Raw genomic sequence first — 57,076 nt, 5'->3', positions numbered from 1 at the left:
GCCATTCGCCGCGCTGAATGCCGACGCGGAGGTGATGCGCTATTTCCCCGCGCCGCTGACGCGGGCCGAAAGCGACGCGATGGCGGATCGTTGCCGGGCACTGATCGCTGGGCGCGGGTGGGGGCCGTGGGCCGTCGAGCGCAAGCTGGACGGCGTCTTCGTGGGCTTTGTCGGCTTGCACGAACCGGCTGCCGCGCTGCCGTTCTCGCCTTGTGTCGAGGTCGCCTGGCGCCTGGCGCGCGATGCATGGGGCAGCGGCCTTGCCACCGAAGCGGCCCGCGCTGCGCTGGCCTATGGCTTCGGCACGCTTGGCCTGGACGAGATCGTTTCCTTCACCACGCTGGACAACCGCCGCTCGCGCGCGGTGATGGAACGGCTGGGCATGCGCGAGGATGCGCTGGGGTTCGAACATCCTGCGCTGCCGCCGGGGCATCCGCTGCGTTCCCATTGCCTGTACCGTTTGCCGCGCGCGACATGGCGGGCGGGCGCGGCATAGTGCCCTGCGTCAATCCGCCACAGGGCAGGGGATGCGCAGCCGATGTGATGCCCAAGGCGGGCGCGGAAAAATCGGTAATAATGCGCAGCAATGCCGCGCCCCGAACTGAAGTCACTTGACGGCACTGCTTACCGGATCACCCTCTATCACCACTATGCAAGCCAATTCCCGCGCCTATTTCTTGCTGATCGCCCTGGTTTCCTTCGGCCTGGTCGGCGTTGCGCTCTACCTGCAGTTTGAAAAGGGCTACCAGCCCTGTCCGCTTTGCGTGATGCAGCGCTTTGCATTTATCGGCATCGGCATCTTCTCGCTGCTCGCCGTGGTGGCACAGAACACGCGTTCGTTGTGGCAGGGCCTGGGCATGCTGTCGGGTATCGCCGGCATTGCCGTGGCGGTTTACCACGTGTCGCTGCTGCTGAACCCGAAGGCGACCTGCGGCATCGATCCGCTGGAGAACTGGGTCAACGCGCTGCCGACCGCCAAGGTGCTGCCGCAGGTGTTCTATGCCGATGGCCTGTGCGCGGCGCCGCTGCCGCCGGTGCTGGGCCTGTCGGTGCCGGCGTGGTCGCTGATCTGGTTGTTTATCCTGACGCTGACATTGGCGGTGGGGTTGATCCGGCGGGAGAAGAATTTCCGTTGAAGGATGACGGAGTCGGAAAGAGAAACCGGCGCAGTGTGCGCCGGTTTTTTATTGAGGGAACTATCCTTCACGCAATCTGCTCGATCTGCTCCTGCAGCTCCAGCCACTTCTCTTCCAGCGTCTCCAGCTCGCCATTGACCTCGCCCTGGCGCTTCAGCATCTCCATCAGCTTCGCCTTGTTGGCTTCGGCATAGCTCGATTCATCGGCCATGAACCGGTCGATCTCTTCCTTGGCGGATTGCAGCACCGCCATCCGCTTCTCGACCTTTTCCAGCTCCTTCGTCAGCGGCTTGCGCAACGCCGACAGGCGCTGGCGCTCATCCGCCTCGGCGCGGCGCTGGTCCTTGCGGTTGACCGTGGCGGCATCGCCACTGTTCTCAGCCAGGTGCGCGGCCGTGGCGGCATTGCGCTTGGCGGCGGCCTGCTGCAGCAGCCAGTCGCGGTAGTCGTCCAGGTCGCCGTCGAAGGGCTTGATGGTGCCGTCCGCGACCAGCATGAACTGGTCGGCGGTGGCGCGCAGCAGGTGGCGGTCGTGCGAGACCAGGATCAGCGTGCCTTCAAACTGCGCCAGCGCCATGGTCAGCGCCTCGCGGGTATCGAGGTCGAGGTGGTTGGTCGGTTCGTCGAGCAGCAGCAGGTTGGGCTTCTGCCAGACGATCAGCGACAGCGCCAGGCGTGCCTTTTCGCCGCCGGAGAACGGCTCGATCGGTGACGTGGCCATGTCGCCGCGGAAATTGAAGCTGCCGAGGAAGTCGCGCAGCTCCTGCTCGCGCACGTCAGGTGCCAGGCGTGCCAGGTGCTGCAGCGGCGAGTCGTGGTCGCGCAGTGTCTCGAGCTGGTGCTGCGCGAAGTAGCCGATCTGCAGTCCCTTGCCCAGGCGCAGCGTGCCGGTCATCGGATCCTGCGTGCCGGCCAGCGTCTTGACCAGCGTCGACTTGCCCTGGCCGTTGGCGCCAAGCAGGCCGATGCGCTGGCCATTCTGGATCGACAGCGCCAGGTTGTGCAGGATGGTGACCGGCGGCTCGGCCTCGGCGTAGCCGCAATCGACGCCGTCGAGCACCATCATCGGGTTGGGCGCGGCATCGGGCTCGCGGAACTCGAAGGCAAAGCCGGCGGCGACGTGCACCGGCGCGAGCCGCTCCATCTTCTCCAGCGCCTTGACCCGGCTCTGCGCCTGGCGCGCCTTGGTCGCCTTGGCCTTGAAGCGCGTGATGAACGACTCCAGGTGCGCGATTTCCTTCTGCTGGCGCGCGTAGGCGGCCTGCTGCTGTGCCATCTGCTGCAGCCGCAGGGTCTCGAACAGCGTGTAGTTGCCGCCGTAGCGGCGCAGCTGCTGGTTCTCGATATGCACGGTGACGTTGCAGATCGCGTCGAGGAATTCGCGGTCGTGCGAAATCATCACCAGCGTGCCCGGGTAGCGTGCCAGCCAGTCTTCCAGCCAGACGATGGCGTCCAGGTCCAGGTGGTTGGTCGGTTCGTCGAGCAGCAGCAGGTCGGACGGGCACATCAGCGCCTGCGCCAGGTTCAGACGCATGCGCCAGCCGCCGGAGAACGACGATACCGGCTGCGTTACCTGGGGCAGCGTAAAGCCGAGGCCCAGCAGCAGCGCTTCGGCGCGCGCGGGAGCCGTGTAGCCGTCGGCATCGGCATAGGCGGCGTGGGCTTCGCCTTCGGCGGTGCCGTCGCCGCTGGCCTGTGCGGCCGCGATCGCGGCTTCGATCTCGCGCAAGCGGGTGTCGCCGTCGATCACGTACTCGACCGCGCTGCGGCTGACCGCCGGCGTTTCCTGCGCCACATGCGCGACGCGCCATTGCGCCGGAACGCTGACATCGCCGCCGTCCGGATGCAGCTCGCCCCGCAGCAGCGCGAACAGCGTCGACTTGCCGCTGCCGTTGGCGCCGACAAGGCCCACGCGCTCGCCCGGGTTGAGCGTCACGCTGGTGTGGTCGAACAGCACCTTGGTGCCGCGCTGGAGGACAAGCTGGTCGATTCGGATCACGTGCGGGGAAACTTCTGAACGGGAACGGGCAACTACGCGGAAAAGCCGGCCAAGGCGGGTTGGCGGCGCTGGCCGGCATTGTAGCGTTTCCGGTGCGGGGCATGCCCGCGAATGGCGAAATGCCAGAAATGCCGCGGCATTGCGCACCGCCCCGGTGCGCCGCATGGCGGTCGGCGCTAGGGATTACCCTCGAATCTCCAAAACTCTATTTTCTTTGTGGGTGGGTTGAGTGTAAATTCATTTTCACGATGTTTTTCAGAATGTAACCGGCAGCGTCGCCCACGCCAACGCCATCCCCACCCGACATGACCCAAGGCCATTCGATCTCCGACCGCATCGCGCGCAGCCTGCCCACGCTGACGCCGGCGCACCGCCGCATGGCGGAATACGTGCTGGCCAACCTGTTCCGCGCGGCTACGATGCGCATCGACGAATTTGCCGCGGCGGTGGACGTGTCGGTGGCCACCGCCAACCGCTTCGCGCGGGCGCTGGGATTCGACGGCTATCCGCAGTTCCGTACCGAGCTGGTGCGCGGCTTCGAGGCCACGCTGGCGCCGGTCGAGCGGCTGCGCAGCGAACTGGAACGGCCCGCGACCGTGGCTGAAGTGTTCGCCGCCTCGCTCGAGGATGCGGCCGCCAATGCCGAAGCCACGCGGCGCGGCATTGACGCGCAGGCATGCGAGCGTGCGGTCTCGGCGATCCTGGGGGCGCAGCGCGTCTATGTGGCGGGCTTCGGCGCCAGCGGCTTTCTGGCCGGCCTGCTGCAGCACGGGCTGGAAATGCATTGCCGCATGGTTACCTCGGTCGCCGGCGCCGGCGGTGCCTCGCACGCGGCGCGCCAGCTGTTCAAGCTGCAGCCGAGCGACTTGCTGATCGTGATCGCCTTCCCGCGCTACGTGACCGACACCATCGAACTGGCGCAGCGCGTCAGGGCGCACGGCGGCCGCGTGCTGGCGCTGACCGACGGGCCGACCTCGCCGCTGGCGCCGCTGGCCGATATCGCGCTGTACGCGCAGGCCGCCAACCGGCTCTCTGCCAACTCCGATGCGACCGTGCTGGCGCTGATCGAAGCGCTGTGCGGGGCGGTCGCGCACCGCGCCGAGCGGCCGGTCAAGGCCGCCGCCGAAATGACCGAATTCCTGCTGCCGTGGCTCTATGGCACGCCGGGCGCCGAACGCGCCGGCCGTGCCGGGCCAGCCGGGCCAGCCGGGTCAACCGGACCGCAGCCGACCGAAGCGCAGGCGGCGGGCACCACGCGCCGCCGCGCGTCCAACCTGAAGAAGTCCTGAACCATCCCATGCAACAAGCAGTCATTGCCATCCACGGCGGCGCCGGCACCATCACCCGCGAGGCGATGGATCCCGCGCGCGAACGCGAATACACCGAGGCGCTGGAACACGTGCTGCGGGCCGGCCAGCGCATCCTGGCCGACGGCGGCAACGCGCTCGATGCCGTGACCGAGGCCGTGCGCCTGCTGGAGGAGTGCCCGCTGTTCAATGCGGGCAAGGGCGCCGTGCTGACCCATGCCGGCACCTATGAACTCGACGCGGCGGTGATGGACGGCGCCACCCGCGATGCCGGCGCGGTGGCCTGCGTCACGCGCCTGCGCAACCCGGTGCTGGCCGCGCGCGCGGTGCTCGATCACAGCGAGCATGTGCTGTTTGCCGGCGCCGGCGCGGAGGCCTTCGCCGCCGCACAAGGGCTGGAACTGGTGGAGCAGGAATACTACTTCACGCAGGCACGCCACGAACAATGGCAGCGCGCACGCGGTACCGCCGGCATGGCGCTGCTCGACCATGATGCCGCCGCACTGGGGGCACGGAACGTGCCGGCCGACCCGATCGATCCGGACAGCAAGTTCGGCACCGTTGGCGCGGTGGCGTGCGACAGCCGCGGCAACCTCGCCGCGGCGACCTCTACCGGCGGCGTGACCAACAAGAAGGTGGGGCGCGTCGGCGATACCCCGGTCATTGGTGCGGGCTGCTATGCCGACGACGTGGTGGCAGTGTCCGCCACCGGCACTGGCGAGATGTTTATCCGCACCGTGGCCGCTCACGATGTCTCGGCGCAGATGCGCTATGCCGGCCTGTCGCTGGAAGAATCGGCACGGCGCGTGGTGATGGAAAAACTGGTCGCCATCGAAGGCCGGGGCGGACTGATCGCGGTAGACCGCGCCGGCAACGTCACGCTGCCGTTCAACACCGAAGGCATGTACCGCGGCTTTGCCCGCGTGGGCGAGGCGGTCAGCGTCTCGATCTACGGCTGATCCCCGCATCCGCCAGTCCTGAGCATCACGCAGCAAACAAGGAGTTCCAGTGGCCAATATTCCAGCGCAAGCGCACGCTTCCGCCTCCGGCATCGTCCTGCCGCCCGAGCGCGTCGTCTCGGTCGATGGCCTGAGCGTGCGCTTTGCCACGTCCGAACGCACCGTCGAGGCAGTGCGCAACCTGTCGTTCCATGTCGACCGCGGCGAGACGCTGGCGGTGGTGGGCGAGTCGGGCTCGGGCAAGTCGGTCACGTCGCTGGCGCTGATGCGGCTGGTCGAGCATGGAGGCGGCAAGATCGTCAGCGGCAGCATGCTGCTGCGCCGGCGCGGCGGCGAGGTGATCGACCTGGCGCGCGCGGATAACGCGACGCTGCGCAGCGTGCGCGGCGCCGACGTGGCGATGATCTTCCAGGAGCCGATGACCTCGCTCAACCCGGTGTTCCCGGTGGGCGAGCAGATCGCCGAATCGATCCGGCTGCACCAGGGCAAGAGCCGCGCCGCGGCGCGTGCCGAGGCGCTGCGCATGCTGGAGCTGGTGCGCATCCCCGAGGCGCGCCGCGTGCTGGAGCGCTATCCGCACCAGCTTTCCGGCGGCATGCGCCAGCGCGTGATGATCGCGATGGCGCTGTCGTGCAAGCCGGCGTTGCTGATCGCCGACGAGCCCACCACCGCGCTGGACGTGACCATCCAGGCCGAGATCCTGCAGCTGATCCGCGGCTTGCAGGCCGAAATGCACATGGGCGTGGTCTTCATCACCCACGACATGGGCGTGGTGGCCGAGGTGGCCGATCGCGTGCTGGTGATGTACCGCGGCGAGAAGGTGGAGGAGGGCAGCTCCGACGACGTGTTCCGCGCGCCTGCGCATCCGTACACGCGCGCACTGCTGTCGGCCGTGCCGCGCCTGGGCGCCATGAGCGGGACCGACCTGCCGGCCAAGTTCCCGCTGCTGCGCCTGGATAGCGCCAGGGCGGAGCAGGCTGCGCCGCAGGACACGGTGCAGCCCGGTGTCGCCCCGATCCTGCGCGTGCAGGACCTGGTCACGCGATTCGACGTGCCCGGCGGCCTGTTCGGCCGCGTCACGCGCCGCGTGCATGCGGTGGAGAAAGTCAGCTTCGATCTCTATCCCGGCGAAACGCTGGCACTGGTGGGCGAGTCCGGCTGCGGCAAGTCCACCACGGGCCGTTCGCTGCTGCGGCTGGTGGAAAGCCAGAGCGGCACTATCGAATTCAACGGGCAGAACATCAGCAAGCTGGAAGGCCCGGCTCTGCAGACCCTGCGCCGCAATATCCAGTTCATCTTCCAGGACCCGTTCGCGTCGCTCGACCCGCGCGTGCCGGTCGGCTATTCGATCATGGAGCCGCTGCTGGTGCACAAGGCCGCCAGCGGCAAGGAGGCCGAGCAGCGCGTAGCCTGGCTGCTCGACAAGGTGGGGCTGGACCCGTCGCACGCGGCGCGCTATCCGCACGAGTTCTCCGGCGGCCAGCGCCAGCGCATCTGCATTGCGCGCGCGCTGGCGCTGAACCCCAAGGTGGTGGTGGCCGACGAGTCGGTGTCCGCGCTGGACGTGTCGATCCAGGCGCAGATCGTCAACCTGATGCTGGACCTGCAGCGCGAGCTGGGCATCGCCTTCCTGTTTATCTCGCACGACATGGCGGTGGTGGAGCGCGTCAGCCACCGCGTGGCGGTGATGTACCTGGGCCAGATCGTCGAGATCGGCCCGCGCCGCGCGATCTTCGAGAACCCGCAGCACCCGTACACGAAGAAGCTGATGTCGGCGGTGCCGATCGCCGACCCGGCGCGGCGCCACCTGCGGCGCGAGCCGCTGAACGATGAGATTCCCAGCCCGATCCGAGCGGTCGGCGACGAACCGGTGGTGCAGCCGCTGGTGCAGGTCGCCGGCAGCGCCGGGGCCGGCCATTTTGTTGCGCGGCACGCCGTTGGCGGCGCCTACTGAAACGGAAGTCAATCCAAGGAGAATCGAGATGTCTGCACGGATGGTTTCGCCCAGGCTGCTGGCCGGGCTGCTCATGGCTGGCGCGATGGGCGCGCTGGCGCCGGTGTCCGCCTTTGCCGCCAAGGACGCGGTGATGGCTGTCGCTTCCACGTTCACCACGCTGGACCCGTACGACGCCAACGACACGCTGTCGCAGGCCGTGTCCAAGAGCTTCTACCAAGGCTTGTTCGGCATGGACAAGGACATGAAACTGGTCAACGTGCTGGCCGAGAGCTATGACGTCAGCAAGGACGGCCTCGCCTATACCATCAAGCTGAAAAAGGGCGTCAAGTTCCACGATGGCAGCGCGTTCGACGCCGCCGCGGTCAAGGCCAACCTGGACCGCGTGACCAACCCGGCCAACAAGCTCAAGCGCTATACGCTGTTCAACCGCGTCGCCAGGACCGACGTGGTCGATGCCAATACCGTCAAGGTCACGCTGAAGGAGCCGTTCTCGCCGTTCATCAACGTGCTGGCGCATCCGTCTGCGGTGATGATCTCGCCGGCCGCGCTGCAAAAGTACGGCAAGGAGATTGCCTTCCATCCGGTCGGCACCGGCCCGTTCGAGTTCGTCGAGTGGAAGCAGCCCGATCACCTGAAGGGCAAGAAGTTCGCCGGCTACTGGAAGACCGGCTACCCGAAGATCGACACCATCACCTGGAAGCCGGTGGTCGACAACAACACGCGCGCCGCCGTGATGCAGACCGGCGAGGCGGACTTTGCCTTCAGCATCCCGTTCGAGCAGGCCGCGGTGCTGAAGAACAGCGCCAGGGTCGAGCTGATCGCGTCGTCGTCGATCATCCAGCGCTACCTGAGCCTGAACACCATGGTCAAGCCATTCAACGACCCCAAGGTGCGCCAGGCCATCAACTACGCGATCAACAAGGATGCACTGGCCAAGGTGGCGTTTGCTGGCTACGCGGTGCCGGCCGAGGGCGTGGTGCCGCCGGGCGTGGACTATGCCGAGAAGCTCGGCCCGTGGCCGTATGACCCGGCCAGGGCGCGCGCGCTGCTGAAGGAAGCCGGCTACCCGAACGGCTTCGAGACCACGCTGTGGTCGGCCTACAACCACACCACCGCGCAGAAGGTGATCCAGTTCGTGCAGCAGCAGCTGCAGCAGGTCGGCATCAAGGCGCAGGTGCAGGCGCTGGAAGCCGGGCAGCGCGTGGAGAAGGTTGAAAGCGTGCAGAAGCCGGAAGACGCCGGTGTGCGCATCTACTACATCGGCTGGTCGTCGTCGACCGGTGAATCGGACTGGGCGCTGCGTCCGCTGCTGGCTTCTGAGTCGATGCCGCCCAAGCTGCTGAACACCGCCTACTACAAGAACGACCAGGTCGATGCGGATATCGCCGGCGCGCTGCGTACCACGGACCGCGGCGAGAAGGCCCGCCTGTACAAGGACGCCCAGGAACGCATCTGGAAGGATGCCCCGTGGGCCTTCCTGGTGACGGAGAAGGTGCTGTTCGCGCGCAGCAAGCGGCTGGCTGGGGCGTATGTGATGCCGGACGGGTCGTTTAATTTTGATGAGATTGATATCAAGCAGTGAGGGGTGAAGCGAAGGGCGGGACTTCGTTGAGGTGCCGGCCCTCACCCCCGCCCCTCTCCCGCGCGCGGGAGAGGGGAGAACACAACGGGTCGTTCCAGCTCCGGCGATTTGCTCCCCTCTCCCGCATGCGGGAGAGGGGCCCGGGGGTGAGGGCGGGCGCGGGCAGTACTCCAGCCGCCTCAAGGACCCTGACCCAACGAGCAGCGAAGCAGCAAGCCGACACAAGGCCGCCGGCCCGCGACGCGGGGTTCGCAGGCGGGCGGCCCGCGGCCTCGCTTGCTGTCATTCATTCTGGTGCTTCATGCTGAACTACTTCCTCAAACGAGTGCTGGGCGTGATCCCCACGCTGCTGATCGTGGCAGTGCTGGTGTTCCTGTTCGTCCACCTGCTGCCGGGCGATCCCGCGCGGCTCGCGGCGGGCCCCGAGGCCGACTCGGCCACGGTCGAACTGGTGCGCAAGGATCTGGGCCTGGACCGGCCCATGCACGAGCAGTTCGTCAACTTCTTCTCCAACGCGCTGCGCGGCGAATTCGGCCATTCGCTGCGTACCAAGCGCCCGGTGAGCGAGGAGATTGGCGACCGCTTCATGCCGACGCTGCTGCTGACGGTGGCGTCGATGGCGTGGGCGGTGGTGTTCGGCATGGCGATTGGCATCGGCTCGGCGGTGTGGCGCAACCGCTGGCCGGACCGCTTCGGCATGACGCTGGCCGTATCGGGGATTTCGTTCCCCGCCTTTGCGCTGGGCATGCTGCTGATGGAGGTGTTCTCCGTGCAGCTGGGCTGGCTGCCCTCGATCGGCGCCGACAGCTGGAAGCATTACGTGCTGCCGTCGATCACGCTCGGCGCCGCGGTGGCGGCGGTCATGGCGCGCTTTACCCGCGCCTCGTTCGTCGAGGTGCTGCAGGAAGACTTTATCCGCACCGCCCGCGCCAAGGGCGTGCGCGAGACGGTGGTGGTGGCCAAGCATGGCCTGCGCAACGCCATGATCCCGGTGGTGACGATGATGGGCCTGCAGTTCGGCTTCCTGCTGGGTGGCTCGATCGTGGTCGAGAAAGTGTTCAACTGGCCGGGTCTCGGCCGCCTGCTGGTCGATGCCGTCGAGATGCGCGACTACCCGGTGATCCAGGCCGAGGTGCTGCTGTTCTCGCTCGAATTCATCCTGATCAACCTGGTGGTGGACATGCTCTACACCGTGATCAACCCAACCATCCGCTACAAGTGAGGCCGGCATGACTGAGCTTTCCACGCCCGCCGCAAGCGAAGCGGCACCCGCCACCGCTCCCGTGCCGGAAGCCGTGCGCACGCCCTGGACCGAGTTCTGGCGCAAATTCCGCAAGCAGCACCTGGCGCTGGGCGCCGGCGTGTTCGTGCTGCTGCTGGTGCTGGTCGCCATCCTGGCGCCGCATATCGTGCCGTACGACCCCGAGAATTTCTTCGACTACGACGCGCTCAACGCCGGCCCGTCGGCCGCGCACTGGATGGGCGTCGATTCGCTCGGGCGCGATATCTTCAGCCGCATCCTGGCCGGCACGCGCATCTCGCTGGCGGCGGGCTTCCTGTCAGTGATCATCGGCGCGGTGATCGGCACCGTGCTGGGCCTGCTGGCCGGCTACTACGAGGGCTGGTGGGACCGCATCGTGATGCGGATCTCCGACGTGCTCTTCGCCTTCCCGGGCATCCTGCTGGCGATCGGCATCGTTGCCATCCTCGGCAATGGCATGACTAACGTGATCTTTGCCGTGGCGATCTTCAGCATTCCGGCCTTCGCGCGGCTGGTGCGCGGCAATACGCTGATGCTGAAGCGGCTGACTTATGTCGAGGCCGCGCGCAGCATCGGCGCGTCGGACTGGACCATCCTGATGCGCCATATCCTGCCGGGCACGGTGTCGTCGATCGTGGTGTATTTCTCGATGCGGATCGGCACGTCGATCATCACCGCGGCCAGCCTGTCGTTCCTGGGGCTGGGCGCGCAGCCGCCCACGCCGGAGTGGGGCGCGATGCTGAACGAGGCGCGCGCCGACATGGTGACCGCGCCGCACGTGGCGATCTTCCCGAGCCTGGCGATCTTCCTGACGGTTCTGGCGTTCAACCTGCTTGGCGACGGCCTGCGCGACGCGCTGGATCCCAAGATCGACCGCCGGTGAGCCATGCAGACATCGACGCAGGGCGTGCCGCGTATCGGCAGCCTGCCGGCCGGGCAGCGCGACAGCATCGCCGACGTGCCAGGGGTGACCGTGGGCCACTGCACGCTGGCGCAGGATGCGGTGCAGACCGGCGTCACCGTGATCCGCCCGCACGGCGGTGACCTGTATCGCGACAAGGTGCCCGCGGCGGCCACCGTGCTTAACGGCTTCGGCAAGAGCGTGGGGCTGGTGCAGCTGGACGAACTGGGCGTGCTGGAGACGCCGGTTGCGCTGACCAACACCTTCTCGGTCGGCGCCATGGCGCAGGCGCAGATCCGTGCCGCCGTCGCCGCCAACCCGGAGATCGGACGCGCATGGCCGACGGTCAATCCGCTGGTGTTCGAATGCAATGACGGCTACCTGAACGATATCCAGCGCATGGCAGTGGACGGTAGCCACTATGACGCGGCGCTGGCCGCTGCCGGCCAGGACGTCGCGCAGGGCGCGATCGGCGCCGGGCGCGGCATGTCGTCGTTCGGCGTCAAGGGCGGCATCGGCACGGCATCGCGCATCGCGCAGGGCTATCGTGTCGGCGCGCTGGTGCTGGCAAATTTCGGCACGCCGGAGTCGCTGACGCTGGCGGGCAGGCTGGTCGGGCCGCAGCTGGCGCAGCGCCTGGCGCAGCCCGACGCGGTGGCGCAGCCGCCGCTGCCTGAAAAAGGCTCGATCATCATGGTCGTGGCCACCGACGCGCCGCTGGACGCACGCCAGCTGCGCCGGATGTCGCTGCGCGCGGGTGCGGGGCTGGCGCGCACCGGCTCGGTGTTCGGGCACGGCTCGGGCGATATCGCGCTCGCCTTCTCGACCGCCTATACCGTCCCGCACCAGGCCGACCGCGCGATGCCTGCGGTCGCCATGCTCCACGAAACGCTGCTCGACCCGCTGTTCCGCGCCGCCGCGGACAGTGTCGAGCAGGCCATCGTCCATGCGCTCTGGCATGCGGCGACGGTGCAGGGCCGCGACGGCCATGCCCGCCGCGCCTTGCTGGAGGTCATGCCAGAACTGCGCCAATCCGCCTGATGAAGATCCTGATTTCCACCGATATCGAGGGCGTCGCCGGCGTCTTCCACGCCGAGCAGACCCGCCCCGGCAGCGGCGAATATGAACGCGCCCGCGCCTGGATGAGCGCCGAGGCCAATGCCGCCGTCGCCGGCGCCTTTGCCGGCGGCGCCACCGAAGTGCTGGTCAACGACTCGCATGGCGGCTTCCGCAACCTGCTGCCGGACCAGATCGACCCGCGCGCGCGGTTGGTGCTCGGCAAGCCGCGCTACCTCGGCATGATGGCCGGCATCGAGGACGGCGCCGACGGCGTGCTGATGATCGGCTACCACGGCCGCGCGCAGAGCCGCGGCGTGCTGGCGCACACCATCAACAGCGGCGCCTTCGCCCGGGTCTGGCTTAACGGCATGGAACTTGGCGAGGCTGGTCTCTACGGCGCGCTGGCCGGGGAACTGGGCGTGCCGGTGCTGATGGCCAGCGGTGACGACGTCTTCGTGCAGGAAACCCGGCCGCTGATGCCGTGGGTGCGCTTTGCCGAGACCAAGCGTGCCGGCGGCTTCGGCAGCGGCACCACGCTGTCGCCGGCGGCGGCGCGCGAGGCGATCCAGGCGGCCGCGGCCGAGGGCGTGCGCGGCGCGGCGCAGGCGCAATGCCTGCGGCTCGAAGCGCCGGTGAGCACCAGGCTGCAGACCCTGACGCCGGCGCATGCCGACCTGTTCTGCCAGTGGCCGACGCTGGAGCGCCTCGATGGCGTGACCCTGGGCTTCCAGGCCGATTCCGTGCAGGCCGCGGTACGCATGCTCAACTGCCTGTCGGCGATGTCGTTCATGCTGAAGTAGCGCCTGCCGGCAGCGGATCCTCCGGATCGGCGACAATAGCGGGTCCGCAGCCAACCCAGCCAACCCGGCACTACGCATTCGCATGACCCAGGCACACGACGGGGGCTGGATCCCCGTACGCAAGGACTTCGTCGACTTGGACACCCGTTGCCATGCGCGCGGCAACAGCCGCCGGCACCACGGTTTCCCGCACGGACAGGCCTATATCCTGCGCGACGCCGCCGGGCATGAGTATCCGTTCGGCGAAGACTGCGCCCGCGCCGCGGTGGCGCATCCCGGGTTGCTTCTGCAGGTGCCGGACTACACCGAGCGCGACGTGGTGCCGCGCTCGGCCTTGCCCGATCCCATCCCCGCCGGCGTCCGGCGCGGAAGGCGTAGCGCGGCGGAAACCGCGGCGGCAGAACGCCTTGCGGCCATCCGCTACCTTGTCCTGCGCATGGAAAAAGTGGCCGCCGTGCCGCGCGTGCAGCCCACCGTGCGCTTTCCCGCGCTGGACCCGGTCTACGAGCAATACCTGCGTACCGGCGACGTGGCCACTGCGCAGGTGCGCCGCATCCTGGCGATCGAGCGCGCGCCCAGCACGCCGCCGCGGCTGCGCGCCACCAACCTGCTCGACGTCTATACGGCCCATGTCAAGCTGGAGCGGCTGATCGCCGCCTCCAACAGCGTCGACAACATCCGCTTCCTGCGAGGCCTGCACGACTGGCTGGCGCGCCACCTGGTGCTGACTGCCAGCCAGTTGGCCGCGGCAGGGATCGAGATGCATCCGCAGGCCTTTACCTCGCCCGGCATCTGGGGCGCCGCGGCGGAAGCGGCAAGCCGGGCGGTCCCGGCCGCTTCGGCGCTACCCGATCCGAACGGCTCGCTGTTCTAGCTACCCATTCGGCGCAACTGGCAGAACCGGTGGAAATGGCGTCTAATGGCCTGCATCGCCATCCGCCGGTGACGCCATGAGTCCTTTTTCGCGCAGCTACGCCGAAGCCCGCCAGAAGTTCCTCGATGCCGCGCGCGCGGCCGGGGCAGACCTGGCGCAGTTCCCGCATCCGACCCGCCGCGGCAGCGCCGGCGAGGACCTGGCGATCGACGTGGCGCAGGTGGGCCCGCCCGGCGCGCGGCAGTGCCTGATGGTGACTTCCGGCACCCATGGCGCCGAGGGCTTCGCGGGCTCAGGCGTGCAGATTGCGATGCTGAACGACACCGCGCTGCTCGCAGATTGCGCCGCCGCGGGCACCAGCCTGCTGCTGGTCCATGCCATCAATCCCTACGGTTTCTCGCATCTGCGCCGGGTCAACGAAGACAACGTCGACCTGAACCGCAACTTCATGGACTTCTCGCAGCCGCTGCCGTACAACGGGCCATATGCGGAGATTGCGCCGCTGCTGCTGCCGGCGCAGTGGCCGCCATCCGACGCCGACCAGGCTCAGCTGATGAAGACCGTGGCCGAGCGCGGCATGGCGTGGTACCAGGCCGCGCTGAGCGGCGGCCAGTACCAGGACCCGGACGGCATGTTCTTCGGCGGCACCAAGGCGACCTGGAGCAACTACACGCTATGCCGCATCCTGGCGCGCTTCGGCGCCGGGCGCGAGACGCTGCGCTGGATCGACGTGCACACCGGCCTGGGGCCGTGGGGCTATGGCGAGCCGATCCACATGGGCCCGGACACGCCCGAGTCGCTGACGCGCACGCGCGCCATCTGGGGCAGCCGGGTGACGTCGATCTATGACGGCTCGTCGACCTCGGCCAACCTGACCGGGCTGGCCTGGCGTGCGGTGCCGCAGACACTGCCGGGGATCGACTATGCCGGCATCGCGCTGGAATTCGGCACGCTGCCAGTGGGCGAGGTGCTGGACGCGCTGCGTGGCGACCACTGGCTGCACCGGCATCCCGAAGCGGACGAGAACCAGCGCGCGCTGGTGCGCCAGGCGATGTGGCGGGCCTTCTATGGCGACGCCGACGACTGGCGCGACGGCGTGGTGACGCAAGTGACCGACGCCGTGCGCAGCACGCTGGCCGCGGCCTGAGCTCGGCCTGGTTTTGGCCGTAGCGGGACCGTATCTCGCATTCGAAATCGTTCAGTACAGGGCGCAAGCCGCTTCTGGTAATGTCTCGGACTTGGCTGTAGAGTGCCGTCAAAGGCACCGCTGGTTTGGGCGTCAGTGCGGGCCGGGCAGTCACAACGAAACGCTACAAGAAACGCCACCAAGAACAAGACGGAAGGGGGTCCCCGGCCGGCCAGCGGCGCAGCGCAAGCGCCGGCACCGGCAAGGCGCGCGGCGCCGCTTCCGGCATCAGCTCGGCGGGAGGCCGGCGCGATGACGCTCTACGAACTCAAGCCCAGGTTCCAGGCATGGCTGCGCCCGGTGGTGCAGGACCTGGCCCATCGCGGCGCCACCGCCAACCAGGTCACGATCGCCGCGGCCGCCGGCTCTCTCGCGGTCGGCGTGCTGGCTGCCATCGGCATGCTGGTGACCGAGAGCCCGGCGCTGTTCCTGCTGTTTCCCCTCTGGCTGTTCCTGCGCATGGCGCTCAATGCCATCGACGGCATGCTCGCGCGCGAGCACGGCCAGCAGAGCGCGCTCGGCGCCTACCTCAACGAACTTGGCGACATCGTCTCGGACCTGGCGCTGATCCTGCCGCTGGCCGCGCTGCCGGATTTCGGGCTGGCGCAGGTCGGCACCTTTGCGCTGCTGGCGGTGATGGCCGAGGCCGCCGGCCTGGTCGGGCCCCTTGCCGGCGCCAGCCGGCGCTACGACGGCCCGCTTGGCAAGAGCGACCGTGCCTTCGCGGTCGGGGCCATCGCACTGTGGGCGGGGCTGGGGCTGGGCTTCGGCGCTGCCGCTTCCTGGTTGTGGCTGGCGCTGTCCTTGCTGTCGCTTTACACCATTGCCAATCGCGTGCGCCGCGGCGTTGCCGAGGCGCGTGCCCGCACCGCAGGCTGAAGCCATGGACCGAGCCGCTATCCGCCAGCCGCAGGAGCGGCATTTCCAGACCCATGACGGCCAGGCGCTGTTCTACCGCCACTGGCCTGCGGTGGAGGGCCCGGCGCGTGGCGCCGTGGTGCTGTTCCACCGCGGCCACGAGCATTCCGGGCGTGTCGCCCACCTGGCCGACGAACTGAACCTGCCGGGCTACGACATCTTCGCCTGGGACGCGCGTGGCCACGGCCGCTCGCCCGGCGAGCGTGGCTACAGCCCCTGCCTGGCGGATTCGGTGCGCGATATCCAGACGTTTACCCAGCATATCGCCGAGGCGCACGGCATCCCGCTGGAGCGTACCGCGGTCATTGCGCAAAGCGTCGGGGCGGTGCTGGCCGCCACGTGGGTGCACGACTACGCGCCGCCGATCCGCGCGCTGGTGCTCGCCTCGCCGGCCTTCAAGGTCAAGCTGTACGTGCCGTTCGCGCGGCCGGGACTGAAGCTGATGCACCGGCTGCGCGGCAGGTTCTTCGTCAACAGCTACGTCAAGGCGAAGTTCCTGACGCACGATCCCGGGCGCATCGCCAGTTATGACACCGATCCGCTGATCACGCGGCCGATCGCGGTCAATATCCTGCTGGACCTGTACGAGACCGCGGAACGCATCGTCGCCGATGCCGCCGCGATCACGGTGCCGACGCAGCTGCTGATCTCCGGCGCCGACTGGGTCGTGCACCGCGGGCCGCAGGACCGCTTCTACGAGCGGCTGGGCGCGCGCACCAAGGAACGCATCGTGCTGGAGGGGTTTTTCCACGACACGCTGGGCGAGCGCGACCGCAAGCTGGCCGTGGACGCGGCGCGGCGCTTTATCGTGCGCGAGTTCGACACGCCGTCGCCGCCGCGCTCGCTGCTGGAGGCCGACCTGATCGGCCCGTTCCGGGAAGAGTCGGACCGGCTGGCGTCCGCGCCGGGCGGGCTGGCGGCCTGGTACTGGCGCGCGGCGCGTGCCAACCTGAAGCTCGGCGGGATGCTGTCGGACGGCGTGCGGCTCGGGCATGAGACCGGTTTCGACTCGGGCTCGACGCTCGACTACGTCTACCGCAATACGCCGTCGGGACGCGGCCCGCTGGGCCGGATGGCCGACGCGCAATACCTCGGCGCCATCGGCTGGCGCGGCATCCGCCAGCGCAAGGTCCACGCCGAAGCGCTGATCGCCGAGGCCGTGCGGCGGCTGCGTGCGGCCGGCATGCCGGTGCGCATGGTCGATATCGCCGCCGGGCATGGGCGCTATGTGCTGGAGGCGCTGGGTGCGCTGGACGGCGGCGCCGGGGCGGTCGAATCGATCCTGCTGCGCGACTACAGCCAGCTCAATGTCGAACAGGGCAGGGCGCTGATCGCCGCCAAGGGACTGCAGGGAGTCGCCCGCTTCGATCAGGGCGATGCCTTCGACGGAGACAGCCTGGCGGCGCTGGCCCCGGCGCCGACGCTGGCCGTGGTATCGGGCCTGTACGAGCTGTTCCCGGAAAACGCGATGGTGCGCCGCTCGCTGGAAGGGCTGGCGCGCGCGGTGCCGCCTGGCGGCTACCTGGTCTACACCGGCCAGCCCTGGCATCCGCAGCTCGAATTCATCGCCCGCGCGCTGACCAGCCACCGCGGCGGCGCCGCCTGGGTGATGCGGCGCCGTTCGCAGGCCGAGATGGACGAACTGGTGCGCGCCGCCGGCTTCGACAAGGTGACCCAGCGCATCGACCCGTGGGGCATCTTCACCGTCAGCCTGGCGCGCAGGCGCGAAGCATGAGCACGCTGCCCGCCGACGCGGCTGCCGCGGCCCCCACCGGTGAACGTCCCTGGGGTTTGGCCTGCCTGCTGCTGGCGCTGGCCGGCGCGTTTTTCTTTTCCAGCTACGGCTTCGCCAACTGGCTCGCGAGCCAGCGCGCGCAGGTGCCAACGGTCTATTTCGGCTGGGAACGCGGCATCCCGTTCCTGCCGTGGACCATCATCCCGTACTGGTCGATCGACCTGCTGTACGGCATCTCCTTCTTCCTGTGGCAAACGCGGGCGGCACTGGTCACGCACGTCAGGCGGCTGGTGCTGGCGCAGCTGGTCTCGGTGGCGTGCTTTATCGCCTTCCCGCTGCGCTTCAGCTTCGAGCGGCCGCAGGCGGACGGGCTGCCGGGGCGGCTGTTCGCGCTGCTGGGTGGCTTCGACCTGCCGTTCAACCAGGCGCCGTCGCTGCATATCAGCCTGCTGGTGATCCTGTGGGTCGCGTACGCGGCGCACCTGCGCGGCGGATGGCGCTGGCTGCTGCATGGCTGGTTCGCGCTGATCGGCGTGTCGGTGCTGACCACATGGCAGCATCACCTGATCGACGTGCCGACCGGGGCGCTGGTTGGCTGGCTGTGCGTTTACCTGTTCCCGATGCGGCTGCCGGAGGTTGCGGCGGGCTTGCCCGATGCGCGCACGCGCCAGCTTTCGCGGCGCTATGCGGTTGGCGCGGTCGTGGCACTGCTGTGCGCGGTACTGGCGGTGGCATTGTCCATGACGCTGGCGTTCCTGCTGCTGTGGGCCGCGCTGGCGCTGGCCTGCATTGCCCGCATCTACGCGCTGGCCGCGCCGGCCTGGTTCCTGAAGCATGCAGACGGCACGATGGCGCGGGCGGCACGCTGGGTGCTGGCGCCATACCTGCTCGGCGCGTTCCTGAATTCGCGCTGGTGGACCCGGCGCGCGCCGCAGGCCAGCCGCATCGCCGACGGCGTCTGGGTCGGCCGCTTCCCGACCGGTGCCGAACTGCGCGCATTGGGCGCCGATGCTGTAGTCGACCTTAGCGCCGAACTGCCGCGCGCCGCCTCTGGTCCCGGGCTGGCCTATCGCTGCGTGCCGGTGCTGGATCTGACCGTGCCGACCGCGCGGCAACTGGAGCAGGCCGTGGCGCAACTCGACGCATGGCACGCGCAAGGACGCCGGATACTGGTGAGCTGCGCGCTGGGATATTCGCGCAGCGCGCTGGTGGCTGCCGCATGGATGGCGCGCAGGCAGGGACTGCGCGACGCGCCGGCGGCACTGGCCGCTTTGCGCGCGCACCGGCCTGCGGTGGTGCTGGGGCGCGAGCACGCCGCCACGCTGCAGGCATGGCTGGACCAGTATCCGACAGCGGAGGCTGCCGATGGCCGCTGATGGCGCACGCAGCAGTTCCTCGGAGGCCTGGATCGCGCACGCCGTCACCGGCGCGCTGTCCGGTGCGCTCTGGATCGGCGTGGTCGGACTGGCCTTCGCGCTGGCATCCGTCTGGATGTCCGCCAGCCCGGCACTGTCTGCACTGCCGTTGCTGGTGGCGCTGGCCCAGCTCTGGCTTCTGCTGCGCGTGGCGATTGACCGGCGCCTGTTCGACGCGCTGGCCGCTTCGGCCGACCCCAACGTCCAGACAGGCCAGGCGGACCTGGCCGGACTCGACGGCGCGCTGACCGGACTGGGCTGGATCGCATCCGAGCGCACTGGCCGCCCGCTGCCCGAACGCGCACGCGGCGCGATGCGGCTGGTGCGCGCCAGCCTGGTACTGGCCGCAGTCCAGCTGTGCCTGTCCCTGCTGATCTTGCTGCTGAGGTAAACAACACCATGTGGATCGCCCGTGCCACCGCGCGCGCCATCATCGCTTTCGCCCGCCTGCTGACCGGCATGCGCGCCAACTGGCAGGGCTGCATCCCGGCCGCGGTGCAGCGCGTGTACTTTGCCAACCACAGCAGCCATGGCGACTTCGTGCTGATCTGGGGCTGCCTGCCGCCCGACCTGCGCACCGGCACGCGCCCGGTGGCCGGCGCCGATTACTGGGACCGATCGCCGCTGCGGCGCTTTATCGGCCGCGACGTATTCCGCGCGTTGCTGATCGACCGCACGCGCAGCGATCCGGGCAATGACCCGGTGGCACTGATGCGTGGCGCGCTGGAAGGCGGCGATTCGCTGATCCTGTTCCCCGAGGGCACCCGTAACACCACCGATGCGCGGCTGCTGCCGTTCAAGAGCGGCATCTACCACCTGGCGCGCGCTTGTCCGGAGGTGGAGTTCGTGCCGGTCTGGATCGACAACCTCAACCGCGTGATGCCCAAGGGCGAGGTCGTGCCGGTGCCGCTGCTATGCACCGTGACCTTCGGCCAGCCCGTGCTGGTGGCCGACGGCGAGGACAAGGAGAGCTTCTTGTCCCGCTGCCGCGGGGGCCTGCTCGCGCTGGCCCCCGAACTGGACTGATGGCGGACCGATAGCGGAAAGATGACCATGCCAACCATCCCGACCCTGCCTGCGGTGCACTGGGACCATGAGACCGGGCTGCTGTTCGGCGGCCTGTTTGCCGTGCTGCTGCTCGCCTCCACCGTGACCGCGCTGCTGCGCTGGCGCGTGGCCGGGGGCGGGCAGCATGCGGTAATCGACAACCTCGCGCAGCGCGTCAACGCCTGGTGGTGGATGATCGGCGTCATGGGCGTGGCCTTCGCGCTGGGCCGCACCGCGGTGATCGTGCTGTTCTACCTGCTGTCGTTCTTCGCGCTGCGCGAGTTCGTCACCATCACCACCACGCGCCGCGGCGACCATCGCGCCATCGTCGCCGCCTTTTTCGTATTCCTGCCGCTGCAGTATGTGCTGGTCTACATCGGCTGGTACGGCATGTTCTCGATCCTGATCCCGGTCTACGCCTTCCTGTTCCTGCCGATCCTGGCGGCGCTGTCGTCCGAGACCACGCGCTTCCTGGAGCGCTGCGCCGGGGTGCAATGGGCGGTGATGATCTGCGTGTTCTGCATCTCGCACGTGCCGGCGCTGCTGACGCTGCCGATCCCGGGCTTCGAGGGCCGCAACCTGCTGCTGATCGCCTTCCTGGTGATCGTGGTGCAGGGCAGCGACGTGCTGCAGTACGTGTGGGGCAAGCTGTGCGGCAAGCGCAAGATCGCGCCGCTGCTGTCGCCGTCGAAGACGGTGGAAGGGTTTGTCGGCGGCGTGGCAAGTGCCACTGCGCTGGGTGCGGCGCTGTGGTGGATCACGCCGTTCACGCCGTGGCAGGCCGGACTGATTGCGCTGGCCATCGCGCTGATGGGCTTCCTGGGCGGGCTGGTGATGTCGGCGATCAAGCGCGACCGCGGCATCAAGGACTGGGGCCACATGATCCAGGGCCACGGCGGCATGCTGGACCGGCTCGACTCGGTAGTGTTCGCCGCGCCGGTGTTCTTCCATATCACCCGCTACTGGTGGGTACCCTGAGCCGGGCGACGCTCAGATTTCGGTCTCCTCGCACCACTTGACCACCGCATCACGGAAGTCCTGGCAGATCGGCGACAGGTAGCCGCCGGCGCGCCACAGCACCGCCAGTTCGTGCTGCCACGACATGCCGGGCCCGGCGATCGCCTGCAATCCCTGTCCCTCCGCCTGCTTCAGGATGCGCGGCGGCATGATGCCGAGCAGGTCCGAGTGCCGCAGCAACTCGCCGAACGCGACCGGCGAGGCCGTGCTTTCCACCGCCACGCGCGGCGGCGGCAGCCCCACCGAGGTGAATCGTTCCTCCAGCCATTGGCGCAGGTACAGCGAGCTGGCCGGCACCGCCCAGCGCTCTTCGGTCAGGTCGGCCAGCGTGCGGAAGCTGCCGCGGCGCGGATGTGCGCTGCGGCAGACGATCTGCATGGTCAGCGGCCCAAGCGGCAGCCAGTCGATGTCTTCCGGCACGCTGGCCGGGCGCGCCGCCAGGATCAGGTCGGCGTCGCCGTTCTGCAGCATCGCCATCAGGCGCGCGCTCAGGTGCGTCTCGATCGAGAACACGGCCAGCGGGCGGCTGACGAAGAACTGCGCCAGCAGCGGCGACAGCAGCGACGGCACCAGGTAAGGAATGGCGCCGAGCCGTACCGTGCCGGCGCGCGCCAGCCGCTGCTCGGCCAGTTCATTGCGCAGGTCGGCTGCCGCCAGCGAGATCCTGCGCGCATGCGCCAGCAGCGTCTTGCCGACGCTGGTCGGCACCAGCCCGCGCGGGGTGCGCTCGAACAGCGGCATGCCGGCCTCGCCCTCCAGCCGTGCCAGCGTCTTGGACAGGCCGGACTGGGTCATGCCGAGCGTGTCGGCCGCGCGATGCAGGTTGCCGTGTTCGCTGACTACCAGGAAGGCTTCAAGATCCTCGAATCGCATGGGACGTACCGGGTACCGGGCAATGGGGCGCGCTGGGGGCGGAGCGGGCCATTGTAGCGCCGGTATGCCCATGCGCTGCGTCACCGCACCCCAGGTTCCGGCCGCGCCATGCCTGGCAGGACTCGCCTTGCGCCGAGCGGGAATCGGCGGGGCGCGGCCGATGCCATAGACTGCGCTGGCATCCCTCGCATCGCCAGCGGCTGGCGGGCATCACAGAAGGGAGCCAGGACAGGAGACACCAACCATGCCGACCCTCCGCTCGCGGCTGCGCGCCGCCATGCCCGCCATCATGCTGGGCGCCCTTGCAGCCACAACCGTGGCCACAACCGCAGCCACGGCGCACGCCGCCGATGCCGCCCCCGGCGCCGAACCGTATCCATCGCGCCCGCTGACCATCGTGGTGCCGTCGGTGGCAGGCAATGTCAACGACGCGGTCGCCCGGCTGATCGGGCAGGAACTGACCAGGGCCTGGGCCCAGCCGGTCATCGTCGACAACAAGCCCGGCGCAGGGACCACCACCGGCACCAAGCACGTCGCGCGCGCCGCGAAGGATGGCTATACCGCGCTGCTGACCTTTACCGCGCACGTGCAGAACCCGTCGCTGTACCCGCGCATCGGCTACGACCCGATCGCCGATTTCGCGCCGGTCAGCGAGGTCGCGATCTCGTCGACCATCCTGGCCGTGTCGCCGGACTTTCCGGCGCGCACGCTGCCTGAGCTGGTGGCGCTGGTCAAGGCCAATCCCGGCAAGTACCCGTATGGTTCCTATGGCGCCGGCACGACCGGCCATATCCTCGGCGAACTGCTCAAGCGCGAGGCCGGCCTGCAGATGGAGCACGTGGCCTACAAGGGCGGTGCGCCGCTGGCGACCGACCTGGCCGCCGGCCACGTGAAGATCGGCTTCATCGCGGTGGGCACGGCGATGCCGCTGCTGCAGGGCGGCAAGCTGATCCCGGTGGCGATGGCCGGCGCCGAGCGCTCGGCGCTGCTGCCCAGGGTGCCAACCTTCCGCGAGGCGGGCTACCAGGGCTTCGAGCCGGATGCGTGGATGGGCCTGCTGTTCCCGGCCGGCGTGCCGAAGGCGCGGATCGAGGCACTGTCGCGCGAAGTCGCTCGCATCGTGCGCATGCCGGAGATCGCAAAGAAGATGCAGGACCTGAACCTGGTGCCGGTGGGCAACACACCGGAAGCCTTCGCCGCGGTGCTGAAGAGCGACCGCGACAAATGGAGCCGCATCATCCGCGATGTCGGCATCACGCTGGAATGACTGGACTGACGATGCAAGAGGACGAATACCTGGGGCTGGTCTGTTCGCGCTGGTGCCACTGGAGCGAACTGGAACTGCAACGCATCCCGCGCCAGCCGCTCGGGCCGGGACAGGTGCGCATCCGCGTGCGGCACGCCGGCGTCGGCTTTGCGCTGAGCCTGTTCGTGTCGGGCAAGTACCAGCGCAAGCCGCCGCTGCCGTTCACGCCCGGCACGGAAGCGGCCGGGGAGATCCTTGAGGTCGCGCCGGACGTGACGCGGCTGCGCGTTGGGCAGCGCGTGGCGGCGGCGCTGGACTGGGGCGGTTTTGCCGAAGAAGTCGTGACGACCGCCGACACGGTCTATCCGGTGCCGGATGGTCTTGCACTGGCGCACGCCGCGGCACTTCCGGTTACCTACGGCACCGTGTGGGCCGCGTTAGCGTGGCGCGCCGGGCTGCAACCCGGCGAGACCATGCTGGTGCACGGCGCCAGCGGCGCGCTCGGCACGGCGGCCGTGCAGGTGGGCAAGCTGATGGGCGCGCGCGTGATCGCCACCGCCAGCACCGACGCCAAGCGCGAGGCGGCACTGGACAATGGCGCGGCGCATGCGCTGCCTGCCGACGCGGCCACGCTGGCGGCCTCGGTGAAGGCGCTGTGCCCGGCGGGCGGGGTCGACGTGGTGTTCGATCCGGTCGGCGGCGACCTGTTCGATGCCTCGCTGCGCTGCGCGGCGCCGGGCGCGCGGCTGCTGTCGATCGGCTACGCCAGTGGGCGTATCCCGGAAGTGCCGGCCAACCTGCTGCTGGTCAAGAACCTGTCGATGATCGGCTTCAACTACGGCTACTACATCGGCTGGGGACTGACCGATGAACGCCAGCGCTTCGCGCCGCGCGTGCAGCAGGTGGTCGAGCAGATCATGCAGGCGGTGGCGAGCGGCAAGCTGGCGCCGCCCGTGCTGCAGCACTTCCCGCTGCGCGACTGGCTGGCGGCGGTCGACACCACGATGTCGCGCCGGGCGATCGGCAAGGTCATGCTGGATATCTGAAATGCGGAGGACGACATGAAAGCCGAACAAGACGCCGCGCTGCTCGACGGCCTGACGGTGCTCGACCTGAGCCAGGGGATCGCCGGCCCCTACTGCGGACTGGTGCTGCGCCAGCAGGGCGCGCGCGTGATCAAGGTGGAGCCGCCCGGCGGCGACTGGTCGCGCAACATGGGCCGCATCCGCGCCGGCCAGACCGCGATCGCGGTCGCGTGCAACGCCGGCAAGGAAAGCGTGCTGCTGGATGCGCGCACCGACAGCGGCCGCGCCGCCATTGCACGCCTGGCGGAGCGTGCCGACGTGGTGATCCAGAACTTCCGCCCCGGCGTGGCCGAGCGCATGGGCGTGGGCTACGAGGCGCTGGCGGCGCGCAACCCGGGGCTGGTCTATGTGTCGATCTCCGGCTACGGCCATGCCGGCCCGATGGCGGCACTGCCGGCGGTCGATACCACGGTCCAGGCGGTCAGCGGGCTGATGCACCTGAACCGCGACGGCGCGGGCCAGCCGCGACGTATCCCGTTCTTCCTGATCGATCTGAGCACCGGGCTGTATGCCGCCCAGCATGCATGCGCGGCGTTGTTCAAGGCCGCGCGCCATGGCAAGGGGCGCCACGTGAAGCTGTCGCTGCTGGAAACCAGCGCGGCGCTGCAGTCATACCTGCTGGTGGACGATGCCATGTTTCCCGACGCCGAAATGGCGGCGGCCAATGCGCCGACGGGATTGTTCTCGGCGGCGGACGGCATGCTCTACATCAGCATGCTCAACGACGCGATGTTCGTGCGGCTGGCGCGCGTGCTGGGCTTTGACGACTGGCTCGACGATGCCGCGCTGCGCACCAGTGCCGGCCGGCTGCCGCGCGCGGCGGAACTGAACCGGCGCGTGGCGCAGGCGGTGGCCGCGCAGCCGCTCGCACATTGGGAAGCGCTGCTGACCGAGCATGACGTGCTGTTTGGCCGCGTCAGCCACGCAAGCGAGTTCCTGCGGAGCGCGCAATGCCGGCAGGCGGGGGTTTTCGGCCGCTTGAGGCTGGACGGGATTGGCGAGGTGCCGTGGGCCAACCTGCCGGGCATGGCAGGCATGACGCGGCCCGAGGGCGATGCGCCCACGCTGGGTCAGCACACCGAAGCGGTGCTGGCGGAGTTCGGCATCAGCGCCTGACATTGCCGCTCGGAAAAGAAAAACGGACGGTGCGCATATGCGTACCGTCCGTTTCCTTTGTGCGTTGGTAGGCTCGATTGGACTCGAACCAACGACCCCCACCATGTCAAGGTGGTGCTCTAACCAGCTGAGCTACGAGCCTAGCGAAGCCGCGAATTATAGGGATGCCTCCGCGATTGCGCAAGCACCTTCGCAAACTTTCTGCGATTGTGCTGCGCGCACCGCGTCAGCATGCTTTGGATGGCGCTTATGCCTGCGTCAGCCGGTCGCGCAATTCGCGCTTGAGCACCTTGCCGATGGCGCTGCGCGGCAGGCTGTCGACCACATGCAGCTCCGCCAGCCGCTGGGTCTTGCCCAGGCGCTCGTTGGCCCAGGCGAGCACGTCCTGTGCCGTGGCGCCGCTACCCGCGCGCAGCGCGACGAAGCCCACCGGCGTCTCGCCCCAACGCTCCGACGGCACGCCGACCACCGACACCTCTGCGACCGCGGGGTGCTCGCGCACCACCGCCTCGATATCGCTCGGATAGATATTGAAGCCGCCCGAGATGATCATGTCCTTCTTGCGGTCGACCAGCACCAGGAAGCCGTCTTCATCGAAGCGGCCGATATCGCCGGTGCGGATGAAGCGGTTGCCCTGCGCATCGAACCATTCGGTCTCGGCGGTCTTCTCCGGCTGGTTGTGGTAGCCGTTCATCATGGCCGGCGAACGGCCGACCACTTCGCCGGTGCTGCCCGGCGGCAACTCGCGGCCTTCGTCGTCGATGATGCGGATGTCGGCGTTCGGCGCGGGGCGGCCCACGGTGTGCAGCTTGTCGGGGAACTGGTGCGCGTGCAGCAGGCAACTGCCGCCGCCTTCGGTCATGCCGTACAGCTCGGTCAGCCCGCCCGGCCAGCGGCGCAGCACCTCGGCCTTCAATGCCGGGCTGAACGGCGCGCTGGTGCAGAATTTCTGCCGGAAGGACGACAGGTCATGACTATCGAAGTCCGGATGTGCCAGCAGGCGCTGGTATTGCACCGGCACCAGCATGGTGTGCGTGACGCGGTGCTGCTGCGCCAGCGCCAGGTACTTGCCCGCATCGAACTTGGCCATCAGGATCGCCGTGCCGCCCAGGCCGATGGTCGGGAAGAAGCTGGCCAGTGTGGTGTTGGAGTACAGCGGCGTCGACAGCAGCGTGACCGCGTCGGTGCCGTAGCCCGTGGCCGCGCCGCGCGACACGTGCGCCCAGCGCATGCCGTGCGACTGCACGATGCCCTTGGGCTTGCCGGTGGTGCCGGACGAATAGATGATGTTCAGCGGCATTTCCGGGAGGATTTCGGGCTCCTGCACCGGCGTGCCGGCGGGGGCGAGCCAGTCAGCATAGGGCTGCCCAGCGTCGCTGCCATCGAGCGTGACGATGGGCGTGCCTGCAAGCTGCGCGCGCACAGGCTGCAATGCGGCAGCGACCGCCGCATCGGTAAAGAGGATGCGCGCGCCCGCGTCGGCGGCCATGCCGGCCAGGCTTTCCGGTGTCGACGACGGTGCCAGCGGCGCCACCACCACGCCCGCGCGCACCGCGCCCAGGTAGACCGCCGCATACTCGATCGACGAGTTCGCGCAGATCGCGATGGCCTCGCCCGGGCTCACGTTGTCGCGCGCCAGCGCCGCGGCGATGCGGTCCATGGCGGCGTCCAGCCCGGCATAGTCGAGCACGCGGCCGTCATGCATCAGCGCGTGCTGTGTGGGCCGTTCGGTGGCATGCTCGCGCACGAGCACGGACATGGTGGTGAAAGGGCGGGTGAGCGCGGCGGGCTGGGTGGTCGTCTGGGTCATGTTGGCAAGTTCATCTCGCAAAAACGGAGCGGGCGCCGGCATGGCGGCGCCCGCCGGGAAGCGGTTACTGTATCTGCGCGCCGGAGTCCTTCACGACCTTGTTCCAGCGGTTGATCTCGGCATCGATATGCGTGCGCAGCGCGGCGGGCGTGGAGCCGACCGGTTCATAGCCGTTGGTTGCCAGCGTGGCCTTCAGGTCGGGCTGGCGCAGCACCGTGGCGATCTCGGTGCTGAGGCGGTCGACCACCGGCTGCGGCGTGCCGGCCGGCGCCAGCACCGCATACCAGCCGGTGATGCTGATGCCCGGCACGCCGGCTTCGGCCAGCGTCGGCACGTCGGGCGCGACCGCGGCGCGCTGGCTGCCGGTCACCGCCAGCGCGCGCAGCTTGCCGCTCTTCACGTGCGGCAGCGTGGTGGAGATGCTGTCGAAGGTCAGCTGGACCTCGCCCGACAGCATCGCCGTCACCACCTGCGCGCTGCCCTTGTACGGGACATGGGTCATCTTGATGCCGGCCACGGAATCGAACAACTCGCCCGCCAGGTGGCCGGTGTTGCCGTTGCCGGCCGAGGCGAAGGTCAGCTTGCCGGGATTGGCCCTGGCCTCCGCGATCAGCTCTTGCACGTTGTTCGCGCGCAGCGACGAGCTGCCGGCCAGGATCATCGGCAGGTTGGCCACCAGCGACACCGGCGCGAAGTCCTTGCGGGTGTCGTACGGCAGCTTGGGATAGAGGCTCGCATTGATGGCATGCGCGGCCAGCACCATGATCAGCGTGTACCCGTCCGGCTTGGCGCGCGCCAGCGCCTGCGTGGCGATGGTGCCGCCGGCGCCGGGCCGGTAGTCGAGCACCACCGGCTGGCCCAGCTTTTCCTGCAGCTTGGCGGCCACCGGGCGCGCCAGCAGGTCGGCGCTGCCGCCAGGCGGGTAGGGAATCAGCAGCTGGATCGGCCGCGCCGGCCAGGTCTCGGCGCCGGCAGTGAGTGGTACGGCCAGCGAGCCGGCGGCCAGCATGCCGGCCAGGCCGCGCACGAGCCATGCGCGGCGGCCCCGGGCGGGGCGCAGGGATGATGCCATCGATGTGTCTCCTGGTTATGCGGCCGCGGGCGCGGCCGCCGTCCCATGTAGCGGGCTGGGACGTGGATGTCACAAACGGTAAAACGGGATGCGCGGCAGCGGAATTCTTAAATTGATAAGTCTGGCTTTTTGCAGGCGAAGCCCAGAACGGTCCTCTTTCATGGCGGGCTCCGACCGGTATAGTGCTCAGTTGGTCGGATGCGGCGGACTGAAGAAATACGGGATCAGCGACACCGCGACCAGCACTGCCGCCGACACAAAAATCGCCGCATAGGTCGACGCCACCGGCCACTGCCGCACATGCCCCGCGTTCGCGATCAGGCCGAACGCCCACGACGTCAGCGCCGACCCGAGGAACACGAAGGTATTGAGCAGGCCCAGGCCGCGGCCGCGCTGCGAAGGCGGGATCAGGCCACGGCCCTGCGCCATCACCAGCGGATGGAGCATGCCGATGGTCGACAGCAGCGCCATCATCGCCACGGCGTAGCCGATGCCGGTGTCCGGCCATAGTGCCAGCAGGATCGCCCCCGACATGGCAAAGCACGACCAGCCGGCGATGGCGGTCTTGAGCGTGCTGCGCCGGACCAGCACCGGCAGCAGGAAGGCCGTCAGGAAGCCGGCCAGGCTCAGCAGCGTCAGCGCCACGCCGCGCGGCGCCGAGCCCAGGCCGAATACCTCGGCCAGGTAGGGGCCGCTCCAGGCGTTGCGGAAGGCGGTGCCGGCAGCCATGGCCACGCACAGCGGGATCAGCGTCCACAGTGGCGCCAGCTTCAGCAGCTGCGCGCTTTCCGACAGCATCGCCGGCCACGAGGCGCTGCGGGCCTCGGCATGGCCATGATCGCGCACGAAGCGCCACACGCCATAGCAGGCCGCCACCATGCCCAGCGCCGATACCGCCATCGATGGCCGCCAGCCGACCAGCGAGATGGCCCAGCCCAGCGGCGCGGTGGCGCACAGCGAGCCGATCATGCCGGTGGCGTTGGAGCGGCTGACCACGCGGGTGTAGTCGCGTTCGGAGAGTTGTTCCGAGGCGAAATGCAGCAGGCCCATGAACACGGGCGCGCACGCCAGCCCCAGCCCCACCTGCGCCAGCGTGGCCGCGGCGCCGTTGGGCGCCAGCACGAATATGATCGACGACAGCGCGCCCACGGCCAGCAGCAGCGCGGTCGGGCGGCCGACACCGTAGCGGTCGAACGCAATGCCCACGGGGATCTGCGCCACGGCAAAGGCCAGGAAGAATGACGAAGAGAGCGCGCCATACCCTGCCGGCGACAGGCCGAAATCGTGCTGCAGCTCCGGCGCCATCACTGCCAGGCAGGAGCGGAAGAACTGGCTGAGCGCGAAGGCGAAGGTCAGGATGGCGATGCCGCGCACGGCGCGCGTGGTTGCGGCTCGGGCGGGCAGGGCGTTGGAACCGGGAGGGGATCCGGGGAGGGGGGAGTTGCTGGCGGTCACGGCATTAGTGGCGCTATCAGTGGCGCTATATCTGCAGCGAGTGTAGAGCCTGCGCGCGTTGCCAGATCAACGGTTGGCCGGTGTTCGCCCAGATTGCGCCAGTGATGATTGTTTGCGCCCTCTCCCCCGGCCCCTCTCCCGCAGGCGAAAGAGGGGAGCAAACCGTCGGTGGGTTTGGCGCATCAGCCCGGCAGGGCGTCGTACGTCAGCAGGAACACCTGCTCCTCGCCCGCGCTGACCGGCAGCCAGACGATCTCCAGGTCGGGGAAGGCAGCCTCCACATTGGCATGCTCGTTGCCGATCTCGACCACCAGCACGCCACCCGGATTCAATCGCGCCTTGGCGCCGGCAATGATCCGCCGCACCACGTCCATGCCATCGTCCCCGCCGGCCAGCGCGATGCGCGGTTCGGCCTGGTATTCCGCCGGCAGTGCCTGCATCGAGGCCTCATTGACGTATGGCGGGTTGGTCAGGATCACATCGTAGGTCGCGCCATGCGGCAGCGGCGCGTACAGGTCGCCTTCGTAGAGACGGATGCGGTCGTCCATCTTGTAGTCGGCGACGTTGCGGCGCGCCACGGCCAGCGCGTCGGGCGAGATGTCGACCGTGTCGATCTTCGCGTTCGGCCACACATGCGCGGCCAGGATCGGCAGGCAGCCCGAGCCGGTGCACAGCTCCAGCACCGGGCCGATCTGTTCGGTCTCGCCGACCCACGGCTCCAGCCCTTCCTGCAGCAGTTCGCCAATGAAGCTGCGCGGCACGATCACGCGCGAGTCCACGTAGAAGCGCAGGCCATGCATATAGGCCTCGTGCGTGATGTAGGCGGCCGGCACGCGCTCGTTGACGCGGCGGTCGATCACCTTCAGCACGGCGTCGATTTCCTCGGGCAGCAGGCGCGCATCGAGGAACGGGTCGAGGGTGTCGAGCGGCAGGTTCAGCGTGTGCAGCACCAGGTAGGCCGCCTCGTCATAGGCGTTGGCGCTGCCATGGCCAAAGGACAGGCGCGCGGCGGTAAAGCGCGAGACTGCGAGGCGCAGCAGGTCGCGCACGGTGCGCAGGGGAGAGGGTGTTGCCATGTAGGTGTATTTCGGCGAAAAAAATCAAGCGATCAGGCGTTCAAGCACGCCGCGGTAAACGTTTTTCAGCGGGTCGATGAAGCGCACCTCGACGTGCTCGTCGATCTTGTGGATGCTGGCGTTGGGCGGGCCGAACTCGATCACCTGCGGACAGATCTTGGCGATGAAGCGGCCGTCGGAGGTGCCGCCGGTGGTCGACAGCTCGGTGTCGAAGCCGGTTTCGGCCTTGATCGCAGACGACAGCGCGTCGGACAGGTCGCCGCGCGGCGTCAGGAAGGGCTCGCCGCCCAGGGTCCAGTCCAGCGTGTATTCGAGGCTGTGTTGGTCCAGGATCGCATGCACTCGCGCCTTCAGGCCTTCGGGCGTGCTGGCGGTCGAGAAGCGGAAATTGAAATCGATGGTGACGTGGCCCGGGATCACGTTGGTGGCGCCGGTGCCGCCGTGGATATTCGACATCTGCCAGCTGGTCGGCGGGAAATACTCGTTGCCCTCGTCCCAGACCTCGGCCGCCAGTGCGGCCAGCGCCGGGGCGGCGTCATGGATCGGGTTGCGGCCCAGGTGCGGATACGCGATATGGCACTGGATGCCCTTGACCGTCAGCTTGCCCGACAGCGAGCCGCGGCGGCCGTTCTTGACCATGTCGCCGAGCGCGTTGACCGAGGTCGGCTCGCCGATCACGCAGTAGTCCAGGCGCTCGCCGCGCGCGGTCAGCGCTTCGACGACCTTGATGGTGCCGTCATGCGCCGGACCTTCTTCGTCGCTGGTGATCAGGAAACCGATCGAACCGGCGTGCGCGGGATGCGCCTTGACGAATTCCTCCACCGCCACCACGAAGCCGGCGATCGAGGTCTTCATGTCGGCCGCGCCGCGGCCGTACAGCTTGCCGTCGCGATGGGTCGGCTCGAACGGGTCGGAGTGCCACTGCTCCAGCGGGCCGGTCGGCACCACGTCGGTATGGCCGGCGAACACCAGCAGCTTGCCCGCCGTGCCCTGCGTGCCGCGCCTGACCGCCCACAGGTTGGTCACGCGGAAATCGTCCGGACCGCTGACAATGGCTTCGCAGTCGAAGCCGAGCGCCTTCAGGCGGGTTTCCAGGATGGCCTGGCAGCCTTCGTCGGCGGGCGTGACGGAGCGGCGGCGGATCAGATCTTCGGTGAGGGAGAGGGTGGCGGTCATGTGACGGCGGCGTAAATCAGGGGGAATCAGCAGGGAAATCAGAACTGGCTGGCGTACTGGTCGGCGGAGAAGCCCACCATCACCTTGCCTGCGTGGGCCAGCACCGGGCGCTTGATCAGCGACGGGCTCTGCTGCATCAGCGCGATCGCGCCGGTTTCTTCCTCGGCGCGGGCCTTGTCGGCGTCCGACAGCGCGCGCCAGGTGGTGCCCTTGCGGTTCAGCAGCGTGGCCAGCGGCACGTGCCCGAGCCAGCCGCGCAGCATGGCTTCGTCCACGCCTTGCTTCTTGAAGTCGTGGAAGGTGTAGGCCACGCCGTTGGCATCCAGCCAGGTGCGGGCTTTCTTGACGGTATCGCAGTTGGGAATGCCGTAGAGCAGGACGGTCATGGCTTGTTCTTTGTGAAATTCGGGCTCAGCGAAACAGCAGGTTCAGCGCAATCACCAGGCTGCCCAGCCCCAGCGCCACGCCACCCATGGCAACGGCGGTCATCAGGCGCAGGCGGCGGTCCAGCCGCGCGGCTTCCTTGCGCAGCGCCTCGATGGTGATGGCGTGCTGCTCGGCCAGGAGCTTGACCGCCTCGGCCTGCTGGACGGCGGCGGCTTCCAGTTCGGCAATGCGGGCGGCGGGATCGCGTGTTTCGGCCACGGCGCCTTCCGGCGCATCGTCCTTGCGCTTGCCTTTCTTGATCTTCTCGATGGTCTTGTTGGCCTGCTCGAGAATGGTGGGCAGCAGGGAGAGCACGGTACTGACGGTGGCGGGATCCAGGGCCATGAGTCGCTTGCGGAGGGAAGGCATGTTCAGCCTGCCAGGCGGGAGGTGACAGCGGAGCAGCGGTGACAGCGGTAATGCTGTCCCGGGGACCGGCCCCGGGACGGGCTGGCGCAGCGGGGCCGCGCCAGCGCGATCAGACGCGATCAGGCGCGATCAGTCACGCAGCAGGTCGTTCAGGCTGGTCTTGGCGCGGGTCTGCGCGTCGACCTTTTTTACGATCACGGCGCAGTACAGGCTGTACTTGCCATCCTTGGACGGCAGGTTGCCCGCCACCACCACCGAACCGGCCGGCACGCGGCCATAGTGGATCTCGCCGGTTTCGCGGTCGTAGATCTTGGTCGACTGGCCCAGGTACACACCCATCGAGATCACCGAATTCTCTTCCACGATCACGCCTTCCACAACTTCCGAACGGGCGCCGATGAAGCAGTTGTCTTCGATGATGACCGGGTTGGCCTGCAGCGGCTCCAGCACGCCGCCGATGCCCACGCCGCCCGACAGGTGCACGTTCTTGCCAATCTGCGCGCACGAACCGACGGTGGCCCAGGTGTCGACCATGGTGCCTTCATCGACATAGGCGCCGATGTTGACGTACGAGGGCATCAGCACGGCATTCCTGGCGATGAACGAACCGCGGCGGGCCACGGCGGGCGGCACCACGCGGAAGCCAGCCTTGGCGAAGTCGTCGCCGCTCCAGTTGGCGAACTTGGTCGGCACCTTGTCGTAGAACTGGGCGAAGCCGCCGGCGCTCATCGGCGCGTTGTCTTCCAGGCGGAACGACAGCAGCACGGCCTTCTTGACCCACTGGTTGACGATCCAGTCCTTGCCTTGCTTCTCGGCCACGCGCAGCGTGCCGGCATCCAGCTGGCCGATGACATTGGCCACGGCTTCGCGGATGTCGTTGGGGGCGGACTTGGGCGACAGGCTGGTGCGGTCTTCCCAGGCCTGGTCGATCAGGGCTTGCAGTGCTTGCGTCATGTTCGTTTTCTCAGGGTTGAATATTGATGCTTGGGTCTGGCCAATCCGGTGGGCGAGGCAGCGCCTCAGCCCAGCGATTTGCAGAATTCGACGATGCGGCGCGCCCCTTCCAGGCATTCCTCCGGCGTCGCCACCAGCGCCATGCGCACGCGGTTGGCGCCCGGGTTGATGCCGTCGGCCTCGCGCGCCAGGTAGCTGCCGGGCAGCACGGTCACGTTCTGCCCGGCCAGCAGGCGGGCGGCGAACTCGGTATCACTCAGGCCGGTGCGCGAGACATCGGCCCACAGGTAGAAGCCGGCGTCGGGCAGCGCCACGTCCAGCACCTCGGCCAGCATCGGCGTCACTTCGCTGAACTTGCGCACATAGGCGGCGCGGTTCTCGCGCACGTGGTCCTCATCGTTCCAGGCGGCAATGCTGGCGCTCTGCACCGCCGGGTTCATCGCGCCGCCATGGTAGGTACGGTATAGCAGGAATTTCTTCAGCAGCGCGGCGTCGCCGGCGACAAAGCCGGAGCGCAGGCCCGGCACGTTGGAGCGCTTGGACAGGCTGGAGAACATGACCAGCCGTTCAAAGCCGCGGCCGAGCTTGTGCGCGGCTTCCAGCGCACCCAGCGGCGCGCGGCCTTCGTCGAAATAGATTTCCGAGTAGCACTCGTCCGACGCGATCACGAAGCCGTAGCGGTCCGACAGCGCGAACAACTGCTTCCAGTCGTCCAGCGACAGCACCGCGCCGGTCGGGTTGCCCGGGGTGCAGACGAACAGCAGCTGGACGTTCTGCCAGACCTCGTCGCCGATACGGTCGAATGCCGGGGCGAAGTTGCGCGCCGGGTCGCTGTTGGCGAACACGGGCGTGGCGCCGGCCAGCAGCGCGCCGCCTTCATAGATCTGGTAGAACGGGTTCGGGCACATCACCAGCGCGCCGGGCCTGGTGCCGTCGACCACGGTCTGGGCGAAGGCGAACAGCGCCTCGCGCGACCCCGTCACCGGCAGCACTTCGGTGGCGGCATTGACCTTGGGCAGCCCGTAGCGGCGTTCCAGCCAGCCGGCAATGCACTGTCGCAGTGCATCGGAACCAGCGGTTGTGGGATAATTCGCCAGTCCCGAAAGCGACTCGGCCAGCGCTTGCTTGATGAACCCGGGCGTCGGGTGCTTGGGCTCGCCGATGCCGAAGCTGATCGCAGGCTTGTCGGCAGGCTTGACCTGCGAAAAGAGTACCCGCAGTTTCTCGAACGGGTAGGGCTGGAGCAGGTCGAGGCGCGGATTCACGGTAGCAGTCGGGGGCCGGTTAAAACGACGCATTATAGAGGAACGGCGCGGGTTACCGTGCAGCGGAGCCGCCCTGGGCGGCCGGCCGGGGCACGGATGGCGGGCATCACATCGCAGTGATGCCGCCGGCGCCGTCCGGACTTGCCGGCCACCCCTGGCAGCAAGTGCCGGCTTCCCTCGGACAGATTCCCTTCATGAGCACGAAACCCGTTACGGCGCAGGCTGCGCCGGCCGACCGCCATGCGGTCAAGGCGTCTCTTTCCATATTGCTGGGGGCCTCGGTCTGGGGCATCGCCTGGTTTCCGTACCGCCTGCTGGCCGGCTGGGGGCTGGGCGGCATGCACGCCGCCGCGCTGGTCAGCGCGGTCGCCGCGGTGCTGTCGCTGCTGGTGTTTCGCCGCCAGCTGGCCGGCATGCGCCCGCACTGGCTGTTCGTCGCGATCGGGCTGGCTGCCGGGGTGACCAATGCCGGCTTTGTCTGGGGCAGCGTCAATGGCCATGTCATGCGCGTACTGTTGCTGTTCTACCTGACGCCAGTCTGGACGGCGCTGTTCGCCCGGCTGTTCCTGGGCGAGCGGCTGTCGCCAGCGGGGCTGGGCCTGGTGGCGCTGGCCTTGTTTGGTGCCGGGCTGATGCTGTGGACGCCAGAAGTCGGCGTGCCGCTGCCGGGCAACGCCGCCGAATGGTCGGGGCTGGTCGGCGGCATGGGCTTTGCCGTCAACAACGTGCTGTCGCGCCGGGCCGGCCAGCGCTTTCCGGACATGGATGCGCGCGTGCGTACCGTGGTGGTGTACCTCGGCTGCACCGTGGTCGGCGTGCCGGCGGCACTGCTGCTGGATGGCGCCGCGGTGGCGGTCGTGCCGGGCGCGCAGGTCAGCGTCGCCATGCTGGTGCTGGGCCTGGCCGCGGTGCTGGTGGTCAGCAATTCGGTGGTGCAGTACGGCCTGCAGCGGCTGCCGGCCAACCGGGTGTCGCTGCTGATGCTGTTCGAGATCGTGATCGCGGCGGTATCGGCGTGGTGGCTGGCGACCGAGGTGCTGAGCTGGAAGGAAGCTGCCGGCGGGCTGTGCATTGTCGCGGCCGGGGCGTTGTCGGGGCTGGTGCACCGGACCCAGCCGGCGCGTGCTTCGGCAGTGGCTGATGCCGGGCTGGCAGCTTAAGCCGTCGCCTGCGGTGCGTGGGTCACTTGCGCACGCGTGCCTTCAGATAGGCCGCAGTCAGCAGTGGCACGTCGAACGGCGGCAGGAACTGCCCGCGCACCGTGGCATCGGGCCCGACCAGGATCAGCGAGCCAGGATAGGCTGCGTTGGGGGCGGGTGGCACGCCCGGTCTGGCGCCGAGATCGTCGATCATTCGCGCCAGCGTCTCCGGGTTGCCGGTGGCGCCCATGAAGCGGGCGTCGTATGGGGCAAGGTAGCGCCGCAGGGCGTCCGGCGTATCGCGCTGCGGGTCCAGCGAGATGAACAGCACCTGCGTGGTGGCAAGCTTCTGCGTCGTGCTGATGCGCTGGTACAAGCCCGTCAGGGCCGTCAGCGCAGCGCGGCACGGCGCTCCGCAATGGGTGTCGCCCAACAGCACAAGGGTCCAGCGGTCTTGCAGCTGCGCCTGGGTAAATGCGCGGCCGTTCTGGTCGGTGAGGCTGAAATCGCCCACCGGCCAGCCGCGCGAAGACAGGTCGGTGTGCTGGGTCTCGTTGTGCGTGGCCGGCGCAAGGCCCGGCAGCGCGACGGCGAAGAGGCAGGCGGCCAGCCTGGCCAGCCATCGGTTCATGGTGATACTCCGTGCCCAGATCGCAATGCAGCGGGATGGCCCGGCGCCGTGGCGCCTGCCCGTTCGGCGGGGTCGGCATTCGCTTCGGCAGTTGCGCTGGCGCGCCACGAGCGCATCGCCACCAGCACACTGGAACCGGCCATCAGCACCGCGGCGAGCACCGGCTGCAGCAGCCCGCTGGCGGCCAGCGCCAGCGCAATGGCGTTGTAGCCGAAGGCCCAGGCCAGGTTGGCCCGGACCGTGCGGCGCACCTGGCGCGCCTGCTGCAACAGCCATGGCAGGCTGGCCAGGCCCGAGCGCGGCAGCACGACATCCGCGCTTTCGCGCGCCAGGTCTGAGGCATTGCCCACGGCGATGCCGACCGAGGCAGCCGCCAGCACCGGGCCGTCGTTGAGGCCATCGCCGACCATGGCGACCAGCCCTGTGCCGGCGGCCCAGTCGCGCAGGGCACGCACCTTGTCTTGCGGCAGCAGCCTGGCCTGCCACGCATCGATATGCAAGCCGCCCGCCATTGCCGCCACCGCGTGCGGATTGTCGCCGCTCAGCAGCAGCGTGCGCAAGCCCTGGCGCTGCATCTGCGCGATCATGTCGCCAACATGCGGCATCGGCATCGGCAGCGTGCGCAGCGCGATCAGTCCGTGCGCCTGGCCCTCCCAGCCAACCAGTACCAGCGTGCATCCCAGTGGCGCCGTAGCCAGCAGGTCGGGTGGCACGTGCCACCCGAGCGCGCCGAAGAACGCAGGCGATCCCAGCGCACAATGCATGCCGTCGCATCGACCGGACAGGCCCTCGCCGGCATTGGCCTCGACTTCGTTGGAGGCTGTCGACGGCGATGCCGCAGCGCGCGCCATGGCGGCAATCGAGCGGGCTATCGGATGATCCGAAGCCTGCGCCAGCGCAGCCGCCACGCGCAGGACTTCCGCGTGGCTGGCGCCTTCGGTCTGCATGCCGACGGGGTGCAGCGTGTCCGCCGTCAGCGTGCCGGTCTTGTCGAAAGCGATACCCTTGAGCCGTGCCAGCCTTTCGAGCACGTCGCCGCCGCGTACGAGAATGCCGCGTTGCGCCGCCAGTCCGATCGCCAATGCATGCGTGAGCGGGGCCGCGAGGCCCAGTGCACACGGGCATGCCACGACCAGCACGGCCAGTCCGGCCAGCATCGCGGCATCCGCCGCCTGCGCCGGAGCGCCTGCCCGGCTGCCCCAGAACCACGCGCTGGCCGCGGCCAGCGCCAGTACGCCGGGGATGAACACGGCAATGATGCGGTCGACGGTGTCGCCCGCCAGCGATTTGCGCGCCAGCGCTTCACGCACCTGCCGGCCGATCTGCTGCCACCGGGTTTGCGAGCCGGCCACCGTGGCACGGACCAGCAGCGGGCGGCTGCCGTTGATGCTGCCGGCGTGAACCAGCGCGCCCGGCGGCTTGAACTGCGGCTCGCTCTGCCCGGTCAGGACGGCTTCGTCGCACTCCGAGCGGCCATCGACGACGATGCCGTCGACTGGCACGCGCTCTCCGGGAAGTATCCGTACCCGTTCGCCCGGCCGGATGTCGACGACGGCGCGCCAGCATTCCGTGCCGCCATCGACCACGCGCGCCTCGGCGCGTTCAGCTGCCAGCATCGGCGCGAGGCGGCGCGCGGTGCGTGCGCGCACCTGCGCCTCAAGCAGGCGGCCCAGCGTAAACAGCAGCAGCACCATGGCGGCGGTGTCGAAATAGACCAGGCCGGAGCCGCGCAGCACCTGCCAGCCCGAATAGCCGTAGGCAGCGAGCACGCCGATGCAGACCAGCGTGTCGGTGGACAGCCGTCCCTGCCGCGCGGCCTGCCACGCGCCCTCGGCGAATGGCCGCCCGAGCAGCAGGACCAGCGGCGTCGCCAGCGCCCACAGCAACCAGTGAACCGGGCCACGCAGCCACGCTTCGTCGCCGGCAAACGCATCGGCGTAGAGCAGCCAGCTGAACAACATGACATTCATTGCGAGAAACCCGCCGACGCCGAGCCGGATCAGCGCGGCAGCGGCCTGCGGCTCCTCGTGCTCGCCATGGTGCACCTGATAGGCCAGGCAGCAGCCATAGCAACAGAACCAGTGCGTTGCGCCGTCGAACTCGCGCTGCTGGCCCAGCCGTCCGACCGGCAACTGGCAGTGACTGCAGGCGTGCGTGGTTTCGGTGGACATGGGCCTGGCTAATGCAGGTGGACGCTGAAGGGCACCATGCCGCGCGCGAGCGTGATCAGTCCGAGCAGGACGATGAACGCGCCGGCGGCGCGCACGCCCTGCATGCGCCAGCCCGGGCGCGCCGCTGGCGCAGGCAGGAAGCTGGCCACGACAGGCTGCACCGGGATGCCGGCGGGCCGACGCCGCCCGCGCCACCAGAGCCCGAGGCCGCCCATCGCCAGCATGGTGGGCAAGGTGCCGAGCCCGAACGCGATCATTACCTGCAGGCCGCCCAGCGCGGTGCCGCTGGCTGCTGCCTGCGCGGCGAAGGCATAGACCAGAGGGCAGGGGAGCAGGCCGTTCAGCACGCCAAATGCCAGCGGCGCGCCCGCTCCGGGCTGGCGCAGCAATGTGCGCAGCGATTGCGCCAGCCACTGCGCGCCCGCGCCGCCCAGCGCATGACCGCCACTGCCGCCACGGAAGAGCCCGGCCAGGTTCAACCCGATCAGCAGCATCAGCAGCCCTGACAGAATGGCCAGCCCGCGCTGCACCATGCTGGCCGCGCTGGCTTCACCCGCATGGCCGACCAGCAGCATGCCGAGATAGCCGGCCAGCGTGCCAAGGAAGGCATAGCTGCAGATCCGGCCGACGTTATAGCTCAGGTGCCGCAACCAGGAGGCAAGGCGGCCGCCGGGTGCGGGGCCCAGGCCACAGGCAAAGCCGCCGCACATGCCGGCACAGTGCATGCTGCCGGCGGCGCCTGCCAGGAACACGAGCCACAGGTCGCTCATGGCGTCTGCGCTATTTGCGCGCTGCCAGATAGACCACCCAGGCAAAGAAGCCAACCGTCATGATGACGAAGATCCAGAAGGCGATCGATTCGGCAAGGGTCATAACGGGCTCCGCTCACAACAGGCGCACGCCAAGCACATTCAGCGCGAGTTCGCCGAACAGGAAGGCCAGGTTCAGCACGGCCAGCGCCAGCAGTAGTCTCGGTATCATGGAGAGCTCCGGTCGGTGTGGCGGACTATCGGGTCAGCGCGTCAGGTCCAGGCCCGGGCCGAGCCCGCCCCAGTAGGCGTAGCCGTAGTACAGCGCCCAGACGAACAACACCAGGTAGACGACCAGCAGCCAGGCATTGATGCGGCCATGCCGCGCCTGGATATGGCCCCCGCCGTAGTCTTCGGTCTGCTGGTGATGGGGTTCTTCCTGCCCGGCGGGCGGGCTGTCGCGTTCATCACTCATGGCCGGATGCCTCCGCTTCGTCATCCTTGACTTCGGCCCGGTAGGCCTTGTATTTGATGGCCTCGACGTCTTCGAACAGTCCCGACAGCACGGCCCAGACAAAGACGCAGACCGCGCCGAGGCTCATGAAGAAAGCCACTACGAATTGCAGGAAGGTAAGTTCAGCCATGATTGATGCCTCTCTGGCTAGCGCTCGTCGGCGAAGGCGAAGCCGTGCCGTCTGGCCCACGCCTCGCCGGCATAGGTGCTTGGCGGGCCGGGCTGGGCGGCCCCGGCGGGACGATAGGCCTGCCGCGATTCCTCCGCGCGCAGGCCGGGGTCGTTCAGCGCGGCCTTCTGCTCTGGCGGAATCGGCAGCGGCTGGCCGGTCAGCGGATCGGTGTAGGCCGACAGCGACAGGACGAAATAGGCCAGCGCCCAGCGGTCGTCCTCGGACACCGTGTCGCTGAACGACGGCATCGGCGTGCCCGAGAGTCCCGTGCTCATGGTGCGGAAGATGTCTTTCACCGATGCCCCGGACTTGAACTGCCCGGTGGTCAGGTTGGCCGGCGGGATCGGGAAGCCGAAATCGTCCTCGAGCCCGGCCGCCTTCTCGCCGTCGCCCTTGCCGCTGCGCCCGTGGCACTCCCAGCATTTGGCGCGGTCCCAGGCCTGCTTGCCGCGCTGGACCAGTTCTGCCGAGGGCTTGGGCGGCACGCCGATAAAGATCGGCGCGAGCGGCGGTTCTTCGAGGAAATAGAAATAAGGCTTGTCCGGGTTGCTGCGGTCTGCCGCCAGCACGTACTTGATGTACTGGATCACCGCCAGCCGGTCTTTCTCCGGCAGTTCGTGCCAGCTCGGCATCGCCGTACCGCGCACGCCGCGCGTGATAGTGCGCAGCAAGTCGCCGTCATCCGGCATGGAGCCCGATGGCGTGAGCCGGAACTTGAATACGCCCAGCGTGAAGTTGCGCGGGCGGTCTTTCTGCATGAACGCGGCGGCCGGCCCGTTGCCGTCGCCCTTGACGCCATGGCAGCCAAGGCAGCGACGCTCATACACGTTCTTCCCGTGCGCAATCCATTCCTCTGAACGCGGGACGCTCGTCTGCGAGGCCTCCATCTGCTGCGGTTCGAAGCGGTCGCGCCACTTGCCGCGGTTGGTGCCGAGTTTCTGCAGGTAGGCCACCAACGCGCGCAGGTCTTCGGTGTCGGCGATCAGGACCACGGTCTCGCCGGTGAATTCCTTGTTGGGGGTCAGGATCACGGGGTACTTCCCGCGCTCCGGGACATAGAGCAGGCCGGCCTGATTGGGTGTCAGCGCGATGGTCTCGCTGCTGCCGAAATCGAACAACTGCCGGGTCGCGGGCGTGTTCTCGATGGTGCGGCGGCCCTGCTGGTCGGTCACCAGCCTTGCGGTGTGCGGCTCGGAAAACAGCGCGGAGAAGCGCGGCATGATCGAGTCGGGCGACAGCATGCGCGGGTCCCAGAAATGCGCCAGGTGCCAGGCATCGCTGAACTTCAGGCCGACGCGCGAGAGATCCGGTCCGATGCGCCGTGTCGAGAACAGGTGCGGCAGGTCGAACGCGTACTCGCCGGCCTGGGCGACCGGGCCCCAGCGCCGGGTCTCGCCGGTGACCGGGCGCACGAACTGCGAGTGGCAGTACCAGCAGCCTTCGCGCGTATAGACCTCGCGACCGCGCAGCTGCAGCGGCGTGTAGTCGGTGGCGCGCGCTTCCATCCACTTGAGTTCGCCCAGGTCGGTGCGCACCACCTGGGTGACCTTGTCGGTGCGCGACTGCGGCTCCAGCATCGGCAGCACGCCCTGCACGAAGGCAGCCAGCGAGATGCAGCCGAATCCCGCGATCAGCGCGTAGAAACGCAGGCCGTAGCGGCCATCGGGGCGGCGCGGGCTCATGTGGACGCTCCGCGTACGGCGCCCGCGGCGCTCGGTGCCGTGGCGGGCTCGGCCGACAGCACGGTGCGCATCAGGTTATAGACCAGCAGCGACATACCGATGTCCATCGAAATGCCGGCCGTGGTGCGCACCAGCCAGTAGGGCCGGATCGCCACCAGCGAGTCCACCCATTCCACGCCCGCCATCAGCATGTAGCCCTGCTGCAGGCCGGCCATGGTCAGGTCCAGTCCCATCAGGCTGATGCCGAAGGTGATCAGCCAGAACGACCAGTTGCCGAGCCCCGGCGACCACAGCGGCCGCGCCACCAGTCTGGGTATTACATAGACCGTGCCGCCGATGGCCCACACCACGAAGGTGCCGAACACCGTCAGGTGCGAGTGCGAGATGACGAAGTCGCTGAAATGCGTAGGTTGCTGGATCGCGCGCAGGGCTTCGGTCGAGCCCTGGAAACACCCCGCCAGATACATCAGCGAACCCATGATCAGGAATTTGGCGGTCAGGTTCTGGGTAAAGGTATGCCAGCGGCCCACCATGGTGCCGAAGAAGTTCTGCAATACCGTCCACACCGGCACGATCAGCAGCATCGAGGTGATGATCGCGAGCGTCTCGGCCCAGTCGGCAATGGGGCTGTACAGGTAATGGTGGATGCCGACGAAGGGGTAGAAGAGCGCAAGCGACCAGAACCCCACCAGCGACAGCTTGTGGCTGTAGACCGGGTTCTGCACGCTTGCCGGCAGGAAGTAGTAGATCAGCACGTAGCCGGCAGGCGTGATCCACAGTCCCACGATGTAGTGGATGAACAGTCCGTGGAAGGCGGCGCTGTTGATGCCGGTGATGGTGTAAGGCAGGATAAAGCTGCCCAGTACCAGGTTCATCACGGTCCAGACAAAGGCGCCGATCAGGTACCACACCGCCACGTAGAGCTGCGGCTCGCGCCGGTGCGCGATTGTCATCAGGAACTGCACGGTGGTGACCGTCACCACGAAGAAGATGACGGCGTCGATCGCCAGCGGGAATTCGCCGGCTTCCAGGCCCTGGTTATAGCCCAGCATCAGCGACACCATGCCGGCAACCAGGCCCAGGTTCCACACCCACACCAGCCAGTGTCCCCACCGGCCTTTCCAGACCGGTACGCCGCACAGGCGCGGCAGCAGGTAGTGGCACAGGCCGATGAACAGCGTGGAGAAGGCGCCGAAGATCACGCCATTGACATGCATCGGCCGCAAGCGGCCGAAGGTCAGGTATTGCGAGGTCCCGAGGTAGTCGGGGTAGTTGAACAGGCTTGAGATGGTCACGCCGATGCTGGGCGTGAACATCAGCCAGAACAATCCCCAGTAGAGCCACTTGAGAATAAGCCCGCGGTCGATCAGCGAATCCAGGTCGGGAAATGCTTCGGATGGGGCCGATGTCGCGCGGGCGGCAGTCATATGCTTTTCGCTCCCTTCGTAGTCGCAGCCTGCCAGACGCTCAGTGCCTGCCCGGATCGAGCTTGCTGTTTCGGTTCGAGTAGTAGATGTAGGCTTCCAGCGCTTTCATGGCGGGCCCGTTGGGGTCGATCTTCTCGCCTTCGTTGGGTTTCTCGATGCACCAGTTGATCATGTCGCGCAGCGTGGCGAACTCGTTCATCTGCTCCTGGAACTTGGGAAACTCATGCGGGTGGGTGTCCGACGCGTACGGGTGGCACATGGCGCAGGCCACGCCAGTGTTCGACAGCTTGACGTTCAGCTGCTTCTGCGCGCCGGGATCGCCGTGGAACAGCTGGTCTCCGACCTTTACCTGTTCCATGAACACCTCTTCAAACGCCTTCAACTGATCTGCGGTGTGGGGTTCCTTGTGTGCCATGGGCCGGTCGCTGTCGTAGCCGAGCAGCAGCAACACGGCTACGCCCGCCGTCAGCGCACGGGCATGCCATATGTCGTTCTTCATCATTCGCTCCTCACGCATTGCTGCGCCGGATCAAGGGTGCTGGCCGGTCTAGATCCGGTCGGCGATGCGCGGGCTGAGGACCTGGTTGCGGTTGTCCTCAGTGCCGGAATCCGCCGGTTGATCTGCGAAAACCGCCTTGCGCCACATCTTGTATTCGTTTTCCAAGCGTCCCTGCGGGGTCATGGTCAGCGTGCTCCAGCCCACGCCGTCGAAGTGATCGCCCGGATCGGCGCGAATCATCGGCTTGGTCAGCAGCGGCACGCCTTCCGGCGCGTAGGGCCATGGCCACGACGTGGCCAGCATGCCGATCGAGCGCACCTTGCCGATCTCGTTGTAGAGCACCTGGTGCGTATGGCCGTGGACATTGGTGACGTTGGCGTAAGGCTTGAGGATTTCATGCGCCTCGCGCCAGTCGCGGATCCAGAAATTCCACGGCGGGTAGTACTCGTACAGCGGCGTATGCGTGAACAGGATCACCGGGCTGCTCTTGGGCCAGTTCGACAGCGTGCTGTTGAGCCAGCGCAATTGCTTTTCGCCGATGACCGACCAGGCACCGCCCAGCGTGCCGTCAAGCGTGGCCATATGGCCCATGCGCTCTTTCGGCGTCATCTTGCGTGCCGTCCAGAAGTCCGGTGCGCCGGCGATCGTGTTCAGGCCGATCACGCGCACGCCTTTATGGTCGAAAGTCCAGGGCGTGTTGCCGAAGGTCTTGTTCCACGTCGACCCCATGTCGAGGTACCAGTCGTGCTCGCCGGGGATGAAGACCTTGCGGATCTTCACTTCCTTGAGCAGTTCGGCGCCGAGCTGCAGTTCGACGGGTTCGCCCAGCTGCGCCAGGTCGCCGCCGAAGATCATGAAGTCGGCTGGCGGATTCATCGCCTGCACTTCCCTGAAGGCGCGCACCGTCTTTTCCACGAAGCGGGAGTTGAGCTCCCTGGGGTAGAGGTGCGTGTCGGAGACCCAGGCAAAACGGAAGTTTTGGCCGGTCTGCCCGTAGGCCACGTCGAGAGTGTTGAGGAGCGGGAAGAATCCGCATGCGGCGGCGCCCGCAACGCCTTTGAGCAGCGCCTGGTGCAGGAATGTGCGGCGCGTCCATACCGCGCCTTCCGGGCGATCGCCCGGACCGGCCAGGGTCCGGTGCAACTCGCGTCGTTCGAGTTCGAATGAGTTCATCTGGCGGTCCTCCGCTCCCCGGGGGGTGATGAAAATGGCAGCGGCGAAACTGAACCTTTTTTATTTCTTTTTGAGTTCGATCGAGAGTTTCGCGGTCTGGCCGCCGGCTACCGTGACTGGCGTCTCGGTGTCGCCGGTGTAGTACTGCGTGGCGACCAGGGTGTAATTGCCTGGCGGAACGTCGTCAATGCGGAAGCTGCCGTCTTCGCCGGTCAGCGCGTAGTACGGACTATCGGCGACGTAGATATGGGCCAGCATCCAGCCGTGCGCGTCGCACTCGACCCTGACCAGCCCGGGCCGCGGCAGTTCGCGCGTGATCTTGACCCCTTTCTCGGGTAGCGCAAGGTTGAATGCCGTGCGCTTTCCGTAGAAGCCGTGGGTGTTGTGCAGTATCGGATCGGAACTGGTCACTTCAAGCTTGCCGGGGCGGACCACCTGCACCGCAGGCTTGAAAATGCAGTGTTCCTGGTCGAGTACCGGGACCTTGTCGGGTGCACCCCAAGCCTTGCCTTTGGGCACTTCCTTCAGGTACACGACGGCATCCTGCACGCCCTTGCCGGCGCCTACGCGGATCTGTGGTTCATCGCGCGGGCCGCCGCAGACTTCGCGGTCCTTGGTGGGGATGATCTTGCGGATCGGGACGGTGCCCTGGAAGGTGACCTTGCCTTCGATCTTGCCGCCGCCGCTGACCGGGGCGACTTCGTAGGCAAAGGTGGGGACGCTGAACAGGCAGAGCACTGCCAGTTGCATGCAGCAAGCTTTGTGAAGAAAGAAACACATGATGTTTCCCGCCTTCGAGCGCCATGCGGTGCGCTCTCTTCAAATCCCCCGGACATGCAAGGCGCAGCAGGACACTATTGGTTGTCGCTGAAGCATAGTACGCAGGCAGCCCAATGCAAAGCGCAGCGGACATTCTGTGGAGACATCCTTGGCACGCCGGACGGCAGGCGCGTCATTGAAGGCATTCTGGCTGACTGCCGTGCCGTGCCGTGGTGCGGTAGAACCGCTTCGCGATGTTCCCGGATTTCAACGCGCGCGCCTGGCAGATGCTGCTGACCCCGTCGCCGCTGACTGCCTCGATGCTCTGTGACGTCGAAAACCGCTCCCGGACGGAGGCCGACCACATCCTCGGTGACCTGATCGCGCGCGGGGCGGCGCAGCAGGGCGGCCCATTGTCGTTGCTGCAAGTCGCGTACAGCCACCTGAAAGCCTACGAGGCCCGGCAGGCACGCGGCGGCTGGCGGCCGGGGCGTCCGCTCAGTGCAGCATCACCCGCGACACCACCGCCACCAGCGGCTTGCGGACCGCCCGTTCCACGCCGCTGTGCAGGTGTAGCGGGCGCAGCAGCATTTTCACCGTCATCTTGATCGGCAGGTTCTTGCGGATCAAGGCGCTGACACGGGAATTCAGCGCCTTCACTTCCTCGTCGGGGATCTCTTCGACGCCGCGTTCCATACGCAGCACATTGCGCAGCGCGATGGCGGCATCCTCGTTCTTGATTTCCAGCAGCCGGCGCGCCAGCGCGCGGAACACGCGCATCCGGCCCAGCCGTTCCGACCCCGCGAAGCGGTTGTAGAACTGGTAGAAGTGCTTGTAATGCCGCACCTCGTCGTTGGCGATGCGGCGGGCCAGGTCACGCAGCACTGGCTCGTCGCTGGCCTGCTCCAGCGCGCGGTAATAGGCGGCAGTGCCGGTTTCGACCACGCAGCGGGCGGCCATTTCCAGTGCCTCGGTTGGCTCGAACTGATCGATCGAGCAGGTTTCGCTGTACTCGTCGAAAAAGCACGCATAGCCGGCTTCCCAATCAAATTCCGGCCAGACTTGCTCGATATAGCGGCGCAGCGCCAGGCCGTGCTGCAATTCCTCGGCCTCCCAGTGCTCGGAAAGCCAGCCGGCGGCGTCCGGTACGCGGGCGTAGTAAGTGGCGAGATTGCCGGCATAGGTGTCGGAGCCGCTTTCGATAAACGATGCCGACACCAGCAAGTAGAACAAGTCGCGGTCGCTGCGGACACGCTCTGACTCGATTGCCTGGTAATTGATGTCGCTGACAGACCACGGCCGGGCGGCCGCCGACGGTTCACGCATGCTGGGTCCTCCTGGAAATTGCGCAAGGGCAGGGCTTCGGGGGGCTTTCATGGCGCGTGTCTCCCTGAGCGAATCCGGGATCACGCCGACAGAGCAGAGACTAGCATTTACCCTAATTAGTTTCCCGGCCGCTTCCCATGCGCGCCGGCTCGCGCGCAGCGGACGGATGCCAAAGTGCATGCGGAATCGCCTGTAAGGGACGGAAAAGCAAAGGAAAACAGCAGAGGGATATGACGCCGGGGCAACCGCCAAACGGGCCGGCGAAGGCATCTGCGATGGTATGATTAGCCCCAATTCTCGGGCCCGGGGGGTATTTTGAGGCGCAGGCGGCACGCCGCGCCGGCTCCCGCGCAGCCCGGCTTCTGAACATTGCCATAGCCCCGATACCAGGCCGCGGGCGGTACCCCAAGACGGACCGCTGGTGGCCGATACCACACGAGAAACCGTGCGACTATCCTCGATCAAGCTGGCGGGCTTCAAGTCATTTGTCGATCCCACCAATTTCCAGGTGCCGGGCCAGCTGGTCGGCATCGTCGGACCCAACGGCTGCGGCAAATCCAACATCATCGACGCGGTGCGCTGGGTGCTGGGCGAGTCACGCGCTTCCGAGCTGCGCGGCGAGTCCATGCAGGACGTGATCTTCAACGGTTCCACGGCGCGCAAGCAGGCCGGCCGGGCCAGCGTCGAACTGGTGTTCGACAACGCCGAGGGCCGCGCCGCCGGCCAGTGGAGCCAGTACGCCGAAGTGGCGGTCAAGCGCGTGCTGACCCGCGACGGCACCTCGTCCTACTACATCAACAACCAGCCGGTACGCCGGCGCGACATCCAGGACATCTTCCTGGGCACGGGCCTGGGTCCGCGCGCCTACGCCATTATCGGGCAGGGCATGATCTCGCGCATCATCGAGGCCAAGCCCGATGACATGCGCATCTTCCTGGAAGAGGCCGCGGGGGTGTCCAAGTACAAGGAACGCCGCCGCGAGACGGAGAACCGCCTGTCCGACACGCGCGAGAACCTGACCCGCGTCGAGGACATCCTGCGCGAACTCGGCACCAACCTGGAAAAGCTGGAAGGCCAGGCCGAAGTCGCCCAGCGTTTCAAGACGCTGCAGTCCGATGGCGAAGAAAAGCAGCACCTGCTGTGGCTGCTGCGCAAGCGCGAGGCGCAGGTCGAGCAGGAGCGCCACCAGCGCGCGATCGGGCAGGCCCAGATCGACCTGGAAGCACAGACCGCGCAGTTGCGCCATGTCGAGGCCGAGCTGGAGACCATGCGCGCCGCGCACTATGCCGCGTCGGATGGCATGCACGCGGCGCAGGGTGCGCTGTACGAAGCCAACGCCCAGGTCAGCAAGCTCGAGGCCGAGATCCGCTACGTGGTGGAGTCGCGCAACCGCGTGCAGGCCCAGATTGCCGCGCTGACCGCGCAACGCGAACAATGGCAGGGCAAGGCTGAACAGGCCACCGACGAACTCGCGCAGGCCGAGGAAGACCTGGCGGTGGCCGAAGGCCGCACGGTCGAGGCGCAGGAGGCCGTCGCGCACAAGAACGACGAGCTGCCGACGCTGGAAGCGCAGTGGCGCGATGCCCAGCAACTGCTCAACGAGCAGCGTGCCGGCATCATGCAGGCCGAGCAGGCGCTCAAGCTGGAGGCAGCGCAGCAGCGCAGCGCCGACCAGATGCTGCAGCAGCTGGAGCAGCGCCGCGAACGCCTGTCAGCAGAGGAAAAGGGCCTGGACCGCCCGGACGAAACCCGGCTGGAACAGGGCCGCGCCGAGCTGGCCGAGCAAGAGGCGCTGGTCGAGGAAGCCCAGGCCGTGCTGGCCGATGCTGAAGAAAGCGTGCCGCGCCTCGATGAAGAGCGCCGCGCCGCACAGGCGCGCGTGCACAGCGAAGCCGCTGCGATTGCCTCGCTCGAAGCGCGCCTGCATGCGCTGCGCCAGTTGCAGGAGAACGTGCAGACCGACGGCAAGGTGCAGCCCTGGCTGGCGAAGCACGAGCTGGCCGAGCTGCCACGCCTGTGGAAGAAGGTCCATATCGAGCCAGGCTGGGAAAACGCGCTCGAATCCGTGCTGCGCGAGAAGCTGAACGCGCTGGAAGTGTCGAACCTGGACTGGGTCAAGGCCTTCCTGACGGACGCGCCGCCGGCCAAGCTGGCGTTCTACTCGCCCCCGGCCGCCGCCCGTCCGCTGGAAACGCCGGCGGGGCTGCGCCCGCTGATGTCGCTGGTACAGATCACCGAGCCGGGCATCCGCGCGGTGATGCAGGACTGGCTGGCGGATATCTTTGTTGCCACCGACATGGCGCAGGCCTTGGCCGCGCGCGGCACGCTGCCCGAAGGCGCGTCGTTCGTGGTGGCCGAGGGCCACGTCGTTGGCCGCAACGCGATCCAGATCTACGCCGCCGATTCCGAGCAGGCCGGCATGCTGGCGCGCGAGCAGGAAATCGAAAACCTGCAGAAGCAGGCGCGCGCGCAGGCGCTGCTGTCGGACGAAGCCAGGACCCAGGCGGTGCGCGCCGAGGCCGCGTACACGCAGGCCAGCCAGGCGCTGGGCGAGGCCCGCGCGCGCGCCGAGCAGGCCACGCGCCGCGTGCATGCGCTGCAGATGGACGTGCTCAAGCTGTCGCAGGCGATGGAGCGCTACTCCGCCCGCAGCGGCCAGATCCGCGAGGAGCTGGAAGAAATCCACGCGCAGATCGATGAACAACGCGCGATCCGCGCGGAATCCGAAGCCAGCTTCGAGCAGCACGACGCCGCGCTGGCCGAGATGCAGGCCTCGCACGAAGACCAGCAGATGGCCTTCGAGGCGCTGGACAGCAAGCTCTCGGGCGCGCGCCACCAGCTGCGCGACTTCGAGCGCGCCGCGCAGGAAGCGCTCTTTGCCGAGCGCAACCTGTCCAGCCGCATCGACGAACTGCGCCGCAATATCCAGGTGGCGGCCGACCAGGCCGAGCGCATCGCCGAATCGCTGGAGAACGCCCGCGCCGAGCTGGAAACCATCAACGAGCAGACCGCGCATACCGGCCTGCAGGACGCGCTGGAACTGCGCGCCGAGAAGGAAGAAAAGCTCACCGCCGCGCGCACCGAACTCGATGCGCTGTCGGCGCAGCTGCGCCAGTTCGACGAACAGCGGCTGGCCGCCGAACGCAGCCTGCAGCCGCTGCGCGACCGCATCACCGAGCTGCAGCTCAAGGAGCAGGCCGCGCGCCTGAACCAGGAGCAGTTCAGCGAGCAGCTGACTGCGGCACAGGTCGACGAGGAAGGGCTGGCGCACAAGCTCACCGGCGACCTGAAGCCGTCGTACCTGCAGGGCGAAGTCACGCGCATCAACAACGCCATCAACGCGCTGGGCCCGGTCAACATGGCCGCGCTCGACGAACTGGCAGCGGCGCGCGAGCGCAAGACCTTCCTCGATGCGCAGTCGGCCGACCTGAACGACGCCATCAACACGCTGGAAGACGCGATCGCCAAGATCGACCAGGAAACCCGTGCGCTGCTGCAAGGCACTTTCGACCAGGTCAACCACCATTTCGGCGAGCTGTTCCCGTCGCTGTTCGGCGGTGGCCAGGCGCGCCTGATCATGACCGGCGAAGAAATCCTCGACGCCGGCGTGCAGGTGATGGCGCAGCCCCCGGGCAAGAAGAACTCGACCATCCACCTGCTGTCGGGCGGCGAGAAGGCGCTGACCGCGATCGCGCTGGTGTTTGCGATGTTCCAGCTCAACCCCGCGCCGTTCTGCCTGCTGGACGAGGTGGACGCGCCGCTGGACGATGCCAACACCGAACGCTATGCCAACATGGTGGCACGCATGTCGGACAAGACTCAATTCGTTTTCATCTCACATAACAAGATCGCCATGGAAATGGCTCATCAACTCATTGGCGTAACCATGCAGGAGCAGGGCGTTTCGCGGATCGTGGCCGTGGATATGGACGCGGCGGTTTCGATGGCGGAGGCAGCATGAGCAGTAAGCAGGGGCCCCGCGCAGCGGGGCGGCGCACGTCCGCGAATGCTGCGCGCAACCGACACCACCATGCTGTGATCAACATGGACGCTTTGGAGATTGCAGCATGAGCGGTAAGCAGGGATCCCGTGCCGCGGGGAGGCGCACGTCCGCCAATGCTGCGCGCAACCGACACCACAGTGCTGTGACCAATATGGGCGCTTTGGAGATTGCAGCATGAAGCTGAACATGGACCTGCAGACCGCGCTGATCGTCGCGGGCTTGGTATTCCTGGTGCTGCTGTTTGGCTACAACCAGTGGCAGATCCGCAAGGCGCGCCGTCCCCGCGAGCTGAGTCCCGAGGACGACCTGCCGCCGATGCGCGAGCCGGTGGTCGGCCAGGCTACTTCGCCCGAAACCGCGGCGCGGCTGCACGAGGCCAGCCCGGAGTCGGTGCAGCGGCGCGAGCCGACGCTGGCGCCGGGCACGCCTGCGGCACCGTCGTCGCAGCCCAACCACGTGGCCGCCGCTGCCGCGGCCGCAGCCAGTACCGCCGATGCCGACGAGGCCGTGGCGGAAGAAGTCGCGGTGGCTGCCGGCGTGGTGCAGGCCGCGCCCGGCGCCGAAGGCGATGAAGCCGACGAAGCCGGCCAAGCCGACCAAGCCGAGGCTGTATCCGCCCCGGCGCCGACCCCCGCGCCGACCCCCGCGGCCGCCGCTGCGCCGGTGCCCGCTGCGGCGCCCGCGCCAGCACCGGTCCCCGCCCCGGTCGCCGCCGTTCCCGACGGCCAGCCCGCGCCGGCCGTGGTCGATCCGTTGATCGACTGCATCGTGCCGCTGCACCTGGAGCGCAAGGCTTCCGGTGACCGCATCCTGCCGCTGACCGGCAGGCTGCGCCGTGCCGGCACCAAGCAGGTCCACATCGAGGGTTTGCGCGCCGAAGCCAATGCGTGGGAGCCGGTCACCGCCGGCCACCAGTACGAAGACCTGCAGGTTGGCGTGCAGCTGGCCAACCGCAGCGGCCCGCTCAATGCGCTGGAGTTTTCCGAGTTCATCACGGCGGTGGAATCGCTGGCCGAGGCGCTCGACGCCTCAGCCGACCTGCCCGACATGAGCGAGACCGTGGCCAATGCGCGCGAGCTCGATGGCTTTGCCGCCGGCAGCGACGTGCAGCTGGGCGTCAACGTGATTTCCGACGGCGCGCCGTGGTCGGCCGCCTACGTGCAGAACGTGGCCACCCAGGACGGGCTGGTGCTGTCGCGCGACGGCACGCGCTTCATCCGCTACCAGGCGAATGCCGAAGGCGTGCAGCGCCCGCTGTTCACGCTGCAGTTCGGCGACACCAACTTCCTGCGCGATGACTTGACGGTCAAATCCGGGCGCCAGATCACGCTGCTGCTCGACGTGCCGCTGGCTGACCAGGGCGCCAAGCCGTTCAAGACGGTCTGCGAGTACGGCAACACGCTGGCCCAGCGCATGGGCGCGCAGCTGGTCGACGACAACATGCGTCCGCTGACCGAAGCCTCGTTCATTGCCATCTTCAGCCAGCTGGAAACGCTGTACCAGAAGCTCGAAGCGCGCGGCATGCCAGCCGGCTCGCCGGTGGCGCTGCGGTTGTTCAGCGTCTAGCCGGAGCCTGCCATGACCGCAAAACCACGCGGCGCGCAGGCTGAAGCCTCCGCGCCCGCCGGCGGCTTGCCGCCCGAAGCCGCAGCCAGGCGCGTCGCCTGGCTGCACGATGAGCTCAACCGCCACAGCTACCAGTACTACGTGCTGGACGCACCCACCATCCCGGATGCCGAGTACGACGCGCTGTTCAGCGAACTGATGGCGCTCGAGCTCGAGCATCCCGAGCTGCAGTCGCCGGATTCGCCCACGCAGCGCGTCGGCGGCGAGGCGCTGGCCGCCTTCGACACGGTGCGCCACCGCGTGCCGATGCTGTCACTGAACAACGGCTTCGCCGACGACGACGTGCTCAGCTTCGACCGCCGCTGCGCGCAGGGCCTGGGCCGCAGCGCGCCCGCGGCTGGCGAGGCCGACCTGTTCAGCGCGGCCGAAGCGGTCGAGTATTCCTGCGAGCTGAAGTTCGACGGGTTGGCCATGTCGCTGCGCTATGAAGACGGCCGGCTGGTGCAGGCCGCCACCCGCGGCGATGGCGAGACCGGCGAGGACGTGACCGTCAACGTGCGCACCATCAAGGCGATCCCCTTGAAGCTGCGCGGCCAGGCGCCCGCGGTGCTGGAAGTGCGAGGCGAAGTCTTCATGTATCGCCGCGACTTCGACAAGCTGAACGCACGCCAGGCGGAGGCTGGCGAAAAGACCTTCGTCAATCCGCGCAATGCCGCTGCCGGCAGCCTGCGCCAGCTTGATCCGCGCATCACCGCAAAGCGGCCGCTGTCGTTCTTCGCCTATGGACTGGGCGAGCTGCAGGGCGTGGATCGTCCGCCCACGCACAGCGCCATGCTCGACGGCTTCGATGCGCTGGGCCTGCCGGTGTGCAAGGAGAGGGCCGTAGTCAAGGGCGCGCAGGGGCTGCTCGATTTCTATCGCGATATCGGCCAGCGCCGCGACGACCTGCCGTACGACATCGACGGCGTGGTCTACAAGGTCAACGCGCTGGCCGAGCAGGACCGGCTGGGCTTTGTCTCGCGCGCGCCGCGCTTTGCGCTGGCGCACAAGTTCCCGGCGCAGGAAATGACCACCATCGTCGAGGACATCGAGGTGCAGGTTGGCCGTACCGGCGCGATCACGCCGGTGGCGCGGCTGCAGCCCGTGTTCGTCGGCGGCGTGACCGTGACCAATGCCACGCTGCATAACGAGGACGAAATCCGCCGCAAGGACGTCCATATCGGCGACACCGTGATTGTGCGCCGCGCGGGCGACGTGATTCCGGAGGTCGTGGCGGTTGTGGCCGAGCGCCGGCCGGCGGATGCGCGTGCCTTCGTGATGCCGACGGCTTGCCCGGTTTGCGGTTCGCATATCGAGCGGCTGGAAGACGAGGCGATCGCGCGCTGCACCGGCGGCCTGATCTGCGCGGCGCAGCGCAAGCAGGCGCTGCTGCACTTTGCGCAGCGCCGTGCCATGGATATCGAAGGGCTGGGCGACAAGGTAGTCGAGCAACTGGTCGACCACGGCATCGTGCGCACGCCGGCAGACCTGTACAAGCTTGGCGTGGCCAAGCTGGCGGCGCTGGAGCGCATGGCCGACAAGTCGGCGACCAACCTCGTCGCGGCGATCGAGACGTCGCGCGAGACGACGATGAACCGCTTCATCTTCGCGCTAGGCATCCGCCATGTGGGCGAGGCCACCGCCAAGGATCTCGCCAGGCATTTCGGCAAGCTCGATGGGCTGATGGCCGCCGACGAAGCCGCGTTGCTGGAGGTCAATGACGTCGGCCCGGTGGTGGCGCAGTCGATTGCGCATTTCTTTGGCGAGCCACATAACGTCGAGGTCATCGAACAACTGCGCGCGGCAGGGGTACACTGGCCGGAAAGCGAGCCGGCCGCCAGGGCACCGGCACCGCTGTCGGGCAAGACCTTCGTGCTGACCGGCACGCTGCCGACCATGTCGCGCGAGGACGCCAAGGAATTGCTCGAAGCCGCGGGCGCCAAGGTGGCGGGTTCGGTGTCGAAGAAGACCGACTACGTGGTCGCTGGCGCCGAAGCCGGCAGCAAGCTGGACAAGGCCGAGGCGCTGGGCGTGCCGGTGCTGGACGAGGCAGGCATGCTTGCGTTGCTGGCAGAAGTGGGCGCTGCGCCCGCGCAGGAATAAGCCGGGGAAACAGGAAACAGCCATGATCCGCGAGATTCTCAAGATGGGCGATCCGCGCCTGCTGCAGGTGGCGCGCAAGGTGGAGCGTTTCAATACGCCGGAACTGCGCACGCTGATCGAAGACATGTTCGACACCATGGATCACGCCAACGGCGCCGGGCTGGCCGCACCGCAGATCGGCGTGGACCTGCAGGTGGTGATCTTCGGCTTCGACCGCAACCCGCGCTATCCCGATGCGCCGATGGTGCCCAAGACAGTGCTGATGAACCCCGTGTTGGAGATGCTGTCGGACGAGCTGGAAGACGGCTGGGAAGGGTGCCTGTCGGTGCCCGGCCTGCGCGGGGTGGTGCCGCGGCATGTGCGGCTGAAGTACAGCGGGTATGACCTGATGGGCAACCGGATCGAGCGGGTCGCCGAGGGCTTCCATGCGCGCGTGGTGCAGCATGAGTGCGACCACCTGCAGGGCATTCTTTATCCGATGCGGATCAAGGATTTTTCGAGGTTCGGGTTTACCGAAATCCTGTTTCCGGATTTGCCGGCCAATAGCGACGACTGACAGCGACGCGGGTAAGTACGCTGCTGGTTTGCTCCCCTCTCCCGCTCGCGGGAGAGGGGGCGGGGGTGAGGGCCGGAGCATCAACGAAGTGGAGTGCTTCACTTCGTGGACATGTCGGCCCTCACCCCAACCCTCTCCCGCAAGCGGGAGAGGGAGCACACAATTGGCAAGGGATCAGGCTGGTGCCAGGCGTGGCAGCCGAACCCAAAAAAGCGGCCATCCCGGCCGCTTTTTTTCCATCAGAACTTCTCAAACTGCCCCAGGAACCGCCACTGCCCCGGCGGCAGGTCGCCCAGCACTACGCGGCCCATGCGCACGCGCTTCAGGCCAACGACTTCCAGCCCGACCTGCTCGCACATCCGGCGGATCTGGCGCTTGCGGCCCTCGCGCAGCACGAAGCGCAGCTGCTCTTCGTTCTGCCAGCTGACCTTGGCCGGCTTGAGCAGCACGCCATCCAGCGACAGGCCATGGCGCAGCAGTTCGAGCTGGTCGGCGGGGAACACCTCGCTGACATTGCGCTCGACCGCGCCTTGCGGGCCATGCCAGACCACCCGCACCAGGTATTCCTTCTCGACGTTCGAATCCTCACCGATCAGCGCGCGCGCGACGCGGCCATCCTGCGTCAGCACCAGCAGGCCGGTGGAGTCGATATCGAGGCGGCCAGCGGGCGCCAGGCTCTTGCGTTGCCACGGGGCGAAGCGCTTGCGCGTGGTGTCGCCTTCCCACTGGTTCTCGGCGGTGAACAGCACAGCCGCCGGCTCGTAGCCGTCTTCGGCCTGGCCGGAGACGTATCCCACCGGCTTGTGCAGCAGCACGGTGACGCGCTCGCCCTGTTCGGAGCGCGCTTCCTGCAGGATCTCGATCTCGGCATCCGGGCGGATGCGGCTGCCCAGTTCGGTCACCGGCTTGCCGTCGACCAGCACCCAGCCGCGCGGAATCCATTCGTCGGCTTCGCGGCGCGAGCACAGGCCGAGTTCGGACATGCGCTTGGACAGGCGCACCAGGCCGTCGTCATGGGTAGCCTCGGGCGCGGCATCGTCGCGCGCGGGCTGCTGCGGGCGCGGGGACGGTGCCTGCGGCCGGGATGTGCCGGCGGTGCGGATGCGGTCGGCGGCGTCGCTGAAGCGGCGCGCCGGCGCCGAGCCCTCGCGGCGGCGTTCGCCGGTGGGGGCAGGACGACGGGGACGGCTTTCGTCGTCGCCGTAACGCCGCGGACGGTTGTCATCGTCGCCAAAGCGCCGCGGCGGACGCGCTTCGCCTTCGAAGCGGCGCGGGCGTGCTTCGCCGCGATCGTCGCCATAGCGGCGGGGGCGGTTGTCGTCGTCGCCAAAGCGCCGCGGCGGACGTGATTCGCCTTCGAAGCGGCGCGGGCGCGCTTCGCCACGATCGTCGCCATAGCGGCGGGGGCGGTTGTCGTCATCGCCAGAGCGCCGCGGCGGACGCGATTCATTGCCTTCGAAGCGGCGCGGGCGCGCTTCGCCACGATCGTCG

49 protein-coding genes, 1 tRNA gene and 1 pseudogene (1 of these 51 only partly in view) are annotated in these 57,076 nt (G+C 68.0%); 27 read left to right on the top strand and 24 right to left on the bottom strand.

Features of this window, described 5'->3' with window-relative positions; all coding sequences use genetic code 11:
• A protein-coding gene (locus tag J8I34_RS02210; protein WP_029045808.1) for a GNAT family N-acetyltransferase crosses the window boundary here: on the top strand, positions 1–496 show its 3' portion. The gene continues 71 nt to the left of window position 1, outside the view; the window shows 496 of its 567 coding nt (coding positions 72–567); its start codon lies beyond the left edge, outside the window; its stop codon occupies positions 494–496.
• Between the two features lie 154 nt (positions 497–650).
• Positions 651–1,136, top strand: coding sequence for a disulfide bond formation protein B (locus J8I34_RS02205; protein ID WP_029045809.1), 486 nt, complete (start codon positions 651–653; stop codon positions 1,134–1,136).
• A 67-nt stretch (positions 1,137–1,203) separates the two neighbouring features.
• On the opposite strand, the gene J8I34_RS02200 is transcribed toward J8I34_RS02205, so the two are convergent.
• Positions 1,204–3,135 carry an ATP-binding cassette domain-containing protein gene (locus J8I34_RS02200; RefSeq protein ID WP_029045810.1) on the bottom strand — a complete coding sequence of 644 codons (1,932 nt, stop codon included), beginning with the start codon at positions 3,133–3,135 and terminating at the stop codon, positions 1,204–1,206.
• 305 nt (positions 3,136–3,440) lie between these two features.
• Between J8I34_RS02200 and J8I34_RS02195 the strand changes: the two genes are divergently transcribed.
• From J8I34_RS02195 to J8I34_RS02120, 16 genes are all read left to right on the top strand, one after another.
• Complete coding sequence (locus J8I34_RS02195; RefSeq protein WP_209805227.1) at positions 3,441–4,424, top strand: MurR/RpiR family transcriptional regulator; 984 nt, start codon at positions 3,441–3,443, stop codon at positions 4,422–4,424.
• A gap of 8 nt (positions 4,425–4,432) precedes the next feature.
• Entirely contained in the window at positions 4,433–5,401 is a 969-nt protein-coding gene (locus J8I34_RS02190; RefSeq protein WP_029045812.1) for an isoaspartyl peptidase/L-asparaginase family protein, read from the top strand.
• Positions 5,402–5,450: 49 nt separating this feature from the next.
• Positions 5,451–7,355 carry a dipeptide ABC transporter ATP-binding protein gene (locus tag J8I34_RS02185; protein WP_198030798.1) on the top strand — a complete coding sequence of 635 codons (1,905 nt, stop codon included), beginning with the start codon at positions 5,451–5,453 and terminating at the stop codon, positions 7,353–7,355.
• A gap of 28 nt (positions 7,356–7,383) precedes the next feature.
• Entirely contained in the window at positions 7,384–8,940 is a 1,557-nt protein-coding gene (gene gsiB / locus J8I34_RS02180; RefSeq protein WP_209775242.1) for a glutathione ABC transporter substrate-binding protein GsiB, read from the top strand.
• A 301-nt stretch (positions 8,941–9,241) separates the two neighbouring features.
• Positions 9,242–10,162 (top strand): glutathione ABC transporter permease GsiC, encoded by a 921-nt coding sequence (gene gsiC, locus J8I34_RS02175; protein ID WP_029045815.1) that lies wholly within the window; start codon positions 9,242–9,244, stop codon positions 10,160–10,162.
• A 7-nt stretch (positions 10,163–10,169) separates the two neighbouring features.
• Positions 10,170–11,084, top strand: a complete 915-nt coding sequence (gsiD, locus tag J8I34_RS02170) for a glutathione ABC transporter permease GsiD (protein ID WP_029045816.1) — start codon at positions 10,170–10,172, stop codon at positions 11,082–11,084.
• Between the two features lie 3 nt (positions 11,085–11,087).
• A complete protein-coding gene (locus tag J8I34_RS02165) occupies positions 11,088–12,143 on the top strand; it encodes a DmpA family aminopeptidase (protein WP_029045817.1) in 1,056 nt (351 codons plus the stop codon).
• Entirely contained in the window at positions 12,143–12,961 is an 819-nt protein-coding gene (locus J8I34_RS02160) for a M55 family metallopeptidase (protein ID WP_209805226.1), read from the top strand. The genes J8I34_RS02165 and J8I34_RS02160 overlap by 1 nt, the downstream gene beginning before the upstream one ends.
• Positions 12,962–13,043: 82 nt before the next feature.
• Positions 13,044–13,835, top strand: a complete 792-nt coding sequence (locus J8I34_RS02155; RefSeq protein WP_209775245.1) for a hypothetical protein — start codon at positions 13,044–13,046, stop codon at positions 13,833–13,835.
• 76 nt (positions 13,836–13,911) lie between these two features.
• Positions 13,912–14,982 (top strand): M14 family metallopeptidase, encoded by a 1,071-nt coding sequence (locus tag J8I34_RS02150; RefSeq protein WP_029045820.1) that lies wholly within the window; start codon positions 13,912–13,914, stop codon positions 14,980–14,982.
• 291 nt (positions 14,983–15,273) lie between these two features.
• Positions 15,274–15,900 carry a CDP-alcohol phosphatidyltransferase family protein gene (locus J8I34_RS02145; protein WP_029045821.1) on the top strand — a complete coding sequence of 209 codons (627 nt, stop codon included), beginning with the start codon at positions 15,274–15,276 and terminating at the stop codon, positions 15,898–15,900.
• A 4-nt stretch (positions 15,901–15,904) separates the two neighbouring features.
• A complete protein-coding gene (locus J8I34_RS02140) occupies positions 15,905–17,674 on the top strand; it encodes a bifunctional alpha/beta hydrolase/class I SAM-dependent methyltransferase (RefSeq protein WP_209775246.1) in 1,770 nt (589 codons plus the stop codon).
• Positions 17,671–19,050, top strand: a complete 1,380-nt coding sequence (locus J8I34_RS02135) for a phosphatase PAP2/dual specificity phosphatase family protein (protein WP_209805225.1) — start codon at positions 17,671–17,673, stop codon at positions 19,048–19,050. Before J8I34_RS02140 ends, J8I34_RS02135 begins: the two co-directional genes overlap by 4 nt.
• Positions 19,040–19,480, top strand: a complete 441-nt coding sequence (locus tag J8I34_RS02130) for a hypothetical protein (RefSeq protein WP_029045824.1) — start codon at positions 19,040–19,042, stop codon at positions 19,478–19,480. The genes J8I34_RS02135 and J8I34_RS02130 overlap by 11 nt, the downstream gene beginning before the upstream one ends.
• Before the next feature lie 8 nt (positions 19,481–19,488).
• Entirely contained in the window at positions 19,489–20,115 is a 627-nt protein-coding gene (locus J8I34_RS02125; protein ID WP_029045825.1) for a lysophospholipid acyltransferase family protein, read from the top strand.
• A 27-nt stretch (positions 20,116–20,142) separates the two neighbouring features.
• Positions 20,143–21,114: a phosphatidate cytidylyltransferase gene (locus J8I34_RS02120; RefSeq protein ID WP_209775248.1), complete on the top strand. Its 972-nt coding sequence runs from the start codon at positions 20,143–20,145 to the stop codon at positions 21,112–21,114.
• Positions 21,115–21,126: 12 nt separating this feature from the next.
• Here J8I34_RS02120 and J8I34_RS02115 read toward each other — a convergent pair whose 3' ends face one another.
• Complete coding sequence (locus J8I34_RS02115) at positions 21,127–22,026, bottom strand: LysR family transcriptional regulator (RefSeq protein ID WP_029045827.1); 900 nt, start codon at positions 22,024–22,026, stop codon at positions 21,127–21,129.
• A gap of 244 nt (positions 22,027–22,270) precedes the next feature.
• Here J8I34_RS02115 and J8I34_RS02110 point away from each other — a divergent pair, with 244 nt between their 5' ends.
• From J8I34_RS02110 to J8I34_RS02100, 3 genes are read left to right on the top strand one after another with little or no spacing between them, the layout of a single operon-like run.
• A complete protein-coding gene (locus J8I34_RS02110) occupies positions 22,271–23,293 on the top strand; it encodes a tripartite tricarboxylate transporter substrate binding protein (RefSeq protein ID WP_209805224.1) in 1,023 nt (340 codons plus the stop codon).
• Between the two features lie 11 nt (positions 23,294–23,304).
• Positions 23,305–24,318: an NADPH:quinone oxidoreductase family protein gene (locus tag J8I34_RS02105; RefSeq protein ID WP_209775251.1), complete on the top strand. Its 1,014-nt coding sequence runs from the start codon at positions 23,305–23,307 to the stop codon at positions 24,316–24,318.
• Between the two features lie 15 nt (positions 24,319–24,333).
• Entirely contained in the window at positions 24,334–25,473 is a 1,140-nt protein-coding gene (locus tag J8I34_RS02100; protein WP_209775252.1) for a CaiB/BaiF CoA transferase family protein, read from the top strand.
• 65 nt (positions 25,474–25,538) lie between these two features.
• On the opposite strand, the gene J8I34_RS02095 is transcribed toward J8I34_RS02100, so the two are convergent.
• The 10 genes from J8I34_RS02095 to dapC all read right to left on the bottom strand — a co-directional run bounded on the left by J8I34_RS02095 (position 25,539) and on the right by dapC (position 35,076).
• Positions 25,539–25,615, bottom strand: a tRNA-Val gene (locus J8I34_RS02095).
• Positions 25,616–25,720: 105 nt separating this feature from the next.
• Positions 25,721–27,283 carry a class I adenylate-forming enzyme family protein gene (locus J8I34_RS02090; RefSeq protein ID WP_029045831.1) on the bottom strand — a complete coding sequence of 521 codons (1,563 nt, stop codon included), beginning with the start codon at positions 27,281–27,283 and terminating at the stop codon, positions 25,721–25,723.
• Positions 27,284–27,347: 64 nt separating this feature from the next.
• The gene (locus J8I34_RS02085) at positions 27,348–28,355 is read right to left on the bottom strand and encodes a tripartite tricarboxylate transporter substrate binding protein (protein ID WP_029045832.1); all 1,008 of its coding nucleotides are present in this window, start codon (positions 28,353–28,355) and stop codon (positions 27,348–27,350) included.
• A gap of 186 nt (positions 28,356–28,541) precedes the next feature.
• Positions 28,542–29,810 (bottom strand): MFS transporter, encoded by a 1,269-nt coding sequence (locus J8I34_RS02080; RefSeq protein WP_029045833.1) that lies wholly within the window; start codon positions 29,808–29,810, stop codon positions 28,542–28,544.
• Between the two features lie 182 nt (positions 29,811–29,992).
• Positions 29,993–30,886: a 50S ribosomal protein L3 N(5)-glutamine methyltransferase gene (gene prmB, locus J8I34_RS02075; protein ID WP_029045834.1), complete on the bottom strand. Its 894-nt coding sequence runs from the start codon at positions 30,884–30,886 to the stop codon at positions 29,993–29,995.
• Positions 30,887–30,910: 24 nt separating this feature from the next.
• Positions 30,911–32,062, bottom strand: coding sequence for a succinyl-diaminopimelate desuccinylase (gene dapE, locus J8I34_RS02070; RefSeq protein ID WP_029045835.1), 1,152 nt, complete (start codon positions 32,060–32,062; stop codon positions 30,911–30,913).
• 38 nt (positions 32,063–32,100) lie between these two features.
• Positions 32,101–32,448, bottom strand: a complete 348-nt coding sequence (locus J8I34_RS02065) for an ArsC family reductase (RefSeq protein ID WP_029045836.1) — start codon at positions 32,446–32,448, stop codon at positions 32,101–32,103.
• A 25-nt stretch (positions 32,449–32,473) separates the two neighbouring features.
• Positions 32,474–32,833, bottom strand: a complete 360-nt coding sequence (locus J8I34_RS02060; protein ID WP_240745875.1) for a hypothetical protein — start codon at positions 32,831–32,833, stop codon at positions 32,474–32,476.
• Positions 32,834–32,986: 153 nt separating this feature from the next.
• On the bottom strand, positions 32,987–33,811 hold the full coding sequence (gene dapD / locus J8I34_RS02055) for a 2,3,4,5-tetrahydropyridine-2,6-dicarboxylate N-succinyltransferase (protein ID WP_209775255.1): 825 nt from the start codon (positions 33,809–33,811) through the stop codon (positions 32,987–32,989).
• 65 nt (positions 33,812–33,876) lie between these two features.
• The gene (gene dapC, locus J8I34_RS02050; protein ID WP_209805223.1) at positions 33,877–35,076 is read right to left on the bottom strand and encodes a succinyldiaminopimelate transaminase; all 1,200 of its coding nucleotides are present in this window, start codon (positions 35,074–35,076) and stop codon (positions 33,877–33,879) included.
• A 194-nt stretch (positions 35,077–35,270) separates the two neighbouring features.
• Between dapC and J8I34_RS02045 the strand changes: the two genes are divergently transcribed.
• Entirely contained in the window at positions 35,271–36,236 is a 966-nt protein-coding gene (locus tag J8I34_RS02045) for a DMT family transporter (RefSeq protein ID WP_209805222.1), read from the top strand.
• Between the two features lie 22 nt (positions 36,237–36,258).
• Here the strand turns inward: J8I34_RS02045 and J8I34_RS02040 are convergent, their stop codons facing one another.
• The 10 genes from J8I34_RS02040 to J8I34_RS01995 form a co-directional block, all read right to left on the bottom strand.
• The gene (locus tag J8I34_RS02040; protein WP_209805221.1) at positions 36,259–36,846 is read right to left on the bottom strand and encodes an SCO family protein; all 588 of its coding nucleotides are present in this window, start codon (positions 36,844–36,846) and stop codon (positions 36,259–36,261) included.
• Positions 36,843–39,017 carry a heavy metal translocating P-type ATPase gene (locus tag J8I34_RS02035; RefSeq protein ID WP_209805220.1) on the bottom strand — a complete coding sequence of 725 codons (2,175 nt, stop codon included), beginning with the start codon at positions 39,015–39,017 and terminating at the stop codon, positions 36,843–36,845. Before J8I34_RS02035 ends, J8I34_RS02040 begins: the two co-directional genes overlap by 4 nt.
• A gap of 8 nt (positions 39,018–39,025) precedes the next feature.
• Positions 39,026–39,787, bottom strand: a complete 762-nt coding sequence (locus tag J8I34_RS02030; RefSeq protein WP_209805219.1) for a sulfite exporter TauE/SafE family protein — start codon at positions 39,785–39,787, stop codon at positions 39,026–39,028.
• Positions 39,788–40,031: 244 nt separating this feature from the next.
• Positions 40,032–40,241 (bottom strand): hypothetical protein, encoded by a 210-nt coding sequence (locus J8I34_RS02025; RefSeq protein WP_209775261.1) that lies wholly within the window; start codon positions 40,239–40,241, stop codon positions 40,032–40,034.
• Complete coding sequence (locus J8I34_RS02020; RefSeq protein WP_209775262.1) at positions 40,234–40,410, bottom strand: cbb3-type cytochrome oxidase assembly protein CcoS; 177 nt, start codon at positions 40,408–40,410, stop codon at positions 40,234–40,236. Before J8I34_RS02020 ends, J8I34_RS02025 begins: the two co-directional genes overlap by 8 nt.
• Positions 40,411–40,427: 17 nt before the next feature.
• Positions 40,428–42,134 carry a cbb3-type cytochrome c oxidase subunit II gene (locus tag J8I34_RS02015; RefSeq protein ID WP_209805218.1) on the bottom strand — a complete coding sequence of 569 codons (1,707 nt, stop codon included), beginning with the start codon at positions 42,132–42,134 and terminating at the stop codon, positions 40,428–40,430.
• Entirely contained in the window at positions 42,131–43,561 is a 1,431-nt protein-coding gene (locus tag J8I34_RS02010; protein ID WP_209805217.1) for a cbb3-type cytochrome c oxidase subunit I, read from the bottom strand. The genes J8I34_RS02015 and J8I34_RS02010 overlap by 4 nt, the downstream gene beginning before the upstream one ends.
• A 40-nt stretch (positions 43,562–43,601) precedes the next feature.
• On the bottom strand, positions 43,602–44,060 hold the full coding sequence (locus J8I34_RS02005) for a hypothetical protein (RefSeq protein WP_209775265.1): 459 nt from the start codon (positions 44,058–44,060) through the stop codon (positions 43,602–43,604).
• Positions 44,061–44,108: 48 nt separating this feature from the next.
• Positions 44,109–45,233: a metallophosphoesterase family protein gene (locus J8I34_RS02000; protein WP_209805216.1), complete on the bottom strand. Its 1,125-nt coding sequence runs from the start codon at positions 45,231–45,233 to the stop codon at positions 44,109–44,111.
• A gap of 60 nt (positions 45,234–45,293) precedes the next feature.
• Entirely contained in the window at positions 45,294–45,983 is a 690-nt protein-coding gene (locus tag J8I34_RS01995) for a carboxypeptidase regulatory-like domain-containing protein (protein ID WP_209775267.1), read from the bottom strand.
• Positions 45,984–46,091: 108 nt separating this feature from the next.
• Here J8I34_RS01995 and J8I34_RS35435 point away from each other — a divergent pair.
• Positions 46,092–46,465 (top strand): annotated as a pseudogene (locus J8I34_RS35435) (ketopantoate reductase C-terminal domain-containing protein); the annotation flags it as partial.
• Between the two features lie 25 nt (positions 46,466–46,490).
• Here J8I34_RS35435 and J8I34_RS01985 read toward each other — a convergent pair.
• A complete protein-coding gene (locus J8I34_RS01985) occupies positions 46,491–47,318 on the bottom strand; it encodes a ferritin family protein (protein WP_209805215.1) in 828 nt (275 codons plus the stop codon).
• A 445-nt stretch (positions 47,319–47,763) separates the two neighbouring features.
• Between J8I34_RS01985 and smc the strand changes: the two genes are divergently transcribed.
• The 4 genes from smc (at position 47,764) to def (ending at position 55,585) form a co-directional block, all read left to right on the top strand.
• Complete coding sequence (gene smc / locus J8I34_RS01980; protein WP_029045843.1) at positions 47,764–51,279, top strand: chromosome segregation protein SMC; 3,516 nt, start codon at positions 47,764–47,766, stop codon at positions 51,277–51,279.
• Between the two features lie 216 nt (positions 51,280–51,495).
• Entirely contained in the window at positions 51,496–52,887 is a 1,392-nt protein-coding gene (locus J8I34_RS01975; RefSeq protein WP_209805214.1) for a cell division protein ZipA C-terminal FtsZ-binding domain-containing protein, read from the top strand.
• A 12-nt stretch (positions 52,888–52,899) separates the two neighbouring features.
• Positions 52,900–55,029 (top strand): NAD-dependent DNA ligase LigA, encoded by a 2,130-nt coding sequence (gene ligA, locus J8I34_RS01970; protein ID WP_209775270.1) that lies wholly within the window; start codon positions 52,900–52,902, stop codon positions 55,027–55,029.
• A gap of 22 nt (positions 55,030–55,051) precedes the next feature.
• Entirely contained in the window at positions 55,052–55,585 is a 534-nt protein-coding gene (def, locus tag J8I34_RS01965; RefSeq protein WP_209805213.1) for a peptide deformylase, read from the top strand.
• A gap of 239 nt (positions 55,586–55,824) precedes the next feature.
• Here the strand turns inward: def and J8I34_RS01960 are convergent.
• Positions 55,825–57,076 (bottom strand): pseudouridine synthase (locus tag J8I34_RS01960; protein ID WP_209805212.1); only part of this gene is annotated, 1,252 nt, incomplete at its 5' end.

The organism is Cupriavidus phytohabitans, from assembly GCF_017815025.1.
In the GTDB taxonomy this organism is placed as follows: domain Bacteria; phylum Pseudomonadota; class Gammaproteobacteria; order Burkholderiales; family Burkholderiaceae; genus Cupriavidus.
This window is presented reverse-complemented; position numbering and strand designations above follow the sequence as displayed.

Excerpts from the sequence above, each read along its gene's own strand:
- J8I34_RS02205 (WP_029045809.1), top strand. The coding sequence starts at position 651 with ATGCAAGCCAATTCCCGCGCCTATTTCTTGCTGATCGCCCTGGTTTCC.
- J8I34_RS02195 (WP_209805227.1), top strand. The coding sequence starts at position 3,441 with ATGACCCAAGGCCATTCGATCTCCGACCGCATCGCGCGCAGCCTGCCC.
- J8I34_RS02190 (WP_029045812.1), top strand. The coding sequence starts at position 4,433 with ATGCAACAAGCAGTCATTGCCATCCACGGCGGCGCCGGCACCATCACC.
- gsiB (WP_209775242.1), top strand. The coding sequence starts at position 7,384 with ATGTCTGCACGGATGGTTTCGCCCAGGCTGCTGGCCGGGCTGCTCATG.
- gsiC (WP_029045815.1), top strand. The coding sequence starts at position 9,242 with ATGCTGAACTACTTCCTCAAACGAGTGCTGGGCGTGATCCCCACGCTG.
- gsiD (WP_029045816.1), top strand. The coding sequence starts at position 10,170 with ATGACTGAGCTTTCCACGCCCGCCGCAAGCGAAGCGGCACCCGCCACC.
- J8I34_RS02165 (WP_029045817.1), top strand. The coding sequence starts at position 11,088 with ATGCAGACATCGACGCAGGGCGTGCCGCGTATCGGCAGCCTGCCGGCC.
- J8I34_RS02160 (WP_209805226.1), top strand. The coding sequence starts at position 12,143 with ATGAAGATCCTGATTTCCACCGATATCGAGGGCGTCGCCGGCGTCTTC.
- J8I34_RS02155 (WP_209775245.1), top strand. The coding sequence starts at position 13,044 with ATGACCCAGGCACACGACGGGGGCTGGATCCCCGTACGCAAGGACTTC.
- J8I34_RS02150 (WP_029045820.1), top strand. The coding sequence starts at position 13,912 with ATGAGTCCTTTTTCGCGCAGCTACGCCGAAGCCCGCCAGAAGTTCCTC.
- J8I34_RS02145 (WP_029045821.1), top strand. The coding sequence starts at position 15,274 with ATGACGCTCTACGAACTCAAGCCCAGGTTCCAGGCATGGCTGCGCCCG.
- J8I34_RS02140 (WP_209775246.1), top strand. The coding sequence starts at position 15,905 with ATGGACCGAGCCGCTATCCGCCAGCCGCAGGAGCGGCATTTCCAGACC.
- J8I34_RS02135 (WP_209805225.1), top strand. The coding sequence starts at position 17,671 with ATGAGCACGCTGCCCGCCGACGCGGCTGCCGCGGCCCCCACCGGTGAA.
- J8I34_RS02130 (WP_029045824.1), top strand. The coding sequence starts at position 19,040 with ATGGCCGCTGATGGCGCACGCAGCAGTTCCTCGGAGGCCTGGATCGCG.
- J8I34_RS02125 (WP_029045825.1), top strand. The coding sequence starts at position 19,489 with ATGTGGATCGCCCGTGCCACCGCGCGCGCCATCATCGCTTTCGCCCGC.
- J8I34_RS02120 (WP_209775248.1), top strand. The coding sequence starts at position 20,143 with ATGCCAACCATCCCGACCCTGCCTGCGGTGCACTGGGACCATGAGACC.
- J8I34_RS02115 (WP_029045827.1), bottom strand. The coding sequence starts at position 22,026 with ATGCGATTCGAGGATCTTGAAGCCTTCCTGGTAGTCAGCGAACACGGC.
- J8I34_RS02110 (WP_209805224.1), top strand. The coding sequence starts at position 22,271 with ATGCCGACCCTCCGCTCGCGGCTGCGCGCCGCCATGCCCGCCATCATG.
- J8I34_RS02105 (WP_209775251.1), top strand. The coding sequence starts at position 23,305 with ATGCAAGAGGACGAATACCTGGGGCTGGTCTGTTCGCGCTGGTGCCAC.
- J8I34_RS02100 (WP_209775252.1), top strand. The coding sequence starts at position 24,334 with ATGAAAGCCGAACAAGACGCCGCGCTGCTCGACGGCCTGACGGTGCTC.
- J8I34_RS02090 (WP_029045831.1), bottom strand. The coding sequence starts at position 27,283 with ATGACCCAGACGACCACCCAGCCCGCCGCGCTCACCCGCCCTTTCACC.
- J8I34_RS02085 (WP_029045832.1), bottom strand. The coding sequence starts at position 28,355 with ATGGCATCATCCCTGCGCCCCGCCCGGGGCCGCCGCGCATGGCTCGTG.
- prmB (WP_029045834.1), bottom strand. The coding sequence starts at position 30,886 with ATGGCAACACCCTCTCCCCTGCGCACCGTGCGCGACCTGCTGCGCCTC.
- dapE (WP_029045835.1), bottom strand. The coding sequence starts at position 32,062 with ATGACCGCCACCCTCTCCCTCACCGAAGATCTGATCCGCCGCCGCTCC.
- J8I34_RS02065 (WP_029045836.1), bottom strand. The coding sequence starts at position 32,448 with ATGACCGTCCTGCTCTACGGCATTCCCAACTGCGATACCGTCAAGAAA.
- J8I34_RS02060 (WP_240745875.1), bottom strand. The coding sequence starts at position 32,833 with ATGGCCCTGGATCCCGCCACCGTCAGTACCGTGCTCTCCCTGCTGCCC.
- dapD (WP_209775255.1), bottom strand. The coding sequence starts at position 33,811 with ATGACGCAAGCACTGCAAGCCCTGATCGACCAGGCCTGGGAAGACCGC.
- J8I34_RS02045 (WP_209805222.1), top strand. The coding sequence starts at position 35,271 with ATGAGCACGAAACCCGTTACGGCGCAGGCTGCGCCGGCCGACCGCCAT.
- J8I34_RS02040 (WP_209805221.1), bottom strand. The coding sequence starts at position 36,846 with ATGAACCGATGGCTGGCCAGGCTGGCCGCCTGCCTCTTCGCCGTCGCG.
- J8I34_RS02035 (WP_209805220.1), bottom strand. The coding sequence starts at position 39,017 with ATGTCCACCGAAACCACGCACGCCTGCAGTCACTGCCAGTTGCCGGTC.
- J8I34_RS02030 (WP_209805219.1), bottom strand. The coding sequence starts at position 39,787 with ATGAGCGACCTGTGGCTCGTGTTCCTGGCAGGCGCCGCCGGCAGCATG.
- J8I34_RS02025 (WP_209775261.1), bottom strand. The coding sequence starts at position 40,241 with ATGAGTGATGAACGCGACAGCCCGCCCGCCGGGCAGGAAGAACCCCAT.
- J8I34_RS02020 (WP_209775262.1), bottom strand. The coding sequence starts at position 40,410 with ATGGCTGAACTTACCTTCCTGCAATTCGTAGTGGCTTTCTTCATGAGC.
- J8I34_RS02015 (WP_209805218.1), bottom strand. The coding sequence starts at position 42,134 with ATGAGCCCGCGCCGCCCCGATGGCCGCTACGGCCTGCGTTTCTACGCG.
- J8I34_RS02010 (WP_209805217.1), bottom strand. The coding sequence starts at position 43,561 with ATGACTGCCGCCCGCGCGACATCGGCCCCATCCGAAGCATTTCCCGAC.
- J8I34_RS02005 (WP_209775265.1), bottom strand. The coding sequence starts at position 44,060 with ATGAAGAACGACATATGGCATGCCCGTGCGCTGACGGCGGGCGTAGCC.
- J8I34_RS02000 (WP_209805216.1), bottom strand. The coding sequence starts at position 45,233 with ATGAACTCATTCGAACTCGAACGACGCGAGTTGCACCGGACCCTGGCC.
- J8I34_RS01995 (WP_209775267.1), bottom strand. The coding sequence starts at position 45,983 with ATGCAACTGGCAGTGCTCTGCCTGTTCAGCGTCCCCACCTTTGCCTAC.
- J8I34_RS01985 (WP_209805215.1), bottom strand. The coding sequence starts at position 47,318 with ATGCGTGAACCGTCGGCGGCCGCCCGGCCGTGGTCTGTCAGCGACATC.
- J8I34_RS01975 (WP_209805214.1), top strand. The coding sequence starts at position 51,496 with ATGAAGCTGAACATGGACCTGCAGACCGCGCTGATCGTCGCGGGCTTG.
- ligA (WP_209775270.1), top strand. The coding sequence starts at position 52,900 with ATGACCGCAAAACCACGCGGCGCGCAGGCTGAAGCCTCCGCGCCCGCC.
- def (WP_209805213.1), top strand. The coding sequence starts at position 55,052 with ATGATCCGCGAGATTCTCAAGATGGGCGATCCGCGCCTGCTGCAGGTG.